Here is a 56,758-nt window from a genome sequence, read left to right as displayed (position 1 = left end):
GCCAGATCTACCTGAGTGAACTGGGGCAGGGGTACCCGGTGCTGATGCTGCACGGCGGCGGACCCGGCGCTTCCGGCCTGTCCAACTACCATCGCAATGTCGAGGCGCTGGCGCAGCACTTTCGCGTACTGGTGCCGGACATGCCGGGCTACGGGCAATCCAGCAAAGGCGTCAATCGCAGCGATCCCTTCGGCGATCTGGCGGAGTCGATGCTCGGCCTGCTGGATGCGCTGAAGATCGACGCGGCGCACGTGGTCGGCAATTCCTACGGTGGTGGGTGCGGCCTGCGCATGGCGCTGGATCAACCGCGGCGTGTGAGCGCGCTGGTGCTGATGGGGCCGGGCGGCATCAACACCACGCGGGGCGTGCCGACCGCGGGACTGAAGCAGCTGCTGAGCTACTACGAGGGCAGCGGTCCTTCGATCGAGAAACTGCGCACGTTCATTCGCGAGTATCTGGTGGCCGACGGGAGCCAGGTGCCGGAGTCGACGATTGAGGCGCGCTTCCAGGCCAGCATCGATCCGGAGGTCATCGCGGCACCGCCGCTGCGCCGGCCGAACAGTCTCAAGGCCGCCCTGCGCATGGACTTCACGCGCGATAAGCGTTTGAGCCGGTGCCAGACGCCGACGCTGGTGCTGTGGGGTACGCGGGACAAGGTCAACCGTCCCAGCGGCGGCGCGACGCTGCAGAAGCGGATGCCCCATTGCGACCTCTATCTGTTCGCGAACACCGGGCACTGGGTGCAGTGGGAACGTGCGGAGGAGTTCAACGCCACGACCACGGGCTTTCTCACGCGGCACACCCCGGACGCGCTGCGTCGCTGAGTCCGGAGTCCACCATGAGTAATTCAATGAACGCCGTGGACATCTTCGGCGCGGTGCGGATGGGCTACATCGTGGTCCAGTCGAGCAAGCTGGGGGACTGGCGACGCTTCCTCAAGCAAGGCCTCGGGCTGCACCTTGAAACCGAGAGCGACACCGCACTGGCGTTTCGCATGGACGCGCACCAGCGCCGGTTCATGGTCGAGGACGGCGCGGCAGAAGACGTCGTTGCGATGGGATGGCAGGTTCGCGATCCGGCCACGCTGGACATCATCCTCAAGCGTCTCGCGGACCGCGACATCGCGGTGGAGGACGGCACGCCGGAGGAAGCTGAACGCCGTGGCGTGAAGTCTTTCAGGCGCCTGCGCGGACCCAAGGACATGCAGCTCGAGCTGTTCGTCGAGGCGGTCACCACCGGCGCGCCGCTGAATATGCTCGCCAGCGGTGGTTTCGTCACCGGGGATAGCGGCATGGGGCATGCGGCGATCACCTCGCGCAAGCCGGAAAAGATGCTGCGCTTCTGGCAGGAGATTTTCGATGCGCGCCTGTCCGACCGGATCTCGCAGCCGCTCGGTGGTGTGATGCTGGATATCAGCTTCCTGCGCGTCAACGAACGCCATCACTCGCTGGCGATCGCCGCGGTGCGCGGTCTGCGCATCGACCCGATCGGAACCCGGGTGCAGCACGTGAACCTGCTGGTGAACCGCATGGAGGATCTGGTGGGGGCCTTCGAGCGCCTGCGCGATCTGGGCTTCGAGATGGCACACGAGATCGGGCAGCACCCGAATGACAAGGAGATGTCGTTCTACGTGCTGTCGCCTTCGGGCTTCGAAGTCGAATTCGGCTGGGATGCGCTGAAGGTCAACGAAGCGAACTGGAAAACCGCGCACTACAACGCGATCAGTCTCTGGGGTCACAAGCCGCCGAAGAATTCTGCGCTGAATTCGCTGCGCTTGAACCTCGGCAATTTCCGTCGCGGGCTGCGGTCGCTGGCTCGTCCCGAATATTCCCCGATCTGATCCGGAGCGCCTTCGATGAGCAAGAACGATATTGCCCAGAGCGACGCGGACGTCGTCATTTCCGGGATGGGCCCGACCGGCCTGGTGCTGGCACACATGCTTGGCATGCGCGGGCACACGGTGATCGTGCTGGAGCGCGAGCCGGTGTTCTATGGCAACGCCCGTGCGGTCTACACCGACGACGAATGCATGCGGGCGCTGCAGCACATCGGTGCCGCGGAGGAAGTGCAGAAGAAGATGCTGCAGGAAACACCGGTGCAGTTCGTGCGCCCGGACGGCAGCGTCATCGGGCAGTACTTCCCGCTGGATCGTCCCTATGGCTGGCCGGTGGTCAACTTCTTCTATCAGCCGTATCTGGAAACGACGCTGACGGAGATGCTTGGCCGTTACCCGAGTGTCGAGATCCGGCGCGGACGCGAGCTGATCGAGTTTCAGCAGGATGCCGAGGGCGTGACCGTCACGCACCAGGCCACCAGGACCTGCCGCTTCAGCGACCAGGATGACTCCCGTGTCGAGTGCAAGGGCGACGCCGACGTGCAGTCGCTGCGTGCGCGTTATCTGGTTGGCGCCGACGGCGGACGCAGCACGGTGCGTGAGCGCCTCGGCATCAGGATGAGCGGCAAGAGCTTTCCCGAGCACTGGCTGGTTGTCGACCTGAAGGAAAAGGACGGCCACGACGCGTTGCGCCACATCCCGTACTTCAACTTCGTGGTCGATCCGAAGTTGCCGGTGGTCAGCTGCGTGCAGCCGGACGGGTTCCACCGCTTCGAGTTCATGATGATGGACGGGCAGACCCGGGACTATCTGGAGCGCCCCGAAACCGTACGCATGCTGCTGTCGAAGTGGGTCGATCCGGATGCCTTCGAGATCAAGCGCAAACTGGTCTACACCTTCAATGCGCTGATTGCCGAGAAGTGGCGCGAAGGACGTGTGCTGCTGGCGGGGGATGCCGCGCACATGACGCCTCAGTTCATGGGGCAAGGCGCCAGCTCCGGCATCCGCGACGCCTACAACCTGGGCTGGAAACTGTCGGCCGTGCTCAAGGGCGACTGTGGTGATCAGATTCTGGAGAGCTACGGGCTCGAACGCCACGATCATGCCAAGGCGATGATCGACGTGTCGGTGATGATGAAGGACGTGGTGTCGATGACGCATCCCATCGGCACCCGACTGCGCGACATCGCATTGAACACCATCGCCGCGATGCCGGTGACCCGGCGCTGGCTGCAGGACGGCGGCTTCAAGCCGACGCCGGTGTACAAGAAGGGACGTTACATCGGCATGCCGCGGCGACGCCGTGGCGCGGAGGGCACGCTGGCGCCGCAACCGGAGGTGCGCTGCATCGACGGGCATCGCGTGCTGCTCGACGATCTACTGGGCGAAGGCTTCGCGGTGATCGGTCTGAACGTGGATCCGCGCGCCCACCTGTCGGCGCCACAGCGGGCGCGATTGGAGGCGCTGGGCGTGCGCTACATCACGCTGTTTCCCTACGGCCGTCGCCCGCAGGGTCTCAGTGGTGTGTCGCGCAGTTCCCCGGAACATCTGATGGAAGTCGAGGATGTCAGTGGGCACATGACGCGCTGGTTCGCCCGCGCCGGGTTTGCCAGACACGGCATCACGCTGCTGCGGCCGGACCGCTTCGTCTTCGGGCTGGTCAAACCCGACGGCATCGACAGCGTCGTCGACGCGCTGCTGTCGCAGCTTCATTGTCCGGCTGCCTGAGGGAGCGCACATGTCTTCACCGGAACACCAGCGCGCAGCGGCTGATGCCCTGCGCACGGCGCGGCAGCAACGCAAGCCGATTCCGCGCATCTCGGAAACCCACGGCATCGCCGGGCTCGACCATGCCTATGCGGTGGCGGCCATCAACACGGCGGCACGCCTTGCCGATGGCGCGCGTATCGTCGGCAAGAAAGTCGGTCTGACCTCCACGGCGGTGCAGCAGCAGCTCGGCGTGGACCAACCGGACTTCGGCGTGTTGTTCGACGACATGGAATATCTCGACGGTGGCGCCGTGCCGATGTCGCGACTGATCCAGCCGAAGGCGGAAGCCGAGATCGCGTTCGTGGTCGCGCGGGATCTGTCTGGCGAGCGCCCGAGCTACAGCGAGTTTCTGTCATCGCTGGCCTATGCATTGCCGGCGATCGAGATCGTTGACAGCGCGATCGAGCACTGGAGGCTGACGCTGGTGGACACCGTCGCGGACAACGCCTCCTGCGGCCTGTACGTGCTCGGCAATCAGCCGGTGGCGATCGGCGACTTCTCGCTGGCGGACATCGGTCTGCAGATGGACATCAACGGCAGCACGGTGTCGGTCGGCAGCGGAGCTGCCTGCCTGGGTCATCCGCTGCGTGCGGCCTACTGGCTGGCACAGATCATGGGGCAGCGTGGTGAAGGCCTGCGCGCGGGTGAGGTGATTCTCTCCGGCGCGCTGGGGCCGATGGCCGCGGTACAGGCCGGCGACCGCGTTCAGGCACGCATCGGCGCACTCGGCAGCGTGTCCTGCCGGATGGTTCAGGAATAGGCAGGACCCAGCATGACGGACAACAAGATCAAGGCCGCGATCATTGGCAGCGGCAATATCGGCACCGATCTGATGATCAAGCTCCTGCGCCAGGGCCAGCATATCGAGATGGCGGCGATGGTCGGCATCGATGCGGAATCCGATGGTCTGGCGCGCGCTCGGCGCATGAAGGTGACGACCACGCATGAAGGCGTTGAAGGACTGACGCGGCTGCCGGACTTCGACCAGATCGATATCGTGTTCGATGCAACGTCGGCCGGGGCCCATGTCCGGAATGACGCATTCCTGCGCACGCTCAAGCCCGGCATCCGCATCGTCGATCTGACGCCGGCGGCGATCGGTCCGTATTGCGTGCCGGTGGTCAATCTCGAGGCGCATCTGGATGCGCCGAACGTCAACATGGTGACTTGCGGCGGCCAGGCGACGATTCCGATGGTGGCCGCGGTGTCGAAGGTCGCGCAGGTGCACTATGCCGAAATCGTCGCGTCGATTTCGAGTCGCTCCGCCGGTCCCGGCACCCGCGCCAACATCGACGAGTTCACCGAGACCACCGCGCGTGCGATCGAAGTCGTCGGCGGTGCGGCCAGAGGTCGGGCGATCATCGTGATGAATCCGGCCGAGCCGCCGCCGCTGATGCGCGACACGATCTATGTGCTGTCGGAAGCCGCGGATGAAGCGGCAGTCGAAGCATCAATCCAGGCCATGGCCGCAGCGGTCAGGGCCTACGTGCCCGGTTACCGGATCAAGCAGAAGCTGCAGTTCGAACGTATTGCTGCCGATGCGCCGATCAGGATTCCCGGCCTCGGCCGCTTTGCGGGTCTCAAGACCACCGTGCTGCTGGAGATCGAGGGCGCTGCGCACTACCTGCCGGCCTACGCCGGCAATCTCGACATCATGACGTCGGCGGCGCTCGCCGCCGGCGAACAGATCGCACGCCGTCTGCTGACGGCCTGAGGGAGACCGACATGAGCGTTGAACCCGGCAGGAAGCCCCAGAGAAAACTGTACATCTCCGACGTGACGCTGCGCGACGGCAGTCATGCGGTGCGTCATCAGTATTCGATCCGGAACGTGCAGGACATCGCGCGTGCGCTGGACGCGGCGCGCGTGGACAGCATCGAAGTCGCGCACGGCGACGGACTGCAGGGCTCCAGCTTCAACTACGGCTTCGGCGCGCATACTGACCTGGAGTGGATTGCGGCGGTGGCCGAAGTCGTCACGCACGCCAGGATCGCGACATTGCTGCTGCCCGGCATCGGCACGATTCATGATCTGAAAGCAGCCTACGATGCCGGCGCGCGGGTCGTGCGCGTGGCGACGCACTGTACCGAGGCGGACATCTCCCGGCAGCACATCGAGTACGCCCGCACGCTCGGCATGGATACCGTCGGCTTTCTGATGATGAGTCACCTGACGACACCCGAGGCGCTGGCGCAGCAGGGCAAGCTGATGGAGAGCTACGGCGCGCAGTGCATCTACGTGGTGGACTCCGGCGGTGCGATGGGCATGGACGACATCCGTGCGCGCTTCCGCGCGATGAAGGCAGTGCTCAGGCTGGAAACACAGACCGGCATTCACGCGCACCACAACCTGAGCCTGGGCGTCGCCAATTCCATCGTCGCGGTCGAGGAAGGCTGCGATCGTATCGATGCCAGTCTCGCCGGCATGGGCGCGGGTGCCGGCAATGCGCCGTTGGAGGTCTTCATCGCCGCAGCGGCACGCCTGGGCTGGAATCACGGCACTGATCTGTACACCCTGATGGATGCCGCCGACGACATCGTGCGTCCGTTGCAGGACCGGCCGGTGCGGGTGGATCGCGAGACCCTGGCGCTGGGGTATGCCGGGGTGTATTCCAGCTTCCTGCGCCATGCCGAAGCCGCTTCACGCAAATACGGCATCAGCACGGTCGACATCCTGGTCGAGCTGGGCCGGCGCCGGATGGTCGGTGGTCAGGAGGACATGATCATCGACGTGGCACTGGATCTGCTCAAGGCACGCGAGCACGACCGTATCCATGCCGAACCTGTGATGAGTGAAGCAGGATAACCATTCGAGACCGTGCGAATCCGGCGTTTCCCGGTTTGCGCCGGCGGTTCGGATTCATTGTGCTGAGCGGTCCGCGGCAGATCACGAGGAGGCGCGGTTCCGCGCCACGTTGGCGTACTACGCGAGCTCGTGACCCAGGCGTTGTGACAGGAACGCCAGCATCACGTCGGCCGAAGCCTTGGTGTACTCCGGCGTGATCTTTCCGTGAAAGAAGTAGCTCATGCGAAAGCTGGCCGTGCCGAATTCAACGGCAAGCGCGGCGACGTCGGGCGGACCTTCGGGAATCACGATGCCGCGCTGGGCGAAAAGGTCACGCGTCAGACGTCCGAGGCGCGCAATCGAGTACTCGAGCGCGCGAAAGCTGGTATCTGAAACCGGGCCCGCGAGCAGCACGGCCTGGGCGGCGGGATTGCTGATATAGAAGTCGCTGGCGGCGTTAACCATCCGCGTGACCATGACTCGCCAGTCCTCGGCTTCAATCAGACTTTCCGCATAACGCCCGAGATGGGCTTCAAGCGCGGCCAGCTGGCGCTCGGCGAGTTCGTTGAGCACGGCATACGGCGTTGGAAAGAACTTGTAGACCGTTGCGCGCGGATAACCCAGGCGCTCCGCCAGTGCGGGGATCGAGAATCCGGCAAATCCGGATTCGACCAGCATGCCCTCGGCTGTGGCCAGAACTTGATCGACGCGATCCTTGGCGCGCTGCTGCTGGGGCTTGCGAGCAAGTGTCCCTTGATTCTGAAGCAGTTTTGCAGATCGGCTCATCGGTTGTGCTTGACCTCAATTGGCAACTAATGTTACCTATTCGGAAAGTAACAAATGCCCCTTTTAAAGAGGGCGGGCGCAGTGAGGAGAGCGTGACATGGGTTCTTGGCTAGAAAAGGCCGCCACGGTTGGGTGCGCGGCAATGCTGTTGGCTGGCTGCGGGGACTACAGCGGCGGGAGCCAACCCATCTCGGGGAGTGGCGGTGGTTCCAGCGCCACGGCTCGGAGCATGGAAGAGCACTTCGCGAGCAAAGTGCAGCCGCAACTCGACTTCTGCCGGAACTGCCATGTGCCTGGCGGTGTGGCGGACGTCGCCGACGGTCGGGATTTCATGCTGTCGGCGCAACAGTCAGAGGATCTGGCGAACCTGAGATCCAGTTGGGAGCTGCTTGGAGGCAACAATCCGACGTCGCGAATCCTGCTGATGGCCTCGGGCGAGGAGACGCCGCATAGCGGCGGGGCGCCGTGGACAAAAGGGAGCGCTCCCTATCGTAACGTCGAGATTCTTCTTGAATGCTTTGAGAATCCTGATCGCTGCCGGGATCTGCTGGCAGGTGGCATTGCGGACGGTAGCGGCGAGTGGCCGCTGCTGGCGGAGGGCCATCGTGGCGGCCACGCCTGGTCGCGCTACTGCGAGGACAAAGACGACTCCGCCGCGCTGCCGGCGAATCCCGTCACCTTGATCCAGCCCGGGGTCAACGCCGGCAAGGCGGTGTACTTCAATGCCTACTACAAGAACTGCCATGTTGATGCGGCGCCCGAGGATGCGGCGCCCACGACCTGCGGTGAGTGGCGCGCGCGCATTGAGCGCGGTGGCGTGATCATGAAGGGCAATGGCGTTCAGGGTGCCGCCGGCAACTTCATCGGCAACTTCCCGGGGGAAACGGTGATGCCGGGCTTTTTCGTCACGGCGGAGGCCTACAACGGCATGTGGCGCTCCTGGGGGCTGAGCAAGCGGCCGGAGAACTACGACCAGCTGGTGTCTTCCCGCTGGGGCGTGGTGCTGGACTCAGAGCGCAATCCGTATCCGTTGCCAGGTGAAGATCCCAACCTGACCAACGGCGGCTCGGGCCAGTTGCCCACGGCGATGACCCAGCTACGGGAGACGGATGGGCGCTGGAGCGGCAAGCTGGCGACCACCTGCCACGCGTGCCATAGCGGGCAGATTGGCCTGCCCGGTGAGCCGGGTCTGCCCGGTGCCGTCTACGGCACCAACAGCCTCAGCGACATTGGCGTGATGGGACGCGACATCCTGTTCGCGGGCTATGCCGTCGGTCCAGTGCTGACGGCGTTCACGCAGGTGCGCGGTCTTGGCAACATCACCAATTTCCAGGTCTTCAACGCCATCTCGGCCTTGGTCACTCCCGGGAACCTGTTGCCCTATCTGCTGATGCAGACCTCCGGCAGCACCGGCAGTGAGGACCCGCCGGTCTGGTGGAACTTCGGGCACCGTCCGCTGAAGTTCTTCGACGGCGGCATGTCCTCCGACGCGCAGCGCATCCTGATCTCCGCCTTCACGCCGGCGGGGTCTGCCAATCCGGTCCCTTTCAACATCAGTGGCGCATTCGAGTGGATCGAGCAGCATGACCAGGACGCGGCGGCCTGGGTGCTGGACCGACGGTCGCCGGCGTACCCGGAGCCGGTGGACACGGCACTTGCGGAGCAGGGGGCGGTGCTGTTCCATGCCAAGGACCTGTTCGCGCTGACGGCGAATGCCGGGCGCGAGCGCCCCAAGGGCGGCAACGGCTCCTGCGCCGGCTGTCACGGCGCTTACTCGCCGCGCTATGTGCATGACACTGCCTACCTGGAGACGGCGGAACTGGAAGGGGTCGCGGGATACATCGTCCCGCGCGACCTGATCGGCACTGATCCGCGCCGCGTCGATGGCAACGACCAGGCAGTGGCGCAGACCTTCGAGAACGACTGGTTCGGCTATCCCGAGCAGCGCGGCACGGAGAACGATTGTGGCGACCAGAACCTGGACCGCATCCGCGGCGATCGCGAGAACGGCTATCTGGCGCCGCCGCTGTATGGCGTCTGGGCGACTGCGCCGTATTTTCACAACGGTTCGGTGCCCAGCGTGTGGGAAGTGCTGAAGTCCTCAGACCGCAAATTGTTCTGGCGAAGGCAGTCGGCGCCGAATGACACCGGCCTGGACGTCGTCATGGGCTTCGACCCCAGCTTTGAGCGCGCATACGACAAGCAGCATCTTGGCTGGAAGTACGAGGAGATACCCTGCGGTGCGGGCGGTGCCATGCCGTACCTGGAATGCGATCCCTCGGACCCGACGAAGAATCCCCTGCTGGAGCAGATCCTGTCAGTGATCTACGCCAACGGGGGGCTGGCCTGGAACATCCCTAACCTGCTGCAGACCCCACTGACCAAAGCACAGGTCGAGGATCGCAAGATCTACAACACTCGGCTCTACAGCCAGGACAACGGAGGTCACACGTTTACGGACGCCCTCACGGATCAGGAGCGCAGAGCGATCATCGAATATCTGAAGACGCTCTGATCGTTACGGGGGAGCTCAGTGTCAAAAAGAGGTCTGCATGCATGCCGATGCGCGTCTGCAGACCTCAGCCTTTGCGATGGATTGTGGTGTCGGGATTGGTGTCAGTCGGTAATCCCGCCGAACCAGACCAACGCGACCGGCACCAGCAGCCACAGCAGGCCCTTGATCAGAAAGAACCAGAAGCTCAGCTGAGCGAGCCGCGACAGGCGCGGATCTCGCAGCAAGCGGGTCCAGCCTTCACTCATGGAGTGTCCGCAGACTCGCTGCGTGCGCGCTGAACCAGTGCAACCATGGCCTGACGCACTTCGATGGCGGACGTCACCGGCTGTTCGAATGGAATGCGCAAAAGACGCTTGCCGAGCATCAGGTCGAAGCCTTCGGCATCGATACCGGTCATGCGCGGGTGCTGCTTCTGCGGGTCGACGCCGAACAGCCGGCAGTAGTCGTGCATTGCATCGACGTGATCGACATTCATGTGGGCAATCATACCGGCCTCGACGTCCTCGTCGAACGGATTGGCCAGGCACAGTTCATTCGCGCTGACCCAGTGAATGCGGCCGAAGCCGCCGATGTAGCGCACGCGCACCGGATCGATGCGGAAGAACGAGAAATCGTGCGCCTTGTGATAGTCGGACGCATGCGGAAAACGCCGGTAGTAGCGCGCGGCGACATCGTCGATTTCGCCGTCCGCTACCGGATGTGCGTTGCCGACGATGGTGACGCGGCCGGTGGACTGCACATCGTCGCCGCCCTCGGTCAGCGTCAACGACACGCGCGCATCGGCCTTGATGTTGTGCGTGTGCTGCGCGATGTCGCTGATCAGGATGATCGGGCGTCCGCCACGATCCGGTGCGAACGTGATGACCGAGCCGAACGGGTAGCCGGGGACTTCCAGCGAAAGGGTCGACAGGATGCCCTGATGGCTGCTGGCGTAGAGTTCACGCGCGCTGCGCGCGACGGTTTGATCTGCAAAGGTCATGGGGCGTCCGTGATGGGGTGTCGTCGGGCTTTGAATATGCGGTGCTGCCGGAGTCCGTCAGCATACGCAGCTTGCAAACGTCGCAGCCGCGTCAGTGCTGCAGTTAGACCCCACCGCACCGGAAAGTGCCGTTGGTCGCCGCATTTTTCCCAAACAGAGAGAGCAAGCCGCCGCATCTGCGTCGAGCAGGCGGCGAAGGTTCGAATGAAAAGATGCCTGTTTCCCGGAACCTGTGGATCAGCCGGGCAAAGCGGCTTGAGCGGCTAGGCCTCGACGACGTGACTGCGATCCAGGAACTTGTCGAAGAAGATGCCTTCTTCTCCAATGCCCGCATCGTTCAGGACCTTGATGCAGGCGTCGATCATCGGCGGTGGACCGCACAGGTAGGCATGATGTTGACCGATGCGGGTGCCGAGCACGGCTTCAAAGTGTTCCGGAATGAAGCCGCGGCGCCCGGTCCAGCCGCTGTCATCCGTCTCGGCCGACAACACCGGCTCGAATGCGAACTTCCCGTGCCAGTTCGCCTTGAGCGCTTCGATGCGATCCAGTGCATAGAGATCACGCTGTGCTCTGGCGCCGAAGAACAGGGTGACGTCCCGCGTGACGCCTTCGATTTGGGCCTGCTCCAGCAGCGCGAGGATCGGTGCCAGCCCACTGCCGCCGGCGATGCACAGCAGCGGCGCATCGCCTGGCCGCAGCCAGAAATCGCCGTACGGGCCATGTCCCTCCAGCACGGTGCCGACCTTGGCCTCGTTGAACAGCCATTCGGTGAAACCGCCGCCGGGAACTCGCCGGATGAAGAACGACACGGTTCCGACCGTGCCCGCCGTTCCCGGCGCACTCGCAAACGAATAGCTTCGCGCTTCTCGTGCCCCGTCCTTGATTACGCCGGGGACATAGATCTCGGCGTACTGGCCGGCGGTGTAGATGGCGGGATCTTCCAGCCTGGCCTGAACCCGCATGATGTCGTGAGTCAGGGGGTCAAGTGCCGTGATTTCCCCGCGCGTATGGATCACCGGGTGCGCAGGTCGACCGCGGGCGTCGATATCGACCTCGACGGTCACGTCCGTCTGGGCCGTGCTCTGGCATGCCAGGATGTAGTTCTGCTTGAGCTCTTCCGCACTGAGGATGTAGCTCTTGTCGGTCAACTCGCGGACTTTCCCACTGACCAGACGGCATTTGCATTTTCCGCAGCCGCCCGCACGGCAGTCGTGGGGAAAGGGAATGGACTGATCGAGCGCCGCTTGCAGCAGCGTCGATTTGGCATTGACCTTCACTTCGCGGCCCGCCGGCACGATCCGCATCGTGCAGTCGACCGCCGAGCGGCGAAACAGGCGTGACAGCATGACGGCTCCTCTCGTACTTATTGGCCCGACCTGCTTCGGCCCGTGCCGCTGGCCGTGACGGTCAGGTTGATCTGAAATCACTGTATCGATCGTGGATCGAGGCGTCTCCTATCGATCGATAGGAGACACGCGAAGATTTCTATCGCAGCGTATCGATGCAGGGTATAGACGCCTCTGGGATAGGGGTCCTGCGCGCTGCCGCCACGGCGGCGGTCAGATCAGTCCTGCACGCTGGGCGGCGTGGACCGCTGCCATGCGGCTGCCGACATCCAGCTTGCCGTAGATGTTGTGCAGATACCATTTGACGGTGCCCTCGCCGAGAAAGCAGCGGTTGGCGATCTCGGCGTTACTCAATCCCTCAGACAGCAACTTGATGATCTGCAGCTCGCGCTCGCTCAACGCGTCCAGCGTGTTTTCGGCATGGCTCGGGGATGCCTTTTCGCGGATTTTCTGCGCGAGCGGACTGCAGCGTCCGCGATATTCGGACTGGTATGTTTCCAGCAGCGGAGCAAGCAGGGTGTATTCGTCGTAGTACACCCGGAAGTAACCCTCCAGTTCTCCCAGCTTGAGCGCCTCGTGAATCTGCTCCAGCGCCCGCGGTGTGTTGCCGAGATCGTAGTTGGCGACGGCCTTCAGCAGCAGGCACTCGCACAGCTTGAACTGCTGTGCCGAGTTGCGGGCATGCGCGACCATGGGTGCTATCAGGCTTGCCGCCTGACGTGCCTCCCCCCGGAGCAGTGCCAGACGCGTGAACAGGCGAACGCCACGGTCCTTTGCGAACGGAGCGTTGCTGTCGGGACGCAGGTCCGCCAGGTGAGCCGTGGACTCGGCCTGGTCGATGGCACCGGCACGCAGCAGACTGAGCACGCGTTCCGAGGCGATGGCCTTGGACAGTCGCGGGAAACCGCGCTGCGCGCCGATATGTTCGCCTTCGGCCAGCAAATCCAGTGCAGTGCCGAGATCGCCCTCGGCGCAGCGCAGGCGCGCCGCGGTGATGTAGCCGCAGATCACCGCATCAGCGAGACCTTGATCGGGCAGCAGCGGCAGACAGTCCTCCAGGGCTGCGCGCGCCTCGGCCAGTTCGTCGCGCTCGTAATGCAGCAGCGCTTGAATGCCGAGGAGCATCGCGCGCTGGCTGGAAGCCCAGTCCTCGCCGGAGATCGATTTGAGGCTGGTAAAGATTTCCGCGCGGGCCTGGCGGTGGCGTCCCGCCTTCAGCAAGGTCAGCAGCGATACCACGTGCGCCCAGGCCAGGCCGTAATCGGAGCGGATGTTGGCGAACAGGCCGCGCGCCAGCGAGAGATTGCGGCTTGCCTCATCGAACTGACACTCACACTTCTGCTCGAAGGCTACGACCACACGGGCCACGCCTTGCTGATAGTCGTCCCCGTGGTGGTTGCGAAGCCACTCGCCAGCGAATGCCGCGGCAGAGCGGTGATCGTCACGCATGCCGGCGATCACCCCCCTTTGCAGAAGAACAACACCGGAGGCCGCTTCCGTCACCGAACGGGTGCGCTTGAGCCTCTGCTCGGCCTCCACGTGGCGGCGCTGAAAGATCAGCGCCCAGACTGCAAGCTCTTCCAGGTGGTCTTTCAAATGGGGCGGCAGCGGCTGGCACAACTCCAGCAGATCGAGATAGGTCTGGTGCCATCCGGCCTGGAACACCATGCGTTCCGAAATTTCCTGCAGCCACTCGGCTGCTTGCAGGCCATCGCCGGCATCGACCATCAATTGCACGGCGCGGCGCACATCGTTGTGCTCGTGCCACCAATGCGCGCCGCTGCGGCGCAGTTGATTGAGTTGCGTCAGGGTTTCGACTGACGCGGATCGCAGGACCGAATCACGTAACACCGGGTGAATGCTGAGCGCCTCTTGACCGGTGTTCATGCGCAGCCGTTGCAGGATGCCCAGCCGTTCCAGACTGTCCAGCGCATCCTTCGGAACGACGATGTCCAGAGTGTTCAGCATCTCGACCGGGATGGCGTCGTCAAATGACATCACCGCGAGCAGTTGATGCTGCGGTCTGGTCAGACCGGAGAGAAAACGGTCCTCGATGTAGCGTCTGACCGGCGCGGCATCGGTCATCGCCAACCGACTTTGATCGAGTGCGGACGGCGCCCCCGATAACGCCAGCTGCAGCAGGACAGGCCAGCCCTGGATGGTCTTCACCAACGTCTGGACCTGCTCAGGTTGCCACCGTACGGCGCGCATCTTGGCCAGATCCAGCGCTTCTCCCTCGGTCATCGCCAGTGCTTCGGGACCGATCCAGCGCACCATGCCTTTGGCAGACAGGTCGGTGATCGCCAGTTGCGGATCGCGGAACTCCCGCGACGTCATGACAAATTGCAGATTGGGACCTGCGCCACCCAGCAGGCGACTGAGATAAGCCATGGCCGGACTGCCGGCCAGATGATGGACGTCGTCGAAAATCAGGCGCAGGCGCTGAGAAGAATTCTCAATCTTCTTCGTGAGGCGCAGGAACAGGTCTGCGGGGTCGCTTGATGCCGCCGTGGGTTTGCCCTTGCCGCGGGACAGGAGATCAATGAGTTCTGCCAGCAGCACGCCGGGATTCCGGTGCTCCGCCTTCAGTGACAGTGCGATCGCTTTGGTTCCGCGCGGCGAGGATTTGAAAATCTGCTGAGCAAGCGTGCTCTTGCCATAGCCAGCAGGCGCTTCGATCAGCAGGATCGGTTCGCGCCACGCCGAATCCGTCAGGCGCGTGCGCACGATCGACACCACCCCCTCGCTCGTCGAGAGGCCGGCTGAGGCATCGCCCTCGGTTCGTTCCATTCTGACCATGCCCTAAGCATCGCAGAAAACAAATCGCAGTTTCCTATCCAACGGTAGGAGACGGCGAAGTCGCCGTGAATAAATCTAGCGACGTCGGCGGAAACGACTGTTTTCCGTCAAGTCGTCAGATAAGTCCAGGCAGGAGAAGGGTCATGATGAAATACATTCGATCGCTAGCGATGCCAGCGATGGTGGTGGGGATAACGTACACCCTCATGTTGGGTGGGTGGTGGATGTGGTTCGGGATTCTTGCGGTGGTCATCGGCTTCGTCGTTTTGGATGCCATTCTTCCGGAAGATCTGTCAGAGCCCGATTTCGGCGCGACTTGGTTGCTCAACCTGACGCTGTATACGGTGTTGCCGTTGCTCGTGGTCATGGATGGCGTATTCATCTGGATGGCCGGGTCCGGTGACCCGATGGGTCTGGGCGCATGGGTACAGCAGAACATGGGCATAGACATGTTTGCGGGCCGCGCCGCGACCGATAGCTGGATCATGTGGATCGGTGGTGTTCTCAGCGTGGGTCTGTTCAATGCGGTCGCAGGAACCAATGTCGGCCATGAGTTGACGCATCGCACGTCCAAGCCGCTCGATATGTTCCTCGGACGCTGGATGCTGGTGTTCAGCAGCGACGTGTCGTTCGCGATCGAGCATGTCTATGGTCACCACGTCAACGTGGGAACGATGACCGATCCGGCAACGGCCAAGCGTGGCGAAAGTCTGTACCCGTTTATCGTTCGCTCGACCATCGGCAGCTATGCCCACGCCTGGAAGATGGAGAAGGCGCGCCTGGCCAAGACCGGAAAGTCTGTTTGGAATCCGATTCACAGCCGCCTGATGCGTGGCAACCTGATGTGCGTGGTTCCCTTTGTCGGGGCCTACTACATTGCGGGCTGGGCAGGTGTCGGTCTGTTTGCGGTGGTGTCGGCGTGGGCCAAGGCGGTTCTGGAAATTGCCAACTACTTCGAGCATTACGGACTGGTGCGGGATCCGAGCACGCCGGTTCAGCCGCGTCACTCCTGGAACTCCAACAAGATGCTCAGCAGCATGACGCTGTTCAGCCTGACCCGTCATTCGCATCATCATGCCGAAGCTGAGGCCGAGTTCTGGAAGCTGCAGGCGATGCCCGATGCCCCGATGCTGCCGCATGGCTACCTGACGATGATTCTGGTCGCGCTGGTGCCGCCGCTGTTCAAGCGTGCGATGGTGCCCCTGCTCAACGACTGGGATAGCCGCCATGCAACTCCGAAGGAACGCGAGCTTGCACGTGAGCAGTCGATTCGCAGCGGCATGCGGGGACTGAGGGTGGCGATGCAAAGCTGATCGGTTCCAGATCAGGTTCTCCCGACCGGACAGTGTGCAAGCACTGTCCGGTTTTTTTGTCGTGCGGACGGCCAATGCATCGTGCGCTTATCGTCGACCAGACTTCTCTGAGAGCACTGCGTCGGACTAACCACCGCCTCACAGCTGCCACCCCAGAGCGACGCCGAGCAGGGACAATGTGCCGAGCGTCCAGACAGGACGATGCATCAGCCCGTAACGTCGTGGCTGGCGCCGTGCCATTAGAATGACGCCGCTTGCCGCGATATGTGACAGCCACAGCAACAAGGATGTGGCGGTCCCGCGCGACGGTAGCCATATCATCAGAGCCGCGGCAGCGAACAGGGGCGCAACCAGCATCCATTCCAATGCCGCGCCGTCACCGCGCTCGTGCGTTTGCGCGAGGTGGCAGCAGATCAGTGCGAGCAGCATCAGCGCGCTGGCGAGTCCATCCATGACGTGTGCTTTCCTGGTCGATTCCGCTTGAGCAGATCGGTGGAGTGGACGTGTCGGGCTGGGCGGGGAATTGACACCTGGCAACACTGGGACTTAAACGATAATTATTCTCATGAGTAAAGGCAATTGTCCCTGGTGGGAAATTTGCTAAGGAATGCTCCCAGACAGGTGCAGGGTGTGGATAATGCGGGCGAGATCAGTGCATTGAAGCGACGGCATGAACGTTCAAGCGGTAGGTTCCAGGGGGCTCGACGCAGTCAACCGGGATGCTGCGCCCGCAAGCCGCTGAGCGTGGGGGCCGACATCAATGACCGCCGCTGAATTACGCCGGTTGCTGTCGAAGGCGGATCTGATCGGGGTGCTGGCTTTGATCGACACCGCGCTGTCGGTTGGTACCGAGGAGCAGTTTCGCGAGCTGATCAAAAGCACGGCTCAGCTGGTGCCGATTGAGTACGCGCATGTCAGTGTCGCCGAGCTCGACAGTGAGGATGCGATCGTCGGCACGACCCGACGCATCAACGTCGACTTCCCGATGGATTGGCTGACGACCTACCGCGATCGACGGCTGATGGACATCGACCCGGCGGCGCGCCTGCTGTTCAAGACCGAGAAACCGTTGATCTGGGCCGACCTGCGCGAACGCTATCAGCGGCGCGGAGATCAAGCGTTCTATCGGCTGGCGCATGAATTCGGTCTCGACAACGGCTTCTCGTTCGGCGCGCGCTTTCTGCGCTCGTCCTCCGGCAGCTTCTTTTCATGTGCCGGTCGCGACCTGACCAGCGAACAACGGCACATCCTGATCATTCGCTACCTGTTGCCGCACCTGAATGCCGCGCTGTCCAAAGTGCATCTCGGACTACTGAAACAGACTCCCGATCTGACCAAGCGCGAGGTCGAAGTCTTGAACTGGGCCAAGTTCGGCAAGACCAACTGGGAAATTTCGCTGCAAATGAGCTGCAGCGAGCGCGCAGTGAAATTCCATCTGCACAACGCGATGCGCAAGCTCAACGCGAGTAACCGCTCGCAAGCCATCGCTGTCGCTCTGTCCCAGGGGCTGATTGAGTGGGGATGAGCACTCTCTGCGTGCATGAGTCCAGTGGGCTCGTGCGCGAGTGCGAACGACGTGGCAGTGGCCGGAGCGCCGTGCCCAAGGTCGAGGCCATGCGCCTTGCGCGAGACCGGTGACCTCGTAAGCGACTGCGAACGCTGCGTGTGTGTGGTTGCCAATACACAGCGCGCGTACAACTGCTGAGTCTCAAAATTCCCAAATTTCCCGCGGCTGGCAAATCCACCAGTAGATGCCGAATCGCCTGGGAGGAGAACCTGTCCGTTCGGACAGGTACACACCGCGGCTGATCGCTCGAATCATGGTTGTCATTCCGGTGCACCGCATCGGTCGGTATGGCAACACGGGGAACGACGATGGGACGATTCGAGCAGGTGGTGGAGGCATGCCGTGAGGACTATGTCCGGCACATCGCCACCAATCCATTGATCCAGATGCTGGGCGAGGGTCGCGTCAGCCGCGAGCACTATGCCGCGTATCTGGTGCAGACCTTTCACCTGGTGCGCCACACCTCGCGCACCCTCGCACTTGGTGCCGCTCGCTGCGATGACCGCAAGCGGGCGCTGCGCGCCTGGTTCATCGAGCAGGCGGGTGAGGAACACGGGCACGAACTGTTCTGCCTGAAGGATCTGCGCAATCTGGGCGTTGATGCTGAGGCCGCAGTCGCGGCGCCGGCCGGGCCGGGCGCCAGTGGTTTGTTCACGCAAAACTACTTCCTCGCCAGTTACGGCAACCCGGTCGCGATCCTTGGCGTCGCCAGCGCGACCGAGGGCATGGGTGCGGAGATCGCTGGCGGATTTGCCCAGATGCTGGTGCAGCGCTATGGCATTCCCGAGGCCGCGGTGACCTTCCTGCGCAGCCATGCCGGCTTCGATCAGAAACATCTGGTGGAGGCGCGTCGCGCGATCGAGGAGTTCGTCACCAGTGACGCCGACTTCGACGATGTCGTCCACGCACGGCGCATGACCTATCACCACTACGGTCAGATGTTCCGCGACGTTGCCGAGGGCCGGGTGCCATTGCCGACGTTGGCGCGGGCGGCGTAAACGATGCAGACCGAACGCTTGCCAACAAGCTCTCTGATGCCCGGCATCGATGCGTGGCGTCCGCAGGCCTACAGCGTGCATCGTCTGGATGGCCGTGCCGAACAGCAACGCTATCTGGCCTTGCTCGAACAGGTCTACGCGCCGCTGGGCTTTCTGTCGCGCGAGATTCTTCCCGGCGAGCAGTCGCGCTGCTTCGGCGTCGAGTATCACGGCACCATCGTCGGCATCTTCCGGCTCAGTGAAGTGACCGAGCGCAGCAGTCCGTATTTCAGTCTGGAGCCGGCGGTCGAACGACCTCAGGCGCGGCTGCTGGAGGTCAACAATGTCGTCATCGCCACGCCGATGCGTGCCACGATCCTGCTCGGGATGATGCTGTATGCCGCAGCGCGTGAAGCGCACGCGCTGGGTTACGACTACATCGTCGGCATGACCCGAGCGCAGACCCTGCGTTTCTTCGTCGACTTCGGTGTGGTGCCGGTGGACCACGCGCCGTTGCACCTGCTCGGACGGCCGGAGCTGCAGGATTTCGTGATCTATTACGACACTGGCGACGCGACATCGATTGCCTACATGCACGAGCGCGCGCGTCGCTGGTTCCATCAGCAGTACGTGATGCGCTGTATCCAGGACAAGTATCTGCGGCCGCAGCGCAAGACCGGACTCACGGCGAGGGCAGCGTGATGCCGGCGCTGATCTATCCCGCCACCGCGGCGCTGGCCTTGTATATGGGCGGCGTATGGCTGTGGTTGCCAGTTGCGCTGAATCTGTTGCTGGTGCCGCTGGCCGATTGGACGGTTTCGCGGGTGGCGCCGGGCTGGCGGGCGAATCCGAAGGTCCTGCGGCATCTGTTTGCGCCGTGGACATTCTGGGTCTATGCCCTGGCTCAGGCTGCGGTGCTGCTGGCGGTCATGCGTGTGGCCGCTGGCGTCACCCCACTGGAGTTCTTTGCGCTGGTGTCGTCGACCGGCATCATGACCGGCACCGCCGGGATCACGGCGGCGCACGAACTGGTGCACCGGCGCGATCCGGCACAGCGCGCGCTGGGGCTGGCGCTGCTGGCAATGACGGGCTACATGCACTTTCGCATCGAGCACGTCTACGGTCATCACCGTAACGTTGCGACCGACGCCGATCCGAGCAGCGCCGCGCTGGGCGAGAGCTTCCCGACGTTTTTCGGTCGCATGCTGTGGCGCGGTCCGCACGATGCCTGGCGCATCGAATGCGCGCGACTGCAGCGCCGGCATCTGCCGCGCTGGAGTCGGCATAACCGCATGTTGCAGTACGCCGTGATCCAGATCGGGCTGTTGGCAGCGATCGCGGCGGTGTTCGGGCCGTTGGCGACGCTGTTCTTCGTATCGCAGTGCCTGATGGCGGTGCATCTGCTCGAAGCGGTCAACTACGTGCAGCACTACGGCCTGCGTAGAGCGATGCGTGATGGCAGGCCCGAGAAAGTGGCCGAGCATCATGCCTGGGACGCCAGCGATCCAATTTCGGCGCTGCTGGTGTTCAACCTCAGCCGCCACGCCGGGCATCACCGCAATCCGGCATTGCCGGCCGCTGTGCTGGTGCCGGCGCCGGGCGCTCCACGGCTGCCGTTGGGTTTCTATTCGATGGTGTTTCTGGCGCTGGTCCCGCCGCTGTGGCACACGCTGATGGACCCGCGAGTGCGTGCGCTGCACGCCGCAAACCGTGACGCCGCACGGTTGGTCGAGCACGACCGACCGCACCTGCAACAGCAAGGAGCGATTTGATGAGCGCAGTGTCCAGTCAGTCCGCTGTCCACACCTCGGCGCCCAGCGCGCTGCATCCGGCGCCGTTACCGCTGCGCTTGATCTTCGGCCTCTGCGGGCGCCTGGCACCGGCCGCGGTCGGTGACTATGTTGCGCGTCGCATGTTGACGCCGGCGCATCGAGCCGCAAAGCCGGTTGATCTTGGCAATGCCGAGATCCTGAGCATCGCCGACTGCGACCGGCAGTTGCATGCGCTGAGCTGGGGCGCAGCTTTACGGCCATGGGTCCTGCTGATGCATGGATGGGAAGGACGCAGCGCAGACATGTCGGCATTCGTCGCACCGCTCACCGCGGCGGGGATGCGCGCGGTCGCACTGGATGCGCCCGCGCACGGCGCATCGCCTGGCACGCAGACCGATGTTCACGACATGGCGCGCGCCATCGCGGCTTGCACGGCGCGTCTAGGTGCGCCGGTCGCGATCATTGCGCACTCTCTGGGGGCGGCCGCCAGCGCGGTGTATCTGTCGGAACACCTGGGCGCGGATCCGCGCGGCCTGACCGAATCGCTGGTGCTGCTCGCACCTGGAGGCGACCTGGGCGACGAGGTTTCCCGCGTGGCTGCCATGCTGGGGCTGCCGCCGCCGGCGACTGCGGCGCTGCGGCGCCGGCTGGAGCGGCACTATCAGCGGCCGCTGGCGGATTGCTCCACGCGCGCCGCGCTGCGCCGATTGCGTCTGCGCGGTCTGGTCGTGCATGACCGCGATGACCGGATTGTTGCCCACGCAGACGGCGTCACCGCATGTGCTGCACTGGCCGGGGCGCGTCTGCTGACGACGCAGGGTCTGGGGCATCGCCGCATCCTGCGCGATCCGCAGGTAGTCACCGAGGTGGTTGCGTTCTGCACCGGAGCCGAAGCGGAGACTCGGCGCAGCGCAGCCTGATCCGGGTCTGGCGGCACGGGATTTGCTGTTTCCTCTGGCGTTGGGTGCTTCGGGCCAGTCCGGAGCGTGGTCATCGCTTGGGGAGCGAGCATGGATCGAGCGACAGTGTTCGCAAAGACGGAGCGTGGGCGTGAGGAAATGCGCACGCGCAGTCGGGGGCTGCCATCGCAGCTGCGGATCGTGCTGATCGCGACCGACGGCGTGCGACGGATGGATGAACTGGGCGCACTCTATGCGCGCGTTGGCGATATTGGTGCGGCGTGCTCGACACTGATGGAGCACGGGCTGATCGAGCCGGTCGGCAACTCCGCTGCTGTAGCGCCTGCGGCGGTTGCTTCGGTCCGTCCGGACCACACGCAGACGCTGGAATTCAGGGCTGCAGATTTCGCGCCGGATCTGGAAGCGATTCCGGACATTGGTGGCGCTGCACTTGAACAGGTCACGCTGTTTCTCGAACAGACTGCGCGCGAGATGATGGGGCGTGATGCGCAGCGCTTCATCATGCGGCTGTCGTTGTGCGTTTCGCTGCGGCATGTGTATTCGCTGCTGCCAGAACTGCGCGCACTGCTGACTAGGCGGCGCGACGCCGCCACAGCCACGCTGATTGAACAACGCCTGCTGACGATGATGTCTCAGACGGGCTCCGCAGTGCCTCTGTCGGCGCCGTAAAAGGCTTCGCCTTCGGCGATTAGTCCGTCGCTGCCGAATCGCCAGGTCTCGACTGCGCGATGTCGCTGTGCATTTAGTTGCGCGACGTACCGCACCGACAGCAGATTCGTTGCGGGATCCCAGCATCGGTCCTCGAACGTGAACTGAAGGTTCTCGATGCGCTGCAACGCCTGCGACCAGTAGCCGCGCAACGCGTCGTTGCCGCTCAGACTCGGTGTGCCCACGAGTGCTTGGGCCTTGGGGCTGGTGAAGCGGACATCGTCGGCAAACATCGCCAGCACCGCGTCCAGATTTCGCGCGTTCCATGCGGAAATCCAAGCGTGTGCGAATTCCGTCGCCGCCGCCGGATTGGCAAAACGCGCGCGTTGCATGCGTAGCGGTGTGGGATCGAAGTACACCTCGTTGTGGGTGATCTGTCTGCCGTCGGTCTCGACGATGTCCAGCCCCGCGAACGACGAGCCACCGGGCAGGCGGGCGCGCCATTTCAACGTGAAGCCTGTGGGCGTCGGTTGAAGGCGTTCGCGGGTCCAGATCCAATCCGGATGACGTGCCAGCAACTTTTCGAAGTAGCTCCGCAGCTGGGTGTGTCCACGCAGTCCGTCTGCGAACGCCGGATCGCAATAGAAAGCGTCTTCGCTATAGAACGCCAGCAGTGTGTCAGGCCGATTGCCGGTCCAGCTTGCCAGCCAGAGATCGCAGAACGCTTCCAGGGATGCAGTGTTCATGCTTCAGCGTCCGTAGCGGACTTCGAACTGGGTCTGCGCAATGGCATTGGCCTTGATCATGAAACCCGCCATCGCCGCGCTGACATCAGCGGTCAGGTCGAGGTGCTCTGTCTTCAGGGCATACAGGGTGACAATGTAGCGGTGCGCCGTGTCGCCCGGCGGTGGGCAAGGGCCGCCATAGCCGGGCACGCCAAAGTCCGTGCGGATCTGCAGTGCGCCATCCGGCAGTCCCGTGCCGGCGGCGTCACCGGCGCCTTGTGGCAGGGCTTGGGTGGTCGCGGGTAGATTAACGACGACCCAGTGCCACCAGCCGCTGCCGGTCGGCGCATCGGGGTCGTATACCGTCAGCGCAAAGCTCCGGGTTTGCGACGGAGCGCCGCTCCAGCGCAGTGCCGGTGAGCGATTGTCGCCGCTACAGCCGAATCCCTGATACACGAAGGTCTGCGCCAACGCGGTTGCGGGATCGATGTCGCTGCTGCCCAACATAAACTCAGCCGCACGGGCTTGTGCCAACGGGGCTAGCACTGCGAGCAGGCCAATGGCGAGAATGCGCATGGATCGTCTCCAGGGTTGAGTCCTGCGCTATTGTCGCGCGCACGCCGCGAGGATGCGCGCCCGATTCGCGCAATCCTGCGCCCGAACCGATCAATCGCGCAGTTCGCTGGGACTCAGTCCGTAGTGATGCCGGAAGCGCGCGCTGAACTTGGAAGCCGATGCATAGCCGCAGCGCGCGGCGATCTGGGTGATGGGTTCGCGGCTACCTTGCAGCAGCGCGAGTGCGACCCCTAGGCGGACCTGATCCAGTTGACTGCGGAAACTGCTGCCGACAGCGCGCAGCCTGCGGCGCAAGGTGGCTTCACTCATGTGCAAGGCTTCGGCGGCCTGCGCAGAGGTCCACGAGTGGTCCGGTGATGCGGACAGTATTCCGCGCAACTGCTCGTCGACCGCAGCATGACGTCCAACCCGCAGCTGAAATCCCTGCGTTGCAATCGCCAGCAGCACCTCGCCCAGCCGGTGGCGCAGCAGCGCTTCGGAAAACTGCTCCGGCTGCAGCAGTCCCTGAATCGCATGTTCGACCGCCGCGTCCAGGCCGCGCCCAGGGAGTAGCCCCGCAAATGCGCGCGGGGGCGTCGGGGCATGCGCCGAATTCGGCAATGCGCGGATCAGTGCCGCATCAAAACTCAGGCAGCTGGCCCGATAGACACCCGAGTCGGGTGCCGGCGTGTTGTCCAGGTCCAGCGTTTCTCCGGCGTTGACGATGATGTAGCTGTCGTCTCCGAAACTCTGCGATCCATAGTGACTGCTGAGGGTCTTGCGCCCGGCATCCACGCGGATCAGGCACGCATCGCTGAAGTGCACCGCGCCGATGCGCTGCTGCCGTCGCACGCTGATTCGCAGATAGCCGCCGATACCCGCGGCACCGGCCAGCGCCGGTCCGGCAGCGGTGTCGAAAGCGATTGGGGGCAGTGAATCATCCATACGGGGGGTCGTCGTCAATCGGGATGATAGACGTTAGCCCGCTGCAAATCTGTGGGTGATTCCCCTCTCCGCGACCATACGTCAGCAGCGGAGTTGAATTTGACTGCCGTTGGGAATAGCCCGGTATGCCAGCAGTCACCGCCTCGGTAGTGCCGCATTCCTCGGATTTCTCACCGACGACTGCGCGACTGATCCGCGCGACGCACACTGAAGTCCGCAAAGATTCCACGACTGGCGCGTTCGCGCGGTGACGGTTCGTACACTGCGACGCCGGTCACAGCGCTCGGGCTGGCCGCAAACAATTCGCGCGCTTCTCCCACAGTTTCCCCACAGTTGCTGCCTACGCTGCCCCGACGCTCAAGCTCGGAGGGGACGGCCATGCGGACAACACTCGAATCTTCACGCGCGACACATTCTGTTGTGCTCCCGGTACTGATGTGCGGACTGCTGCTCAGCGCCTGCGGCGGCGGTGCCAGCGATACCGGTGATCCCGGTGATCCCGGTGTGACGCCAACGACCGTGCCGCCTACCGCTACGGCGACACCGCTGGATCAACAACTGCGCGCGCGGATCGATGCCGTCAATCTCAGCGCCAATCCCGCCAGCGGAGTGGTTGTGCCGGACATCGACACGGCGCTGCCCCAGCTGGGCATGCGCCTGTTTTTCTCGCAGAGTCTGGGCGGTGATCTCGACAGCGCCTGCGTCAGTTGCCATCACCCCGCGCTTGGCGGTGCGGACGAACTGTCGTTGTCGGTCGGCGTGGCGGCGATTGATCCGTCGCTGCTCGGTCAGGGCCGCGCGCCTGTTGACGGCGTCGTCCGCGTGCCGCGCAACGCGCCGTCAAGCTTCAACGTCGCCTTGATGGACCGCGCGCTGTTTGTTGACGGCCGGGTGGAGAGCCTGACTCCGACTGCAGGCGCTAACGGCGCAGGCGGCGCAATCCGCACGCCGGATTCGGCCTTCGGCACACCCGACCCCAACGCCGGTGACACCCTGACAGCGGCACAGGCACGCTTCCCGGTGACATCCACCGACGAAATGCGCGGCGCCTTGCTGCCCGGCGCAGACAACGATGCAGTTCGCGTGCATCTGGCGCAGCGCATCGGCAACTACGGCGCAGGCCAGGGGAAACTGCCGGTCAATCAATGGCTGCCGCTGTTCCAGTCCGCATTCAACACTGCCGCGCCGGCGGACCAGCTCGTCACTGATTCAAACATCGCGACGGCCATCGCGGCGTATGAGCGTTCGCAACTGTTCGTCGACACGCCGTGGAGCCGCTACATCGGTGGTGACCTGACGGCGATCTCCGACCCGGCCAAGCGTGGCGCGCTGTTGTTCTTCACGCGTGCTGACGAAGGGGGTGCTGGTTGCGGCGCATGCCATCGCGGCGATCTGCTGAGCGACCAGAACTTCCATACCGTCGCGTTTCCGCAGATAGGGCCGGGTAAGGGTGACGGTCCCAATGGCACGGACGATTTCGGTCGCGAGCGAGAGAGCGGAAACCCGGCAGACTTTTACGCCTACCGCACGCCGTCGTTACTCAACGTGGCGTTGACGGCGCCCTACGGACACGACGGCGCCTACGCGACGCTGTCCGACGTCGTTCGGCACTACCGCAATCCCAATAGCGAGGTTCGCAACTATCTGGATCGGGAACGCTGGTGCCAGCTGCCGCAGTTCGCCGATCTGCCGCACGACGAATGCGCGGCGTTGTATCCGGACGCACGCGTCAACAGTCAGGCCGCACTGGCCAAGCTGCAGGCTGACCGCGACGCCGGTGTGCTGACGATTCCAAACATTCAGATCAACGACACCCAAGTGGCTGAGCTTGTCGCGTTCCTTGAATCGCTCACCGATGACTGCGCGGGCGATCGCCGCTGCGTGGCACGCTGGATCCCGCCGCGCGATGGTGGGCCGGACCACGAGCAGCTCGACGCGGTTGACGAGCAGGGGCGTCCGCTGTGAGGTGCTGAAACAAAACAAGGCCGTTGGCTGTCGCAGCGGCCTTCTGCTGATCCAGTCCTTCAGCGAAGCGGAACCGGTGTTCGCTCAACAAGAGCTTGTTGCCATTGGCATCGAAATGCGGCTTCCCCTGTTTGCCGGCGCGACGGGGCGGGTCGTGACTGGGCTGATGTCATCCGTCGGAGCGGCGATGTTTGGGTTCGATCAGATGCCTGTCCTTGATTCGTGGAAATTCGGCCGGCGCACGCGCTCGTTTTCAAATGTTCGGATCGAACAGTCACGAGAAATGCGCCGCAGATTTTTTTTATCCTGTTCGGCTAGGATGCGCGGGTTTTTGGTGTCCTCATTCAAGATTCAGGATTTCACGGAGCCTTTATGTCCCTCCATTCGATGCGTGTGATGTTGTTGATGGCTTGCGGTACGTTGGCCGCTGCGCCGGCCTGGGCTGCGCCGACGATCCGACCGGGACTGTGGGAGTTCACGCAGACCGAGAGCGGAGACACGGAGACGGATCAGGACTGTGTAACGGCTGCCGAGGCGGCTGACCTGCAGAGCTTTGCCAAGGAGATGCCGGAGAATTGTGCGCTCAGTTCGGTCCGCAGCACGACGACGGTGTATGCGTTCGACATTGCCTGCAGCAGCCCGACGCAGCAGGGCAAGGGCCACTTCGAGCTGGAGGCACCAAACCCGGATCAGTACACGTTCCGTTACGTCTTCAACGGCGCAGTGACGGTGGCCGGCAATACGGTGCCGATCGACTTTGATCTGCGGGCGACGGGCAAGTGGCTGGATGCGGACTGTGGCGATCTTGCAGACGTCAACGAGTCCGAGGACGATTAAGTTCCGAATGAATCGTTCGCAACGCAGGGTCAATCATTCGCTCTGACAGGGCAAACGATTATCTCCATCGCAGGTGGATGGAATAGGAAAACGTTGGGCAGCTGGCGACGACCTCCGGAGGAAAGCGGATGTCCCGAGTCACCTCTAAGAGGCGCTTTTCGGTGTCGCCGGTAGAAATATTGCGGGCCCAGACGATGGCATCGGCTACGGTGCCGTCGGGATGCAGGGTGAGCACCAGCAAGTAGCCTTGATGCTCGTAGCGAATGGCGCGGATAGCGCGTTTGAAGCGCAAGATGTTGGACTCGAAAGCGGATTGAATCCGTTGCGCCGTCGCCGCATCGGGCGGCAGGCCTTCCAGCGTGTCGTGGCTGGTCAGCGCACTGGCGGTTGGCGTGTTGACGCAGATGGTTTTGAAGACGCTCTCGGCGTCGTCCGTATCTGAGTGCGTGTGCGGTCCGGCGCAGCCCACCAGAGAGGGCAGGCACGCCAACAGAGCAATGCTTGTGATCACGGATTTGCGCGCGTGCATGTTAACGAGCCATCGAGCTGCTTGGATCCTGCTGGACACCCGGTGACCTGGGGACGATTCAACAAGCGGAAGGGTGCCGCAATGCCGAGTGCAGGACTACCTGTCCGTTCGGACAGGTTCATGGCGGTGTGCCGTTTTCAAACGACACCGAGAGCACGGCCGAAGCTGGGCTGATGCCGCGTGGGTGGGATTGAATTCAGCGCGAAGGCAAGGGCGGGACCGAGGCGGCACTGGGGCCAATCCGGCAGGTTTCTTCGAGGTTGTCGGCCGCCCTGATTTCAGAGGCACGCATCATCGCGAGCTCACGCAGGTTGTACCCGACGTGGATGACCGAGCGATAGGACATGGCCAGCTGGTAGCGCACGATGGCGCTGTCGATCTGCCTGGCGCGCCACGGATGCGCAACCGCTGCAATCTGTTTGCAGCGATTGATCAGCACATAGGGATTGGTGACGGGAACACGGGGGCTGGGCGAGGCAGGGGACGCGAGGGTCGTCAGTGAGGCAGTGGCCAACACGGCGGCAAGCAGCTGAGCGAAACCGCCGATCCGCAGTTGGCGCCGGACGCGGCCGGCCATCACGACCTGACCTCGCCATCCACACCCATGACCGACCGAGGTTGTGGTTTTGAATTCACAGACTTCCCCGTGCTGCTCTTGCGTTTTCCATTGGCTACGCCGATGGCAGTCCCGGCGCATGGCTCATGTACGCAGTCCGAACCTAGTGATCGCTGGTCAGCACCAAACGAGGTACTGCTCGCGGTCAAATGCTGCACTGCAAAATACTCTATTGAGACCCATTCGTCTCCCCTGACCTGACCCGGCCCAATGAGCCGCGTCGCGACGCGCTTGAGGTGAGTTAGGGTTCCGCCGCGAGCGCGGCCTGCTCAGGTCGATGCCGGATACAGACTGTGCAGTGCGCTGCCCTTGGCTTTCGCCCGGTTCAAGTCGGGAAAATCCTTGAGCGCTTGCGCCAGTGCGGCGCCTTGCCAGCTGTCGCCAGCGTAGCAGGCGCGATCAAGCTGCTCGAGCAGCTGCTGGGTCCGCACATCGCCCATACGCTGGGCCAGCGCGAGTACGCCCGACGGTGCGTGTTCCGGATCGTGCGCGCGGGCCCATTCCATCAGGTGACGACGTGCAGCGGGCGCGTCGTTGTCACGGCAGGCTTGCTGGAACGCGTTGCGAGCCTGACGCGCGTTGAGCGCGTTGGCTTTAGTGGCGGGGTCGTTGAGCTTCGCTGACGGAATCGGCGCGTGCCGACGGCGCGACAGCGCCCAGGCGGCGAGAGTGATCAGCCACGCGAGCGCGAGGGCAATGCTGGTCCAGAACCACAGCGTGCGCTGGGTCGGTTGTGCGACGAGCGGCGACGCTGGCGTGAGTGTGTCGGCATTGCTGGATGACGGTTGGGTTGAGGGCTCGGCGGGTATCGATGCGGGAGCGAGTGCTGGCGGCGCGGCAACGGGTGCGCTGCCGCCGACGGCCGGCAGAACCTCGATGCTCTGCTGCGGCAGCTCGGCAACGCGGAGCTGCTCGCTGGCGGTGTCCCACCAGGTCACGCGCAGCGACGGCAGCGTGTAGCGGCCGGCGTGGCTGGCGATCACGGCGATGTCCTGCGTACGTGTCGCGAGCAGTTCGCCGTTGGGCACCTCGGTGTTCAGCTGCGCTTGGTCTGGATAGGCCTTGAGTCCGTCCGGCAGTTGCAGCCGCTGGCCGAGGTCGGGCAGCTGTTCTGCAGTGACGCCGGTGGCTTCCAGCTTCAGGCTCAGGGTCAGCGGTTCGCCGGCATGTACCTGCTTGCTGTCAGGCTGCCAGCTGCCGCTCAGCGTCAGCGTACGCACGGGCAGCCAGTCGGCACCGGCCGACGCCGGGCGCGGCTGCACGTCCAGTTCGACGGCGTCGCCGCGCAGGCGCAAGGGGCGCAGCGCGCTCAGGCCGCCGAACGGAGATTGACCGAAGACGTTGTTGAAGAACGGATCGTTGAATCCATCGCGGCTGCGTGTGTCCTGTACCTGAGCATCCAGCACCGGACCGTCAAGGCGGATCGCGCCGCTGTGCTGCGGGAACAGCGCGTAACGTCGTTCGACCACCTGGTAGCGGTGGCCGTTACGCATTTCGGTGGTTTGCACATCCTTGCCGAGCTGTTCGACGACGACGGCATCGCTGGTGGGCAGGTCGAGCGACGCTTGCTGCAACGCGAGGTCGGTATAGAGCTTGACCGTCAGCACGGTCGGCGCCTGCACGTACGGACGCGGTGTGTCGAGCGTGCTGGTCAGAAACACATGCTGCGAGGTATTGCTGTTGGCATCGTCGCCACTGCTGGCGCCACTGTCGGACACAGTGAGTTGCAGCGGTTGCGAGGATTCACCGGCCCAGCTCAGTGCCGGAATCTGCAGCGTGCCCTGGTGCTTGGGTGACAGCGTGACCTGCACCTGTTTGTGTGCGGAGATCGAGCCGTTAATGATCTGGAAGCTGGAGCCGCTGCTGGTTCCGAGAATGTCGAAGTCCTTTTTCAGCGGACTCAGGTCGGGGTCGTCGCTGGTGCGGCCTTCATGCGTCAGGTTCAGCTGCACGGTGTCGCCGGGGCCGATGTAATCGCGGTCCAGCTCGGCGCTGACGTCGGCGAAGGCGCTGGTGCTGAGGCACAGCATCAGCGCGGCGACGATGCCGGTCGACGCGAGCGGCTTCCTGATGGGTACGCGAGACGGGTGCAGTGCGTTCATGGCTGCGCTTCCTGCTGTTGTTTCATCAAGTGCTCGATCATGAACTTGCGTCGCAGCAATCCGCCCGGATCATCCGGGATCCGGCGCAGCCACTGATCCTGCGCGAGCTGTTTTTCGCTGGGCGCCTCGCCGTTGCCAGCGATGGAGGCAGCGTCGTTTTGCGGGGGCTGGGTGTCGTCAGTTTCATCCGTCTGGGCGGCGGCCTGTTGTGAATCCGCAGGCGGATGTTGGTCGCTGTCCTGTTGTTGCGCGGCGAGGCCGGCGCTGGCGTCACGCTTGGCTTGTTCGGCGTCGTTGCTCTTGTCTTCGGTGTCCTGCGTGCCCGTCTGATCCTGGGCCGACTGCGCTTGCGCCTGGTTCTTGTCGCCGGCCTGCTGCGCGTCATCCTGCTTCGAGCTGTCGCCCGATTGTTGTTGCTGCGAGTCGGCGCTCTGTGCGTCGTTCTGTGACGATCCGTCCTTGGATTGATCCTGCTGGTCGCTGCCGGACTGCGATGCGTTCTGATCGCCTTGCTGCGAGTTGTCGGAACCGTCCTTTGATTGTTGGTCGTCTTGCGGCTTGCCGTCGCCGTTTTGCGACTGCTGTTGCTGTTGTTGTTGCTTCTGTTGCTGCAATGCCTGTTCAACCAGCTTGCGATTGCGTTGTGCGTCTTCGAGCGACGGGTCTTTGCTCAGCGCGGCATCGTAGGCGTCGAGCGCGGCCTGCAGATCGCCGCTGCGGGCGAGGGCATTGGCGCGGTTGTACTGCGCCTCGGCGTCGTCAAAGGCGCTCCAGGCTTTGGCCGCTCCGGCGTTGTCACCGGCCTGTGCCTGCGCGTAAGCCTTGTGGCGCGGATCGTTGAAGGCCGCGGCGGCGGATGCGGCATCACCCTGCTGCAACAGCGTCTGTGCGCGCTGGTCCGGCGTGTGCCACAGCTTCGACCACAGGCCCGCTGTTGGCGGCGAGGCGATCGCTGGCACGGGTGTCTTTGCTGCGGTGTCGGCACGGACCGGTGCTGCTATGGCCAGCGCCAACAACAGAATCGCGGGGCTGCTGATGCGCATCACAGCCACCCCCGGCGTGCGAGCAACGCGGCAAACATCAATAGTGCGGGCAACAGCCACGCGCCGGCGTCACGCCAGTGCGTGAGCTGGACGTCCTGCTTGCGTGCGGCCTGCGTGGGATCGCCGCCGTCGTCCTGCAGCTGCGCGACGAGACCGCTGAGTTGAGACAGTTCTACGGCGCGACCGCCGCCGGTTTGAGCGAGGCTGCGCAGCTCGTCCAGATCCAGCTGAGCCAGTTGCGGACGGCCGCTGGCATCTTTGGCAAAGCTGCCATTGCTGCTGGGCATCGGTGCGCCGCTGCGGGTGCCGACGGCGACAATGTCGACGCTGATGCCATCGCTACGCAGGGCTGACGCCGCTTTCTGTGAGGATGCGGGATCATCGCTGCCATCGCTGAACACGATGATGCGGCGTGTGCCCGGAACGTCGTGCAGCAGCGTGCCGGCCTGCTGCAGTGCAGGGGCAAGATTGTTGCCGGAGGTCGGCAGGATGTCCGGCGCCAGTGGCGGCAGCAGACTGCGCACGGTTTCGACATCGTCGGTCAGCGGCGTCACCGTGAAGGCTTCGGCGCCGGCGACGACCAGTCCGACGCGGGCGTCGTGCGCGGCACTGAGCAGATCGTCGATGGCATAGCGCGCACGCGTGACGCGATCCGGGCTGAGGTCGCTGGCAGCCATCGACGGCGACAGATCCAGCACGACGACCCAGGCGGCACTGCCACGTACCGCAGGCGCGCTGTCCTGCTGCCAACTGGGCCCGGCGAGTGCCAGCACCGCGAGCGTCCAGCACAGCGCCAGTGCCAGCCACGGCGAGCTGCCGCCGCTCTGTGCGCTGTCGAGCCGCAGCGCCGGCAACAGGCTGGCGTCAATTACGGGCGCCCAGCCGCTGTCGCCGGAACGGCGCTGACGCAGCCAGAACGCCAATGCCCACAACGGCAGCAGTGCCAGCAGCCACAGCGGGCGCAGGAAGTGGAAGTTGTGCGCGATGTCCTGCAGGGTCTGGGCGAGCGTCATGCGCGCGCCCTCAGCACGACCGCGGGCACGCTCAGCAGCAGCGCCAGGCCCAGCGGCCAGCGGAACCATTCCGTGGTCGGGCGATACCACTGATCGCGACCGGCCGCGGGTTCGAGCTTGTCGATGCTTTCGTAGACTTGTTGCAGCGCCTGCGCGTCGGTGGCGCGGAAGTAGGCGCCGCCGGTGGTCTGCGCAATTGCCTTGAGCGTGTCTTCATCCAGATCGCTGCCGCCGCTGACCAGACCGAAGAAGCCGCGCTGCGGCGCGCCGCCCACCCCGATGGTGTAAATGCGCAGGCCGGCATCGGCGGCAAGCTTGGCCGCCTGCAGCGGCGGCATCGCGCCGGCGGTGTTGCTGCCGTCGGTGAGCAGGATCAATACCGTCTCGCCCGGCTTCGCGTCGCTGTCGCGCAGACGTTTGAGCGCAAGGCCGATGGCGTCGCCGATCGCGGTCTGAGTGCCGGCCATGCCGACCATCGCTTCGCGCAGGAACGTGCTGGCGGTGTTCAGGTCATTGGTCAGCGGCGCCTGCAGATACGGTTGCGTGGCGAACAGAATCAGCCCTACCTGATCGCCCTGGCGGCCCTTGATGAATTCACCGGCAACGGCTTGCACCACCTGCAGCCGTGAGTAGCCGCCGGCCATGTCTTCGGCGGCCATCGAACGTGAGACGTCGACCGCGAGCAACAGACGGCGGCCACTGGTCGGCACCGGCTGCGGATCGCCGAGCCACTGCGGACGGCTGGCGGCGCCGACCAGCAGGACCCAGATCAGCACGAGCGCGAGCGTGCGCAGCCGCGGCGCAGTTGGCGTGCCGACGGCAGCGGATGCGGACAGCCGCGTGGCGAACGGCAGAAAGAGCGCCGTGCCCTGTGGCTTGGCCGGCGGCAGCACGCGTGCGAGCAGCCATGGCAGCGGCAGGCACAACCAGATCCACGGCCACGCCAGCTGGATCATGGCGCGCCCCCTGCACGGCGGCGCGGGTCGCGGCGGCGATGGCGCACGAAGCCGCGTACACCGGCCAGCCACTGCTGGCGATGGCTGTCGCCGCGATGACCGTAGCTGTGCTGCAGCAACGCCAGCCCCGGCGCGCCGGCCCAGGCGTCGCCGCCGCGTGCGCAGACGAAGTCGATCCAGGCCCGACCACTGAGTCGCGCGACCTGCGCGCGGCCGTAGCGCGCAACCGCATAGCGCCGCGCCAGCTGTTCGAGCGCCTGCGCCAGTGCAGTGTCGTCGTCGGTGGATTGCATGGCCTGCAGTTCCTGCAATGCCGCGCGGCGCAGGCGCCGCAGCGGGCTGCGCAGCCACAACACGATCAGCACGACAGCGACGATCAGCAGCGCAGCGAGAATCCACCAGCCCGGCGCTGGCGGCCACCAGCCGATCGGCGGCGGCGCGTGATCCGGCGCCAGCTGCAGCAGCAGATTCGCGGCGCCATTCATGGCGGGTGATGCACGGGTGCTCATGACTACGCAGCCCAGCGCGGTTCGCGCAGCAGCGGGGGCAGCGAGTCGCTGACCGCGTCCGCGGTATCGAGGCGCGTCAACGGCAGGTTCAGACGCTGGGCGACGGCTTGAATGGCCGCGCTGCGCGCCGTCCATGCGGCGTCCCAGTCGCGACGCTGCTGACTGCCGTCCAGCCACCACAGACGTCCGGGTACGCCGACGCGGTAGCGTCCTGACGGCAGGCCCTGCGATTCGAGCGGATCGGTCAGCCACAGCATGCGGCAGTCGCTGCGTGCGGCGATGATCGACAGCGCGGTTTCCGCTGCGCCGGTATCAGCGTTCTGCGTATCGAGGCCGGCAAAATCACTGAGCAGCAGCACCAGACTGCCTGGCTGAACCAGCGGACGCAGCGCCAGCAGGGCATCGGTCAGTGCCCCCGGCTGCGGCAGCGCCGGCGCGCGCGGCTGTGCTTCGACCAGTGCTTCAAGCAGGGGCAGCACGCCGGCCTGGCGCGCACGTGGCGGCAGGATGCGGGGTCGGTCGCCGCCGCTGATGACACCGCCGAGGCGGTCGCCGCCGCTGCTTGCAACCCAGCCCAGTAGTGCAGCAGCGCGCAGCAGCAGTGCGGACTTGAGCTGGCGGCGGCTGCCGAAGTACAGGCCCGGATGCAGATCGGCAACGATCCACACCGGGCGCTCGCGTTCCTCTCGGAACAATTTCGTGTGCGGCTTGCCGCGACGCGCGGTGACACGCCAGTCGATCGTGCGGGCATCGTCTCCGGGCGCGTACAGACGCACTTCTTCGAATTCCAGACCGCGACCGCGCTGTGCACTGCGATGTCCGCCATGCAGTCGCGCCAGCGCCGGCCGATGCGCGTGCAGGCTGAGGCCGTGCGCGGCACCGCGCAGCGCCAGCAGCTCGCTCAGATCGGGATGCAGCGCGGTGGAGGTCACGGTGCCGGAACGTGGTTCAGCAGTTCCTCGACGCAGGCCTGTGCGGTGACGCCGCGTGCCTGGGCGCCGTAGTCGAGCAGCAGACGGTGACGCAGGGCGTCGGGGGCGATGGCTTGCACGTCTTCGGGGCTGACGTAGTCGCGGCCCTGCAGCCAGGCGCGCGCGCGGGCGCAACGTTCGATCGCGATCGCCGCGCGCGGGCTCGCGCCCCAGCGCAGCCATTCGGCCAGGGTTGCGCTGTACAGCGCGGGCTTGTGCGTGGCTTCGATCAGCGCGGCGATGTACTCGGCCACCGCATCGCTCAGGGTCAGATTCAGCACTTCGCGGCGTGCGGCGAAGACCGAGTCCTGCGACACCGGGTGCGGTGGTGGCGGCAGCTCGACGGCGGATGCGGCCTCGCGGCGCGACAACGCCATGATCTGCAAGGTGGTGGCGCGATCGGGATAGTCGACCAGCGTGTGCAGCATGAAGCGGTCGAGCTGGGCTTCCGGCAGCGGATAGGTGCCTTCCTGTTCGATCGGATTCTGCGTTGCCATCACCAGGAACAACTGCGGCAGGCGATAGCTGGCATTGCCGACGCTGATCTGATGCTCGGCCATCGCTTCGAGCAGCGCGGATTGCACCTTGGCCGGTGCGCGATTGATCTCGTCGGCGAGGATCAGGTTGTGGAACAGCGGTCCGCGCTGAAAACGGAACGCGCCGTCTTCAGGGTGATAGATGTCGGAGCCGGTGAGGTCGGACGGCAGCATGTCCGGCGTGAACTGCACGCGCTGGAAATCGCCTTCGAGTCCGTGCGCCAGCGCCTTGATCGCGCGGGTCTTGGCCAGGCCGGGCGGGCCTTCGACCAGAAGATGACCGTCGGCAAGCAGCGCGATCAGCAGGCGCTCCACCAGCAGCGGCTGCCCGAGGATCTGCGTATTGAGGTAGCGGCTGAGCGCATCGAAGGCCGGGCGCAGCGTGGCTGCGGCGACATCAAGACTGCGGCTGTCTTCCATCAACTCTGAATTCCGAACGTGTTGTGGGCGTAGGCGATAGAGGCCTGGATGCCGAAATAGTTCCCGAAATGCGGTGTGCCCCAAGCGGGGCAGATCCGGCAGGAACGGAGCGGGTGGCTTGGGGCAGGACAACAGCTGCCACACCCGCGAAGGCGCAAGTATAGGCGGATGCGCGCCGTACGAGCCTTCCCCCGCGCGCGGCAGGGGAAGACTCGCGCAATTCAGGACAGCGGCCTTACCAGCCGTGCTTGGCCAGCTGCATCTTGATCAGCAGCACCACATAGTTCCAGATCGCCTTGATCTGGTCCCAGGCCGATGGTTCGTAGCGCGCACGTTCGCGGATGTAGTGGCGCAGGCTGTCCAGATCCTCGTCGCTGAGTTCCGGGAATACCGGCATGCCGCGTGAGAGCAGACCGCCGTCATGCACGATCGCCTTGAACGCGTCGGCCGACAGCGGGATGGCGGATGCGCGCAGGTCCGGCGCGTAACCGCCGGCCACGGCGGCGGTGCCGTGGCAGATCACGCAGCGGCTGTAGAGATGCTTGCCCTGTTCGGCCCGCTTCGGATCGACCACGAACGCCGGATCGTCGATCGGCTCGACCTTCGCGATCGGTGCGGGCGAGGGCGGCAAGCGCTCATGACCATCGAGTGCGAACGTCAGCAGGCGCCGCGGATACTGGCGGCCGACCCAGCCGTGCTGAGCCGACAGCGAGCCGAGCAGCGACGGTGCGCCGCCCCAGCCGGCGAGGATCGACACGTACTGCTTGCCGTCGACTTCGAAGGTCATCGGCGGCGCCTGGGTGCCGACGCCCATGTCGTGACTCCACAGTTCGTCGCCGGTCTTGGCATCGTTGACGACGAAGCGGCCGTCGGCGCGGCCCTGGAACACCAGGCCGCCGTGAGTGACGATGACGCCACCGTTGGTCGCGCCCGGCGTGGGCTGTTCCCAGACCTTCTTCTGGTGTACCGGATCCCAGGCCAGCAGCGCACTGGAGCCGGCTTCCTTGGGGATGTCGTCGAAAAAGCCCTTCAGTCCCAGAACATCGCCCGGCACCATCTTCCAGGTCTTGGGGTCGCGGCCTTCGTCGTTGTAGTAACCGGCCAGATTGCGCGTCGGAATGTAGACCAGCCCGGTGTCGGGGCTGAATGCCATCGGGTGCCAGTTGTGCATGCCGCCGGAGCCCGGCCAGATCAGCGCTTCGCCGTCCTCGTAGCGCGCACCGGGGACTTCGACCGGACGGCCGGTGGCCATGTCGATGTGATCGGCCCAGGTGACCTTGCCGAGTTTCTCGGCCGAGATCAGTCTGCCGGTTTCACGGTCGATGACGTAGAAGAAACCGTTCTTCGGCGCATGCATCAGCACCTTGCGCGGCTTGCCGTCGATCTCGAGCGTTGCCAGCACCATGTCCATGGTCGAGTTGAAGTCCCAGCTCTCGCCCGGCGTGGTCTGGTAATGCCAGAGGTATGCGCCGGTGTCAGCGTCGAGCGCGACCACCGAGCACAGGAACAGGTTGTCGCCGCCGTCCGGCGAACGCAGCTTGTGATTCCACGGCGAGCCGTTGCCGGTGCCCAGATAGATGCGATTGAACTCTGGGTCGTAGGTCATCGCGTTCCAGACGGTGCCGCCGCCGCCGAACTTCCACCACTCGCCGGTCCAGGTCTTGGCCGCCATCTCCAGTTCCGGACTTTCGAAACCGTCGGCGGGATTGCCCGGCACGGCGTACCAGCGCCAGTCCTGCTTGCCGGTTTCTGCGTCGTACACGGTGACGTAGCCGCGCACCTGACCGAAGTCGGCGCCACCGTGACCGACGATGATCTTGCCGTTGAACACCCGCGGTGCGCCGGTGATGTAACGGTTGTCGCCCGGTTCGGTGGTCAAGGTTTCCCACAGCAGCGCGCCGGTCTTGGCGTCCAGCGCGTAGAGACGGCCATCCTGCACGCCGGCGTAGACCTTGCCGTTCCAGTAAGCCATGCCACGGCTGCCCCAGGCCATGCGCATCTTCAGCGGATCGACCTTGGGGTCGTATTTCCACAGCAGCTTGCCGGTGAGTGCGTCGACGGCATGAATCACGCTGTAACCGGCGGCGAAGTAGATGGTGCCGTCAACTTCCAGCGGCTGGGTCGAGACGTTCCAGACGTCCGGGACTTCCATCGACCACGCCAGGCCGAGCCGGCCGATGGTCTGGGTGTTGATCTGGTCCAGCGGGCTGAAGCGCTGTTCGCTGAAGGTGCGACCCCATGCGGCCCAGTTGCGGCCGTCCTGCTCGTTGCCCAGCGCGGTATTGTCGATGGTCGTGGCCGACGCCAGACTCGCGCACAGAGTCAGGCCGCAGCCGAGTACCACGGTGGTGAGCGATCGGCCATGGTGGCGCCGCCGAGCCTGGTGTGAGTTGCGCATGCTGTCTCCCCGCTTGTGCACGGATTGGATTGTTATCCGCTTGATTATGAGGGCTTTGCGGCGCACCACCTTCGGCCATATGCAGTATTCCGGCACCGGGCGCTGTCTGGCTTCCGTCGGGGACAGGGCCAGATTACGATGCGCCATGGTCCAGAAATACCCCCCCGCAGCCGGCATTGACGAGGCGACGGCGACCTTTGTCACGTCCGGCGTATCGATCAATGTCGCCTCGCGCGATGCCCAGCTGCGGCCGTCGGTCGCACGCTGCTGTGGCGCCCGCGTCAGCGCTGACCGTGCCGAGATTCGTGTCCTGCTGGTGCGGGCCCAGACCGCCGCATTGCTCGCAGACGTCGAGGCCTGCGGCGAGGTGGCCGCGGTGTTCTCCAACGTCGACAGCCACCGCACGCTGCAGATCAAGGCCAGCGGCGCGCGCGTGGTTGATGCCGATGTCGACGACATCGAGGCCGCGCGCACCTACCTGCGCAAATTCATCGCGTCGCTCGATGCCATCGGGCATGCGCCGGAGTTCACCGAAATATTTCTGGGGATCGACGAGAACGATCTCGTCGCCGTGGTGATGCGGCCGTCAGCGCAGTTCGTGCAGACCCCCGGGCCCGGCGCCGGGCAGCGGCTCGGGAGCGCGGCGTGACACTGAACGTCGACGACATCCGCGGTTGCCTGGAGGGCGGCATCCCGGGCGTGATTGCGACCTGCGCGGTCGATGGCGTGCCGAACATCACGCTGGTGTCCCAGGTGCATCGCGTCGATCGCGATCACATCGCGTTGTCGTTCCAGTTCTTCAACAAGACACGCGAGAACATCCTGGCAAATCCGCAGGCGACGGTGCAGGTGATCGATCCGGAGACCGGCGCCAAGTACCGCCTCAGTGTGTGCTACGAGCGCACCGAATCCGAGGGCGCACTGTTCGAAAGCATGAAGGCGAAGCTGGCCGGCATCGCGTCGCTGACCGGAATGACCGGCGTCTTCATGTTGCGCGGATCGGACATCTACCGTGTGCTGGAAATCCATACGGTGCCGGGACCGACGCTGCCGCGTCCGGGCGGCTGCGTGAATCTGCTGTCGGCGATGCGCCGCGTCAGCGGCAACATCGCGCGGCATCGCGCGCTGGAGCCGCTGCTTGACGATTTCCTGGCCGACCTCGATCGGGAATTCGGCATCACGCATTCGATGCTGCTGCTGTGCGATCAGGCCGGCAACAAACTGTATGCCGTCGCCACACGCGGCTACAGCGATTCCGGTATCGGCGCGGAAATCCCGTTTGGCGCCGGCGTCATCGGTGTCAGCGCACAGCAGCGCACACCGATCGGCATTTCATATATGACCCATGAGTACGCCTACAGCCTCGCGGTGCGCGACGCGGCGCTGGCGCAGGGTGTGATCGATTCGATCGAGACCGAGATTCCGTTTCCGGGACTTCCCTCACCGCACAGCCAGCTCGCCGTGCCGATCGTGGCGGACGACACCGTACTCGGCGTGATCTATGTCGAGTCAGCACAGGATCAGCGCTTCGGCTACGACGAGGAAGATGCGCTGGCGATGCTGGCGAGTCAGCTCGGGACGACGATGGCGGGAATTGCCGCCTGCGCCGACGCCGATGCCGAGCCGCTCGCGGGTGCCGCACCGGATCAGCCGCAGGACGCGCCGACGGTGACGGTACGACGCTATGTTGCGGACAACAGCATCTTCATCGGCGACGACTACCTGATCAAGGGCGTCGCCGGCGCGATCCTGTGGAAGCTGTTGAGCGTGCATCAGGCCGAGCATCGTGACGAGTTCAGCAACCGCGAGCTGCGCCTTGATGCGTCACTGCGGCTGCCGGACATCGTCGACAATCTCGAAGCAAGGCTGATCCTGCTGACCAAGCGACTGGCCGAGCGCTGCGATTTCATCAGGATCGAAAAAACCGGCCGCGGGCGTTTTCGTCTGCGCGTCGGCCGGCCATTGCGACTGGAAGAACAGCGCTAGGGCGCCATCAGGCGAGGGCAGCTTCGAGGCGCACGCGATCGGCCTGCGGCACCAGCGGCAGGATCATCTCGAACAGGCCGCGGAACGCTTCACCCGGCATCGCTGCGCGCATCTGCCCCAGCTTTTCGATACGTTCCGGCTGGCTGATTGCCGGCAGCATGTGGCGCATGACCTCGGCCGCCTGCGGCGGCGGGATCGATGCCACCAGGTTGCGCTCGATCTGCTCGATCTCGGCGTCGGTGTACAGATCCCACAGCACCGCATTGTTGTACGACTCTTCGATCAGCATGTGTTCGAAGTTTTCCGCGACGAAGCCGCTGAGGTGCTGGTACAGCGCAAGCAGTCGCGCGCGCCGTTCGGCACCGCTGCTGGAACGTACACGCCCGATGTCGCGCGTCAGCATGTCGATCGCCGACAGGTGCTGGTCGTGATCCGAAGCGGTCTTGTGCGATGAACCGGGACGGCGCGCATCCATCGCTGCGTGAACGAAAACGTTCTCGTGCTCCAGATGACCGAGGCAGAATTTCAGCAGGTTGTCGACATCCTGCATCGCGGTTTCGACCGACACGTCGCTGGCGGCGTCGACACGGCCGAGGTCGACCAGCGTTTGCGACATCGCAGCGCGCAGCGCGCGGTGGATCTGGCCATAGATGTCATAGCGTTCATGGGGGGTGTGCATGCCTGGTGCTCCTGATTCAAGCGCCCCGGTAAGGGGCAAGAGTGGACGCCAGGAATGCTAGGGGAAGCCGGAACGCGCGCTTGCTAAATGTTCGCTAAGACAACACTAAATCTTGCCTAAGCATCAGGCCGCGGTAGCGCCCAACACCGTGCACAGGACCAGCACGCCCAGTGGAGGCAGCCTGCCGTGGGCCAGAAGTGCGGCACCCAGGGCCGCGATGCCGATATCCGCCACGCTGCGGATCGCGGTGACCCAGACCGGGTCGACCAGGGCGGCGGCGAGGATGCCGACGACTGCGGCGTTGATGCCAAGGAGCGCGGAGCGCATGCCGGAATGACGCGACAGTTGGGACCACATTGAGGCGCCGGCCACCGCGATCAGCAGTCCGGGCAGAAAGATCGCCAGCAGCGCGATGGCTGCCGCCGTCATCGGCATCTGCGGCAGGCTGGCGGCCCCCAGATACGCCGACAGGCTGAACATCGGCCCCGGCACTGCCTGCGCCAGACCGTAGCCGGCGACGAACCGGTCCGCCGAAATCCAGTGCGGCGGCACCAGTGCGTCGCTGAGCAGTGGCAACACCACGTGACCGCCGCCAAAGACCAGCGCGCCGGCGCGATAGAACACGTCCGCCAACGCCCATAGTCCGTGCGGGCTCTGCAGGGCCAGAAGCGGCAGGCTGACGAGCAGCAGTGCAAACACGCCCAGAGCGATCACGGCAGTTCGTACATTGATGCCCATGAGCGGGACGTCAACCGGCGAAAGTGCACTGCGGCCCCAGATCACGCCGCCTATGGCGCCAAGCAGCAAGACCAGCATCTGTGTCAGGGTGCCGCCGGCCACCAGCTGCAGTGTTCCGCCAAGCAGGGCGATCGCGATCATTGCGCGGGTGGTGCACAGCCGTCGCGCCATGCTCCAGACCGCCTGCGCCACCACCGCGACGGCCACCAGCTTGAGTCCATGCAGTACGGCCAGCGCTGTCGCACTGTCGGCTGATACGGCCCCCATCGCGGCTGCGTACATCAGGACCGCGGACGGTGCGGTAAAGCCGAGCCATGCGGCCAGCGCACCGCGCCAGCCGGCACGGCGCCATCCGATCAGAAAGCCAAGCTGGCTGCTCGCGGGTCCAGGCAGCAGCTGGCACAGTGCGACCAGCTGCGTATAGGCATCGACACTGATCCATTGGCGTTCGCGCACATAGATGCGTTCGAAATAACCCAGGTGCGCGACGGGTCCGCCAAAGGACGTCAGTCCCAGGCGCAGCGATGTCCCGAAGACTTCGGCTGCGGTGCCGTGGCGCATCGATGGCGGTGCGTCGGGTTGGGCGTTCGAGATCACTGCTGTTGCAAGCCATTCGGATTCTTGGGGTGCTCCAACGCAGCGGCCGGAGTGTCGGCTGGATTGTATCGGCACACCGCCGCAGAGCATCTGTGCATCACTGTTTCGCGTAATCGAGGAGCGACTGGAAGCGACGGATTGGGCCGCTCGCAGTGCGGCGCTGCGGTAAGCTGTTTCGGACCATCGCCCGCGATCTTCGCCGGACGGTGACGCGATCTCAGTGATTTGGGAGTCAGCTGTGAATCTATTCAGTTCATCACGCGGTCAGGATCATCCGCTGACGCCGGCCGAGTTTCCCGATCCGGCGCAGGATCTCGGGGCCGATCCTTCCGAGCAGAGTGTGGTTCTGGGCGGCGGCTGTTTCTGGTGCGTCGAGGCGGTGTTCCGCGCGCTCGATGGGGTGCGCGATGTGGTGTCCGGCTACGCCGGCGACAGCGCCGACAAGGCGCGCTACGAAACCGTATGCAGCGGGGCCACCAATCACGCGGAAGTGGTCAAGGTGGTCTACGATGCGCGCCGCATCAGTCTTGGTCGCATCCTGAAAGTGTTCTTTTCGGTGGCGCATGATCCGACACAGCTCGACCGCCAGGGGAATGACCGTGGCCGTCAGTACCGCTCGGCGATCTTCTATGCCGATGAGGCGCAGAAGGCCGTCGCCCAGGCCTACATTCGCCAGCTCGATGCCGCGGGCGCCTACAACGCGCCGATCGTGACCGCACTCGAACCCCTGGATGCGTTCTTCGAGGCCGAGGCGTATCACCAGGACTACGCCAAGCGCAATCCGGGCCAGCCATATATCCAGGCGGTGGCTGCGCCCAAAGTCGAGAAGCTGAAGCACTACTACGCGGATCAGCTCAAGCCCGATGCCTGAGACGGCCGATCGGCAGCGACGGCGTGTGCTTGGCGGGCTGGTGCTGGGGGCTGTCACCGCCGCCCTGCCGGCATACGCGGATACGGTGCTGGCACTGGACACGCAGGGCACGCGCTACCGTCCGCCGGCGTTTACGCAGACCACGGCAGCGGGCTGGATCAACGCTGCCCCGCTGCGTTGGGAAGATCTGCGCGGTCGCGTGGTGCTGCTGGATTTCTGGACCTTCGATTGCTGGAACTGCTACCGCTCGTTTCCGTGGCTCAAGTCGATCGAGCAGCGCTATGCCGATCGCGGTCTGCAGATTGTCGGCATCCATACGCCAGAATTCGATCACGAGAAGGATCGTGAGCGCGTCGTCACCAAGGTGACCGAGTTCGGCCTGCAGCATCCGATCATGCTGGACAATGGATTTGTCTATTGGCACGCGATCGGCAACCGCTACTGGCCGGCGTACTACCTTATCGACCGACGCGGCCGCGTGCGCGCGCTATACGTCGGCGAAACCCACGTCGACGACCCGCAGGCGCGGGCCGTCGAACGTGATCTCGAAGTGTTGCTGGCGGAAACGCCGGGCTGAGCGGCCTCAGCGATCAGGGTGTGGTCGGCAGCAGTTCGACGATCACCTTGTCCTTGCCGACGGTATGCAGCACCTTGGCCATGCGGAATTCGCTGGCGTTGTGCGGATCCTGAATCCGCACGGTCTGTCCGGCTTCGAGGCTGACGCCGCCACTGCCCAGATAGAGCCGTTCACCGGGCTCGGCATGGATGATCCCGTCCTTTTCCAGAACCGGCTCATCCGCGGCCTGCGCCGGAAGCAGCCAGACGGCGACCAGCAACAGGCTTGCGATCTGTAATTGTCGGGACATTTTTGGACTCCGTGTGCCGGGGCGGCGTCAGTCTCTGCGCAAGCTACACGCTAAATCAGCCGCCGAACAGCTTGTTCAAAGCCTTGTCCAGCGCCTTGTCGACGGCCTTGTCGGTCGCGTTGTCGATTTCCTGGTCGGTGCGCTGTTCGACGCGATCCTGCTGGCGCTGCGCCTTGCCACCGAGAAAAGCGTCCAGATCGACGGTGCCGCCACCATTGGCGGCCGCGCCTCCGGCATTCGCGTTGCCGGATGCCGAGGCGCCCGCGCCGGCGCCGCCCAGCAGCGCGCCCAGGTTCGGCATCTGCGTCGGGGCCGAGGGCAGGTCAAAGCGGGAACTGGCCGGATCGCTGCCGCTGAGACTGACGACCTGCATCTGCGTGCCATAGCGCAGCACGCCGGCGCGCTTGTTGTTGAAGGTCTCCCACAGTTCGGCTTCGCCGGCACGTTCCTGCACGCCCGCGGAACGCGCCATGCTGCGGCCCATTTTCATCATCGCCTGGCTGAACTCCCAGGCGCGCTTGTCGGTGGACAGCACGACCTCGTCGGCATGTTTCTGCCCGTTTTCGTCGGCATATTCGACGACATAGACATCGCCGCGGATGCCGGCGACCGTCTCGCTGCGGCCGGTTGCGTGCATGCCCATGTAGCGGTCGACGTTGGACGCCATGCTGCCAGGGTTGGCCTGCATCTGGTTGCCCATCATCTTGGCCATGCCGGACAGGTCCATGACCATGCCCTGAGTGACCGCGTAGGCCTTGCCGTCACGCATGACCATATAGGTGTCGCCCTGGCCCTGGACGTTGAAACGGGTGCGATCACCGAGATACTCGACCTGCATTTCCGTGGTGCGGCCCTCGGCACTGCTGCGCAGCACCGCGGTACCGCCGGCCCAGGCCGACAGCGGCAGACTCGACAACATCAGGATTCCAATCACAGCGCGCATGACAACTCTCCTTAGGATTTGTTGAATACCGGGATCGCGCACACTTTAAGGCAGAAGCTTGCGTGCAGATGCGACTTGGCTCACTCCTCTTATAACGGGATTGCGTTGATAATCGCGACATGAGCGATGCAACGATCGAATCCGACGCCGCAGCTGCCGCCGATCTGGTGCCGCTGTATTACGCCGACCTGCATCGCCTGGCACGGCGGGTGCGTTTTGGCGCTCCGGCGGACGATACGCTGCAGACCACCGCCCTGATTCACGAGGCCTACCTGAAGCTGTGCCGGACGCCGCGCTGGAACGATCGCGCCCATTTCCTGCGGGCGTCGGCGCTGGCGATGCGTCAGGTGCTGGTCGATGACGCGCGCTCACGGCTGACCCAGCGCCGCGGTGAAGGTCAGGCGATGCTGTCGCTGGACGATGTCGACGGTGGCGAGCTGGGTGTGGTGCAAAGCGACGATTCGGTGCTGGCTCTGGACGAGGCCCTGCAGCAACTGGCGCAGATCGATCCACGCCTGGCGCAGGTGGTGGAGTGTCGCTACTTCGGTGGTTACACCGACGACGAGACTGCCGGTGCGCTGGGTGTGACCGCACGCACGGTGCAGCGCGACTGGCTGCGTGCCCGCGCCTGGCTTTACCAGCAACTGGGTGGATCGATCTAGTTCGGCGGCGGCTCAGATGCCGGCGGCGTCCGGCAGATTCAGACTGCTACGCAGCTGCTGGACCTGCTGAACATACGGCCGGCCGGCCGGACCCAGTGCGGTAAATCCCTGTTCGACCTGATCCAGTCGCGTCGCGGCGGCGGCGGTGTCGCCGCGCGCCGCGTCGAGACGCACTTGTGCGACGCCGACCATCAGCGCCAGGGGATGTGCCGGGCCGGTTGCCGAGAGCGCGAGTTCCTGCGCCCGGTTCAGCGTGGCATTGGCCTGATCGAGCCGGCCGATACGCGTATAGGCATCGCCAAGGCCACTCAGTGCGGCGATCAGATGCGGGCTCTTGTCGCCGGCATAGCGCTGCGCCAGCTCCACGGCCTCTTCGAGCAGTGGCAGCGCGGCACCTGGATCGCCCTTCTGCAGCATCAGTTTGCCGTAGTTGCTCAGCAGCGCCGCTAACGCGGCCGACGGCGCCAGCAGCATGCGGCGGGTTTCCAGCGCCTGGCGGTAGAGCCTCTCGGCATGGTCCAGCTCGCCGCGCCGGCTGGCCACCGCCGCCCAGTTGTTCAGGGTGTTGAGCGCGTCGCCGCCGCGCGTATTGCGGCGCGCTTCCCACACCGACCAGGCGTATGCGAACTCACGATCGGCATCGTCGAGACGTCCGGCATGGAAGTACAGCAGGCCCAGGTTGTTGTGCAGTACGCCGGATTCGAGGTGATCGCGGCCCAGCGTCGCATCGACCTGCGGAGCGGCCGACTCCAGCGTGGCGATCGCACCCTCCAGATCGCCGCGCGCGCGCTGCAGCTGTGCCTGCAGTTGAAAACTGGAGGCGAGCTCGCCGCGGTAGCGCTGCGGGTTCTGGTTCCAGAAAGTCTGCGCTTGCTGCAACAAGGGTTCGGCCGCGTCGGCGTCGCCGCTGCGGTAATACATCTGGCCCAGATCGAGACGCACACGCGCCAGCACGTTCGGATCGGTCTGGTCGTCGGCGAGTTCGAGCATGCGCTGCAACAGCGGAATGCCGCCCTCGTAGTCGTTCATCAGGAAGTACAACTCGCCGAGTGCCTGCATCATGTCGGCCGCGCGCGCGGGCGCGTCAGCGTATTCGGCTTGCAAGCGCTTGGTCGCATCGTCGAGCACGGCCTTGGCCGTGACCGGCTGTTCGGATTCGGACTCACCCGCGGTGCGGAACATGTACACGAGATATTGGCGCACGGCGTCGGCGCGGTCGGCCTCGGCGCGGGCGATATCGCGTTCGAGCCGCGCCTCGCGGGCTTGCCAGGTCACGCCGGCCAGACCGAGTGCGAGGCTGGCGAAGACGGCGCCACCCGCGGTGGCCCACCAGCGATAGCGGCGCAGGGTTCGCAGCATGACGTAGCTGCGCGCATTGCCGCGCGCGCGCACCGGTCGGCCGCAGAGATAGTTCTGCAGATCATCGCTCAAGGCTTCGACGGTTGGGTAACGCGCTGCCGGGTCGGGCCGCATCGCCTTGAGCACGATGGCGTCCAGATCCCCGCGTAGTGCACGGCTCTGCGCTGCCGGGGCGACACGGCTGGGCGCGGGTGCATCGGGTTGGCGCAAGCGTTCGATCGCACGCGTCACCGCAGTGCCGGTCGCCGGCCACGGACGCGTGCCGGTCAACAGTTCGAACAGCATGACGCCGAGCGCGTAGACGTCGGTCGCGGTGGTGATAGGCCCGTTTTCGAGTTGTTCCGGCGCGCAATAGTCCGGCGACAGTGCCAGCACCTGGGTCAGATCGGTGCGGACGTCGACGGCACCGGTGAGCTTGGCGATGCCGAAGTCCAGCAGCTTGATCTGACCTTGCGAGTTGACCAGCACATTGCCGGGCTTCAGATCGCGATGAACGATGAAGCTGCGATGCGCGGCGGCGACGGCGTCGCAGACTTGCAGCAACAGGCCGATGCGCGCCTGCAGATCCAGATGCGCGGCGAATTGCGTGATGCTGACGCCTTCGACGAATTCAAGCACCGCGTACGGGCGCTGCTGATGCACGCCACCGTCGAGCAGGCGCGCGATGCCGGGATGTTCCAGTCGCGCCAGAATCCCGCGCTCGCGTTCAAAGCGGCGTGTGTCCTCGCGGCTGTCGATGCGGGTCAGCAGTTTCAGCGCCGCGCGCTGGGCATAGGCGCCATCGTCGCGCTGAACTGCGTAGACCTCGCCCATGCCGCCGCTGCCGATCAGGCGTTCAACGCGCCAGGCGTCGATGCGCGTCCCAGGCGGTAGCAGCGGATCAGTTGCGGAGGTGTCGGCGCTGCGCTCCTGGTCCGCGCGTTCGGCGGCTTCGTGCCCGCGCAGCAGTTCATGCAGCGAATTCAGCAGCTCCGGGTCGATGGCATGTTGTGCGATCCATGCGTCGCGAATCTCCGCGGGCTGTTCCAACGCGGCATCGAACCAGGGCCAGACACGGTCCCAGGCGGTTGCGGCGGGCGGCGGCGGGGTAGAGCTCGACATGCGGCGCAATCATCGGGTATGGCACCCCAGTGTACTGCAGCGGCCGTGTTCTTCCGTACGCTGCAGTGCCGGACATCGGAGTCCGCGTCAGTCGCGTGCCGCGAGCCAGCGATCGAACTCGGCGGCCGGCATCGCGCGACTGAACAGAAAGCCTTGTGCGGCATCGCAGCCCATCTGCCGCAGTTGCGCCAGGGCTTCGCGGGTTTCGACGCCCTCCGCGGTGACGCGCAGCCCGAGATCGTGTGCGAGCCGGATGGTGTTGCGTACGATCACGGTGTTGGTCGTCGAGGCCAGGTCGATCACGAACGACTTGTCGAGCTTGAGTTCACTGACCGGCAGCCGCATCAGATGGGCCAGGGAGGACTGGCCGATGCCGAAATCATCCAGCGCGACGCCGACGCCGTTGTCCCGCAGCCTCCGCAATGTCTGGTGAACCAGCTCCGGATCCTGCATCACAGCCGATTCGGTCAGCTCTACGGTGATGCTGCCTGCGGGCAGCCCGGCGGCGATGATGCGCTGCGCCAGTTCGTGTGCCATGCCCGGCGTGCGCAGGTTGTGCAGCGAGAGATTGATGCAGACTTCCAGGCGCTGTCCGGCGTTGTGCCATTGCCGGACCTGCGCAATCGCCTGCTCGGCGACCCAGACCGTGATGTCGTCAATCAATGACGTGTTCTCGGCAGCGGCGATGAATTCGTCAGGGCCGATCGGGCCGTTGCGCGGATGCGTCCAGCGTAGCAATGCCTCGGCGCCGAAGACCCGATCCGCGCGCAGATCGATCTTGGGCTGATACCAGACCTGCAGCTCACCGTTGTGCAGTGCGCGTTCGAGATCGTGTACCAGTGACAGGCGTTCCGGTGTGTGTGGATCGATTGCGGCGCTGTATTTCACATAAGCCTGACGTGTCCGGCGCGCATGGCCGAGTGCAACGTCGGCACAGCGCAGCAGCGGCATGGGTGACAGGCCATCCTGAGGGAACAACGCGCATCCCAGCGACGCCTGGGCGGAAATCGGCAGCTCAGCGATCTCGAATCGCTGGCGCAGCGCGTCCTGAAGCTTGCTCGTTACTTTCTCGATTTCATCCGGATGATTCAGGCGCCGGATCAGGATGACGAACTGACTGCCCCCCAGGCGTGCGACCAGATCGTCTTTGAACAGCGCATCACGGATGCGTTGCCCGATCGCACGCAGCATCAGGTTGCCGTTGTCGTGTCCGACGGTGTCATTCAGCGCACGAAAATTTCCGATCCGGACGATCAGTACCGCGACGGTGTGTGAGTGCCGGCGGGCAGCGTCGATCGCGTCGGCCAGGTGCCGTTCGAACGCGCTGAAGTTGGGGAGCCCGGTGGTCAGATCAGTGAAGGCGATCCGCCGGATCATGGCTTCGTCGCGACGCTGGCGGGTGACGTCATGCATGATGTTGACGAAAACCTTTGAAGTCACGCGCCGTCCCGAAATGCGACACAGACGTGTACTGCCGTCCTTGCGCACGACCGGGAAATCCTCCTCGAAATGGCCATCTCGAAGATAGGCGCGGATCTTGGCCGGCAGACGGGTGACGTGGGTCGTCGGGAGGTGCGCCAGCACGTGGGTTCCGCGCAGCTCGTCGATCGACCTCCCCAGGATTTCCGCTGCCGCGGGATTGGCGTCGAGGATCACGAAATCCTCGTCGGTCACGTAGATGCCATCGTTTGCGCCTTCGAAGATGAGGCGTGCCCGATGCTCGGAATCCTGCAATCGCCGCAACAGGTGCTGGTTATGCAGCGCCGTGGTGAGGATGGCGGTCAGGCAGTCCGGGGACAGGGTCGATGAGTCGATGACCGCGTTGATACGGAATCGCTGTATCAGATTCAGCGTATTCGCCTGGGTGTTACGGCCGACGCCGGTGCAGAACAGTGCGATGAACACGTGTTCGTGCTCGGGCGTGCGGCGGAGCTGTTCGAGCAGGCCGGTTCGGTCGAAGCTTTCCGCGTCCGAATTGCTCAGGAGGATCAGCACCGGCTGAGGATGCGTGATCAGCTGCGCTGCGGCCGCGCGTCGGTGCGTAGCGAACACCAGTTGAACGTCAACCGGCAGGGGGGCTGAGCGATCCATCGCATTGCGAATGCATGTGTGCATGCCGGGATCTTCGTGGACCACCAGGACAACCACCGAATCGCCACCTTCGGTGGGGGCATCCACCGAGTCGACTGCGAACACCTTGTCGTCCATGCGCCAGGACCCTCCGGCTGCCTGATGGCCCGATTTTTACACGCCCTGAGGCCGTGTTGGCGAGTCTTTCGAGAACAGAGGGAAAACTGAACGAAAGATGAATCAGTGCCTGCGCGACAGGAGGTTTCCGCTGTTCCGGGCGCACGCGTGCCGGCGTGTCAGCTCTGGTGCCTGCCGTAGGCACCCCCGCCGGGCGTTTCGATCCGCAGGCGGTCGCCGGAATGCGCATCGAAGCGAGCGCACGCAGCAAGACGAGTTTCCTGTCCGTTGCGGATCAGTACATTGCATCCGGGCAGTCCGTCGCCGCCGCCGGCGAGGCCCGGAGCCCCGTGTTCGCGCCGGTTCGACAGGATGCCGACCTGCATCGGTGCCAGAAATGTCAGCTCGCGCACCGCACCGTCACCGCCGGGCCATGCGCCTTGTCCGCCACTGTCATGGCGAAGGGCGAAGCGTTCGAGCCGCACCAGGAAGCGCGATTCCAGGATTTCGACATCGGTGATGCGCGAGTTGGTCATGTGCGTGTGCACCGCGTGGGCGCCGGCATAGCCCGGTCCGGCGCCTGCGCCGCCGCAGATCGTTTCGTAGTACTGATGCGTGGCGTTGCCGAAACTCAGATTGTTCATCGTGCCCTGGCTGGCCGCCTGCGCGCCGAAGGCGCCGAGCAGCGCGTCGACGATGCATTGCGAGGTTTCGACATTGCCGGCCACCACGGCGGCGGGTTCCTGCGGATTCAGCAGGCTGCCGGCAGGGATGTTGAGCGTGACCGGGACCAGGCAGCCGTCGTTCAGCGGAATCTCGCTGGCGAGCAGCAGGCGCAGCACGTACAGCACGGCGGCGCGGGAGACGGCGAGCGGGGTGTTGAAGTTGCCGTCGTCCTGCGCGCTGGTGCCGCTGAAATCGATCGTCAGCTGATTCTCCGCGGGCTCCACGCGGACGGCGATCGTGCGGCCGCCGTCCATCTCGATGCAGCAGTTTCCGTTCTGCAGCGTCGGCAACAGCGCGCGCACTGCCGCCTCGGCGTGATCGAAGATGTGCTGCAGGTAGGCATCAACGACGTCGCTGCCGAATTCGGCATCGAGTCGTGTCAGTTCGTTGATGCCGCTGCGTACGGCGGCGAGCTGCGCCTGCAGGTCGGCGAGGTTGTGGTCGATCTGTCGCGCCGGCCACGGGCCGGTGCCGAACGCGGCGCGGATCGCCGGTTCCAGCAGCTGTCCGCCGGCGACGATGCGCAGCCCGGCAAAGCGGATGCCTTCCTCGTCAATGCGATGGCTGTCCGCCGGCATCGACCCGGGGGAGATGCCGCCGACGTCGGCATGGTGCGCGCGCGCCGCGACCAGCTGGCGCAGACGTCCCTGATCATCGAAGCGCGGTGCGATCACGGTGAGGTCGGGCAGGTGGGTGCCGCCCCGATACGGATCGTTGATCAGCCAGGCATCGCCAAGCGCGAGTTCGTGTCCGTGTTCGCGCAGCAGCGACTGCACCGAAACGCCCATCGAGCCCAGGTGCACCGGAATATGCGGCGCATTGGCGACCAAACGGCCGTGGGCATCGAACACTGCGCAGGAAAAATCCAGGCGCTCACGCACGTTGACCGAACGCGCGGTGCGTCGAAGCGCTTCGCCCATCTGCCCGGCGATCGCCATGAAGCGGTTATGAAAGATTTCCAGATAGACCGGATCGCGTGCGGTGGACACGGCGTGGTGTTGCGGCAAGGCCGTGCGGCGTTCCAGCAGCAGCGCGCCGGCGCTGCGCACGGCCTGCCAGCCGGGCTCGACCACCACACAGCTATGCGGTTCCAGCAGAAGTGCCGGTCCGTCGATGCATTGCGCCGGCGCCAGTGCTTCACGACGGTACAGCGGGGTCGTCACGGGCTGTGGCGTGCCATCGGCACCGGCGAACCACACGCGGACCTGTTCGATCGGTTCGGCCGGGTACTGTGCAGCGGCTTCGGCTTGCGGCATGTCCGCACCGCCGCCGCGGGCATCGACGCTCAGTGACTGCAGGATCACCGGCCGTTGCGGGTCGGTGAAGCCGAACTGCGCGCGGTGCAGGGTCTCGAATGTCTCGCGCATCGTGCCAGCGTCCGCGAGCGGCACGGCGATCGTGGATTCCGCGCTGTCGTAACGCAGCTGGGCACGCACACTCAGTGCAATTGTGTCCGCCGCAACGCCCTGGGCGCGCAGTGCGCTGACGACTTCGACGCGCAGCGCATCGCCCGCGGCGTCGAGCTCCGGAACATCGAGGGCGTCGAGGCGGGTGTCGAAGGCGCGCTCGGCGCGCGCACCGAGATCGGCGATGCCGATGCCCAGTGCCGACAGCAGGCTGGCCTGATCGTGCAGCAGCACGCGGCGCATGCGCAGCGCGTCGGCGACGGCGCAGGCATGCTGGCCGCCGGCACCGCCGAAGGCGCACAGCGTGTACCCGGCCAGATCGATGCCGTGCTGGACGCTGATGCCGCGGATCGCGTTGGCCATGTTCTCGACGCCGATGCGCAGATAGCCCCAGGCGATCTGTTCGGGTGTCGACGCGAGCTCGTCGCTGGTCGCCGCCATCGCGGCAGCACGCGCGGTGAAGGCCTCGCGGACGGCGCCGGCATCGAGCGGCTGGTCGGCGTCGGGGCCGAACACGCGGGGAAAATAGTCGGCCTGCAGCCGGCCGAGCATCAGGTTGGCATCCGTCACCGCCAGCGGTCCGCCATGGCGGTAACACACTGGGCCTGGATCGGCGCCGGCCGATTCGGGGCCGACGCGCAGCCGACCGCCGTCGTAGCCCAGCACCGATCCGCCGCCGGCGGCGACGGTGGCGATCTTCAGCATCGGCGCGCGCAGGCGCTGGCCGGCGAGCCGGCCCTCGTTCAGATGCTCGGTTTCGCCGGCCCAGTGGAAGACGTCGGTCGACGTGCCGCCCATGTCGAAGCCAATGACGCGCTTGATGCCGTGCGCGGCCGCCGCACGCGTGGCGCCGATCACGCCGCCGGCCGGGCCGGACAGCACGGCATTGCGCCCGAACAGGGCATCGACGCCGGTGAGTTCGCCGCTGGACTGCATCAGGCGCAATCTTGTGCCCGGCAGCGCCGCCGCGAGGCGTTCGGTGTAGCGATGCAGCGCTGGTGTGAGATAGGCGTCGACGATCGCGGTTTCGGCCCGCGCCAGCAGTCCCGGCAACGGTGACACTTCATGCGAGCTGGAGACGAACTCGAAGTCCAGGTCACGCGCGATCTGCGCGGCGATGCACTCGTGCGCCGGAAACGCCGCCGCGTGGACGAAGGCGATCGCCACCGCGCGGCAGCCCGCCGCCCGCGCCGCCTGTAGCGCCTGTTCGATCTGCGCGGGATCGGGCGCGCGCAACACGGCGCCATCGGCACCCACCCGCTCGTCGATCTCGAACACCTCAGACGCCAGCGACGCCGTGCGCTGAATGGCCAGGGCGAACAGCTCCGGTCGCGTCTGGTCGCCGATGTCCAGCAGATCGCCGAAGCCGCGCGTGACCAGCAACGCGACCGGCGAGCCCTTGCGCTCCAACAGGGCGTTGGTGGCGACGGTGGTGCCGAGGCGCAACTCCGCCACCGCGCTGCGCGGAATCGGCGAGCCCGATTCCAGCTTCAGCACGCGGCGCACGGCTTCGACGACGGCGTCGGTGTAATGCTCGGGATCTTCGGACAGCAGCTTCAGCGTCTGCACACTGCCGTCCGGCGCGGTGGCGAGCACGTCCGTGAAGGTGCCGCCGCGGTCGACCCAGAAGCGCCAACCCGGTGCTGCAGACGACTGCGAATTCATGAGGATTTCGGGCTGGGGAAATCAGCGTGTTGTTGACGGGCTTTGGCGGCCTGTTTACTTGGACAAAAACCACGTGCCAGCGCAAAAGTGCGGACCGCCAGTCAGATTATAGGGTCCGGATATCGTGTGGCTTCGGGTTTCATCAGTTTATTGACGTGGCATTTACATTCGCGTTCTTAGCCTCTTTTCAATCAGTACCCAAAAAGGGTGCAAGTCGGAGGACAGTGCGCCGCATCCGCCACAAAGAGCGGATGTGCCTCCAGCGGAATGACAAGAGTGTCAGCGGGTTTCCGGCCGCTGGCCAGAATGACGTGCTGACTGGATTCGCAGGAGGAGGCAGAGTGGAGATCGGCGTGCTGGGCTGGCTGGTGTACGGCGTGCCCGCTGCCGCGCTGCTGTTTCTGTACGGCCTGATTTCCCGGCGTCGTGACCGGCGCAACTTGCTGGCACTGGACGCTGCCACCACGGCCGGTCTGACCGAGCCGGCGTCATTGCACCCGGTCATCGACCCGGGCAAGTGTGGTGGCTGTGGTGCCTGCGTGTCCGCCTGCCCCGAGGGCAACGTGCTGGGCATCATCGCGGGACGCGCCCATCTGATCGCGCCGACCAAATGCATCGGACATGGTGCCTGTCGCGCCGCTTGCCCCTACGACGCGATCACCCTGGTGTTCGGCACCGAAAAGCGCGGCGTCGAGATCCCGCTGCTCAGCCCTGACTTCGAAACCAATGTGCCTGGGATCTTTATCGCCGGCGAGCTCGGTGGCATGGGACTGATCCGCAATGCCGTGACGCAGGGTGTGCAGGCGATGCAGGCGATCAAGAAATCCCTGGGAAAGCACGCGCATGCGCTGGATGTTCTGATCGTCGGCGCCGGACCGGCCGGTCTGGCCGCAGCCTTGTATGCCAAGTCCACCGGACTGCGTTATCGCCTGATCGAACAGGACACGCTCGGCGGGACGGTGGCGCATTTTCCGCGCGGAAAGATCGTCATGACCGCTCCGGTCAATCTGCCGATCGTCGGACAGGTGCGGCTGCGGGAAACCACCAAGGAACACCTGATGCGATTCTGGCTGGATGCCTGCGCGACCGCAGGCATCACGATCCAGGAGCAGGAACGCGCAGAGGCGGTGCACAAGCTTGATGATGGATTCCTGGTGAAAACCACGCGCGGTGAACACAAGACGGCTCGGGTATTGCTGGCAATCGGTCGCCGCGGCACGCCGCGTACGCTGGGCGTTCCCGGTGAGAACGCGAGCAAAGTGGTTTACCGCCTGATCGACCCGGCGCAGTACGCCGGCCGTCATGTGCTGGTCGTCGGCGGTGGCGACGCCGCGCTGGAAGCCGCGGTCAGCATCGCGGACCAGCCTGATAGTCAGGTCACGCTGTCGTACCGGGGCGAAGCCTTCGCCCGCGCCAAGCCGAAGAATCGTGAACGCGTCGAAGCCGCGCAGCGCGCGGGACGGTTGCTGGTCATGCTGGGTTCGGAAGTACGCGAGATCATGGAGGACAGCGTACGGTTGGAGACCGGCGGCGTTGAACGTACGCTGCGCAACGACACGGTCATTGTCTGCGCCGGTGGCGTGCTACCGACGCCTTTCCTGAAGCAGATGGGCATCGACGTCGAGACCAAATATGGCACGGCGTGATTTTCATCGGCTGAGATTTGGCGCGGCGGCGCTGCTGCTATGGTCGGGCGGCACTGCGCCGGTGTTCGCGCAGCCGGCCGACGTGGATGCTCGTCTTGAGCAGGCGCGTGATGCTGTCGTCAAGCGCGAGCCGCAACGCGCCATCCAGATCTGGGAATCACTGGCTGCCGCCGGCAATGCCGAGGCGCAGTACCAGCTCGGTGTGCAATACGGCAGTGGTCGCTGGGTCACCCGTGATCCTGCTCTGTCGGTGCGCTGGCTCAGCGCCGCGGCGGCGCAGGGGCACGCTCGCGCGCAATTCAATCTCGCACGTTGCTACGCGGACGGCGATGGTGTCGCGGTCGATCCGGAACAGGCGCGGCGCTGGTATACCGCAGCGGCGGATCAGGGTCTGGAGCCGGCGCGGCAGCAGCTCGCGCGCATGCAGCAGTCTCCGGTCAATGCAATCGATTCGGTGTTCAGCGCGGCGGCGCGCGGCGATGCGGAAAGTCTTGCCGCACTGCTGAAAAAGCTGCCGTCACCGGACCCATATGATGCGCGGCGGCGCACACCCTTGATGGTGGCGGCTGAGCTGGGCCGGGAAACGGTGGTGAGTCAGCTTCTGCAGGCCGGAGCCAATGAAACACTGTCCGATGCGCAGGGCAATACGCCTTTGCTGCTGGCGGTGCGCTCCGGGCATGGCGGCGTGGTGCGTCAGCTGGCCGCCAAAGGGCGGGCCCTCAACCACGTTGATCAGCAAGGCAATACCGCACTATTGATGGCGGTACGTCGTGGCGATGCGGCGATCGTGGATCAGCTTCTCGCACGCGGTGCTGACGCCAACATCGGCAATGTCGATGGCCTGACGCCGCTGCGCATCGCGCAGGATGCAGGGGCCGACGGACTGGCGGAGCGCCTGCGGCGTGCCGGTGCCACGGCGGAAACGCGGGGTGTGGTCCGCAGTGCGGCCGAACGCGTCGATCCGAATATGCATCGCTCCCGAGCCACGGACGCGGAGGCGCAATGGCCGCCACTGACAACGGCTGCCTGGCGCGATCAGGCCGACATGGTCAGGACCCTGCTCGAACGCGGTGCCGATATTGAAGCGGTGGATGCGGAGGGCCAGACCGCATTGATGCGCGCCGGTGCGCGGGGTCACCGCGATATCGTCAAGACCCTGCTGGCGCATGGCGCGCGCGTGAATACGCGCAGCAAGG

Annotated in this window: 50 protein-coding genes (2 of these 50 cut by a window edge); 24 read left to right on the top strand and 26 right to left on the bottom strand. The window is 64.9% G+C overall.

The genetic code is table 11. The features are described from left to right. The 6 genes in view from E4T66_RS13985 to dmpG are tightly spaced (at most 15 nt apart) and all read left to right on the top strand, a layout consistent with a single transcriptional unit that may run on beyond the window. Positions 1-824, top strand: the 3' portion of a protein-coding gene (locus E4T66_RS13985) for an alpha/beta fold hydrolase (protein WP_211242924.1). 55 nt of this gene lie to the left of the window's left edge; the window shows 824 of its 879 coding nt (coding positions 56-879); the start codon falls outside the window, past its left edge; its stop codon occupies positions 822-824. Positions 825-838: 14 nt separating this feature from the next. Beyond that, complete coding sequence (locus tag E4T66_RS13980) at positions 839-1,840, top strand: VOC family protein (RefSeq protein ID WP_136849663.1); 1,002 nt, start codon at positions 839-841, stop codon at positions 1,838-1,840. A gap of 15 nt (positions 1,841-1,855) precedes the next feature. After that, positions 1,856-3,562, top strand: a complete 1,707-nt coding sequence (gene mhpA / locus E4T66_RS13975) for a bifunctional 3-(3-hydroxy-phenyl)propionate/3-hydroxycinnamic acid hydroxylase MhpA (protein WP_136849662.1) — start codon at positions 1,856-1,858, stop codon at positions 3,560-3,562. 10 nt (positions 3,563-3,572) lie between these two features. After that, positions 3,573-4,364, top strand: coding sequence for a 2-keto-4-pentenoate hydratase (locus E4T66_RS13970; protein WP_136849661.1), 792 nt, complete (start codon positions 3,573-3,575; stop codon positions 4,362-4,364). Positions 4,365-4,376: 12 nt separating this feature from the next. After that, complete coding sequence (locus E4T66_RS13965; RefSeq protein ID WP_136849660.1) at positions 4,377-5,318, top strand: acetaldehyde dehydrogenase (acetylating); 942 nt, start codon at positions 4,377-4,379, stop codon at positions 5,316-5,318. An 11-nt stretch (positions 5,319-5,329) separates the two neighbouring features. Continuing rightward, entirely contained in the window at positions 5,330-6,409 is a 1,080-nt protein-coding gene (dmpG, locus tag E4T66_RS13960; protein ID WP_136849659.1) for a 4-hydroxy-2-oxovalerate aldolase, read from the top strand. A 117-nt stretch (positions 6,410-6,526) separates the two neighbouring features. Here dmpG and E4T66_RS13955 read toward each other — a convergent pair whose 3' ends face one another. Beyond that, positions 6,527-7,174, bottom strand: coding sequence for a TetR/AcrR family transcriptional regulator (locus E4T66_RS13955; protein WP_136849658.1), 648 nt, complete (start codon positions 7,172-7,174; stop codon positions 6,527-6,529). A gap of 97 nt (positions 7,175-7,271) precedes the next feature. On the opposite strand from E4T66_RS13955, the gene E4T66_RS13950 reads away from it, so the two are divergent. Next, complete coding sequence (locus E4T66_RS13950; protein WP_136849657.1) at positions 7,272-9,689, top strand: c-type cytochrome; 2,418 nt, start codon at positions 7,272-7,274, stop codon at positions 9,687-9,689. A gap of 101 nt (positions 9,690-9,790) precedes the next feature. Here E4T66_RS13950 and E4T66_RS21385 read toward each other — a convergent pair whose 3' ends face one another. From E4T66_RS21385 to E4T66_RS13935, 4 genes are all read right to left on the bottom strand, one after another. Continuing rightward, positions 9,791-9,934: a hypothetical protein gene (locus E4T66_RS21385; protein ID WP_169577627.1), complete on the bottom strand. Its 144-nt coding sequence runs from the start codon at positions 9,932-9,934 to the stop codon at positions 9,791-9,793. After that, positions 9,931-10,668: a HugZ family pyridoxamine 5'-phosphate oxidase gene (locus E4T66_RS13945; protein ID WP_136849656.1), complete on the bottom strand. Its 738-nt coding sequence runs from the start codon at positions 10,666-10,668 to the stop codon at positions 9,931-9,933. The genes E4T66_RS21385 and E4T66_RS13945 overlap by 4 nt, the downstream gene beginning before the upstream one ends. A gap of 263 nt (positions 10,669-10,931) precedes the next feature. Next, complete coding sequence (locus tag E4T66_RS13940; protein ID WP_136849655.1) at positions 10,932-12,014, bottom strand: 2Fe-2S iron-sulfur cluster-binding protein; 1,083 nt, start codon at positions 12,012-12,014, stop codon at positions 10,932-10,934. Between the two features lie 213 nt (positions 12,015-12,227). Further along, complete coding sequence (locus tag E4T66_RS13935) at positions 12,228-14,804, bottom strand: LuxR C-terminal-related transcriptional regulator (RefSeq protein ID WP_169577626.1); 2,577 nt, start codon at positions 14,802-14,804, stop codon at positions 12,228-12,230. Between the two features lie 155 nt (positions 14,805-14,959). Here E4T66_RS13935 and E4T66_RS13930 point away from each other — a divergent pair, with 155 nt between their 5' ends. After that, positions 14,960-16,126 (top strand): alkane 1-monooxygenase, encoded by a 1,167-nt coding sequence (locus E4T66_RS13930; protein ID WP_169577625.1) that lies wholly within the window; start codon positions 14,960-14,962, stop codon positions 16,124-16,126. A gap of 138 nt (positions 16,127-16,264) precedes the next feature. Here the strand turns inward: E4T66_RS13930 and E4T66_RS13925 are convergent, their stop codons facing one another. Next, complete coding sequence (locus E4T66_RS13925; protein WP_136849652.1) at positions 16,265-16,579, bottom strand: hypothetical protein; 315 nt, start codon at positions 16,577-16,579, stop codon at positions 16,265-16,267. Positions 16,580-16,886: 307 nt separating this feature from the next. On the opposite strand from E4T66_RS13925, the gene E4T66_RS13920 reads away from it, so the two are divergent. The 6 genes from E4T66_RS13920 (at position 16,887) to E4T66_RS13895 (ending at position 22,031) form a co-directional block, all read left to right on the top strand. Beyond that, positions 16,887-17,651: a helix-turn-helix transcriptional regulator gene (locus tag E4T66_RS13920; RefSeq protein WP_136849651.1), complete on the top strand. Its 765-nt coding sequence runs from the start codon at positions 16,887-16,889 to the stop codon at positions 17,649-17,651. Between the two features lie 350 nt (positions 17,652-18,001). Continuing rightward, complete coding sequence (locus E4T66_RS13915) at positions 18,002-18,691, top strand: TenA family transcriptional regulator (protein ID WP_169577624.1); 690 nt, start codon at positions 18,002-18,004, stop codon at positions 18,689-18,691. Between the two features lie 3 nt (positions 18,692-18,694). Then, entirely contained in the window at positions 18,695-19,372 is a 678-nt protein-coding gene (locus E4T66_RS13910; RefSeq protein WP_136849649.1) for a hypothetical protein, read from the top strand. Further along, positions 19,372-20,442, top strand: coding sequence for an alkane 1-monooxygenase (locus tag E4T66_RS13905; RefSeq protein ID WP_136849648.1), 1,071 nt, complete (start codon positions 19,372-19,374; stop codon positions 20,440-20,442). Before E4T66_RS13910 ends, E4T66_RS13905 begins: the two co-directional genes overlap by 1 nt. Beyond that, a complete protein-coding gene (locus E4T66_RS13900) occupies positions 20,442-21,362 on the top strand; it encodes an alpha/beta hydrolase (protein ID WP_136849647.1) in 921 nt (306 codons plus the stop codon). The genes E4T66_RS13905 and E4T66_RS13900 overlap by 1 nt, the downstream gene beginning before the upstream one ends. A 90-nt stretch (positions 21,363-21,452) precedes the next feature. Continuing rightward, a complete protein-coding gene (locus tag E4T66_RS13895) occupies positions 21,453-22,031 on the top strand; it encodes a hypothetical protein (protein ID WP_136849646.1) in 579 nt (192 codons plus the stop codon). Here the strand turns inward: E4T66_RS13895 and E4T66_RS13890 are convergent. From E4T66_RS13890 to E4T66_RS13880, 3 genes are all read right to left on the bottom strand, one after another. Next, a complete protein-coding gene (locus E4T66_RS13890) occupies positions 21,995-22,756 on the bottom strand; it encodes a nuclear transport factor 2 family protein (RefSeq protein ID WP_136849645.1) in 762 nt (253 codons plus the stop codon). The genes E4T66_RS13895 and E4T66_RS13890 overlap by 37 nt on opposite strands. A gap of 3 nt (positions 22,757-22,759) precedes the next feature. Beyond that, positions 22,760-23,311, bottom strand: a complete 552-nt coding sequence (locus E4T66_RS13885; protein ID WP_136849644.1) for a YbhB/YbcL family Raf kinase inhibitor-like protein — start codon at positions 23,309-23,311, stop codon at positions 22,760-22,762. 90 nt (positions 23,312-23,401) lie between these two features. Then, a complete protein-coding gene (locus tag E4T66_RS13880) occupies positions 23,402-24,235 on the bottom strand; it encodes a helix-turn-helix transcriptional regulator (RefSeq protein WP_136849643.1) in 834 nt (277 codons plus the stop codon). A 378-nt stretch (positions 24,236-24,613) separates the two neighbouring features. Between E4T66_RS13880 and E4T66_RS13875 the strand changes: the two genes are divergently transcribed. From E4T66_RS13875 to E4T66_RS13865, 3 genes are read left to right on the top strand one after another with little or no spacing between them, the layout of a single operon-like run. Further along, the gene (locus E4T66_RS13875; RefSeq protein ID WP_211242923.1) at positions 24,614-26,200 is read left to right on the top strand and encodes a cytochrome-c peroxidase; all 1,587 of its coding nucleotides are present in this window, start codon (positions 24,614-24,616) and stop codon (positions 26,198-26,200) included. Position 26,201: 1 nt separating this feature from the next. Next, the gene (locus E4T66_RS13870; RefSeq protein WP_136849642.1) at positions 26,202-26,597 is read left to right on the top strand and encodes a hypothetical protein; all 396 of its coding nucleotides are present in this window, start codon (positions 26,202-26,204) and stop codon (positions 26,595-26,597) included. Next, entirely contained in the window at positions 26,573-27,037 is a 465-nt protein-coding gene (locus tag E4T66_RS13865; RefSeq protein ID WP_136849641.1) for a DUF3617 domain-containing protein, read from the top strand. Before E4T66_RS13870 ends, E4T66_RS13865 begins: the two co-directional genes overlap by 25 nt. 58 nt (positions 27,038-27,095) lie before the next feature. On the opposite strand, the gene E4T66_RS13860 is transcribed toward E4T66_RS13865, so the two are convergent. The 10 genes from E4T66_RS13860 to E4T66_RS13815 all read right to left on the bottom strand — a co-directional run bounded on the left by E4T66_RS13860 (position 27,096) and on the right by E4T66_RS13815 (position 38,130). Next, on the bottom strand, positions 27,096-27,566 hold the full coding sequence (locus E4T66_RS13860; protein ID WP_136849640.1) for a hypothetical protein: 471 nt from the start codon (positions 27,564-27,566) through the stop codon (positions 27,096-27,098). Between the two features lie 196 nt (positions 27,567-27,762). After that, positions 27,763-28,143, bottom strand: a complete 381-nt coding sequence (locus E4T66_RS13855; RefSeq protein ID WP_136849639.1) for a hypothetical protein — start codon at positions 28,141-28,143, stop codon at positions 27,763-27,765. A gap of 308 nt (positions 28,144-28,451) precedes the next feature. Continuing rightward, positions 28,452-30,284, bottom strand: coding sequence for a BatD family protein (locus tag E4T66_RS13850; protein ID WP_136849638.1), 1,833 nt, complete (start codon positions 30,282-30,284; stop codon positions 28,452-28,454). Continuing rightward, positions 30,281-31,327, bottom strand: a complete 1,047-nt coding sequence (locus E4T66_RS13845; protein ID WP_136849637.1) for a tetratricopeptide repeat protein — start codon at positions 31,325-31,327, stop codon at positions 30,281-30,283. The genes E4T66_RS13850 and E4T66_RS13845 overlap by 4 nt, the downstream gene beginning before the upstream one ends. Beyond that, on the bottom strand, positions 31,327-32,340 hold the full coding sequence (locus tag E4T66_RS13840; protein ID WP_169577622.1) for a vWA domain-containing protein: 1,014 nt from the start codon (positions 32,338-32,340) through the stop codon (positions 31,327-31,329). The genes E4T66_RS13845 and E4T66_RS13840 overlap by 1 nt, the downstream gene beginning before the upstream one ends. Next, positions 32,337-33,296: a VWA domain-containing protein gene (locus tag E4T66_RS13835; protein ID WP_136849635.1), complete on the bottom strand. Its 960-nt coding sequence runs from the start codon at positions 33,294-33,296 to the stop codon at positions 32,337-32,339. The genes E4T66_RS13840 and E4T66_RS13835 overlap by 4 nt, the downstream gene beginning before the upstream one ends. Next, positions 33,293-33,805: a DUF4381 domain-containing protein gene (locus E4T66_RS13830; RefSeq protein ID WP_211242922.1), complete on the bottom strand. Its 513-nt coding sequence runs from the start codon at positions 33,803-33,805 to the stop codon at positions 33,293-33,295. The genes E4T66_RS13835 and E4T66_RS13830 overlap by 4 nt, the downstream gene beginning before the upstream one ends. A gap of 2 nt (positions 33,806-33,807) precedes the next feature. Beyond that, complete coding sequence (locus E4T66_RS13825) at positions 33,808-34,737, bottom strand: DUF58 domain-containing protein (protein ID WP_211242921.1); 930 nt, start codon at positions 34,735-34,737, stop codon at positions 33,808-33,810. After that, entirely contained in the window at positions 34,734-35,732 is a 999-nt protein-coding gene (locus tag E4T66_RS13820; protein ID WP_169577621.1) for an AAA family ATPase, read from the bottom strand. The genes E4T66_RS13825 and E4T66_RS13820 overlap by 4 nt, the downstream gene beginning before the upstream one ends. Before the next feature lie 235 nt (positions 35,733-35,967). Next, positions 35,968-38,130: a PQQ-dependent dehydrogenase, methanol/ethanol family gene (locus E4T66_RS13815; protein ID WP_136849634.1), complete on the bottom strand. Its 2,163-nt coding sequence runs from the start codon at positions 38,128-38,130 to the stop codon at positions 35,968-35,970. Between the two features lie 145 nt (positions 38,131-38,275). Between E4T66_RS13815 and E4T66_RS13810 the strand changes: the two genes are divergently transcribed. After that, a complete protein-coding gene (locus E4T66_RS13810) occupies positions 38,276-38,779 on the top strand; it encodes a hypothetical protein (protein WP_136849633.1) in 504 nt (167 codons plus the stop codon). Beyond that, positions 38,776-40,116 (top strand): GAF domain-containing protein, encoded by a 1,341-nt coding sequence (locus E4T66_RS13805; protein ID WP_136849632.1) that lies wholly within the window; start codon positions 38,776-38,778, stop codon positions 40,114-40,116. The genes E4T66_RS13810 and E4T66_RS13805 overlap by 4 nt, the downstream gene beginning before the upstream one ends. A 7-nt stretch (positions 40,117-40,123) precedes the next feature. On the opposite strand, the gene E4T66_RS13800 is transcribed toward E4T66_RS13805, so the two are convergent. Together E4T66_RS13800 and chrA are read right to left on the bottom strand one after the other, a co-directional pair. Next, positions 40,124-40,795, bottom strand: a complete 672-nt coding sequence (locus E4T66_RS13800; RefSeq protein ID WP_136849631.1) for a hemerythrin domain-containing protein — start codon at positions 40,793-40,795, stop codon at positions 40,124-40,126. 123 nt (positions 40,796-40,918) lie between these two features. Beyond that, positions 40,919-42,130 (bottom strand): chromate efflux transporter, encoded by a 1,212-nt coding sequence (chrA, locus tag E4T66_RS13795; protein ID WP_211242920.1) that lies wholly within the window; start codon positions 42,128-42,130, stop codon positions 40,919-40,921. A 238-nt stretch (positions 42,131-42,368) separates the two neighbouring features. Here chrA and msrA point away from each other — a divergent pair, with 238 nt between their 5' ends. Beyond that, positions 42,369-43,001: a peptide-methionine (S)-S-oxide reductase MsrA gene (gene msrA / locus E4T66_RS13790; protein WP_248679703.1), complete on the top strand. Its 633-nt coding sequence runs from the start codon at positions 42,369-42,371 to the stop codon at positions 42,999-43,001. Next, positions 42,994-43,578, top strand: coding sequence for a redoxin family protein (locus E4T66_RS13785; protein WP_136849630.1), 585 nt, complete (start codon positions 42,994-42,996; stop codon positions 43,576-43,578). The genes msrA and E4T66_RS13785 overlap by 8 nt, the downstream gene beginning before the upstream one ends. 13 nt (positions 43,579-43,591) lie before the next feature. Here the strand turns inward: E4T66_RS13785 and E4T66_RS13780 are convergent, their stop codons facing one another. Continuing rightward, positions 43,592-43,867 carry a hypothetical protein gene (locus E4T66_RS13780; RefSeq protein ID WP_136849629.1) on the bottom strand — a complete coding sequence of 92 codons (276 nt, stop codon included), beginning with the start codon at positions 43,865-43,867 and terminating at the stop codon, positions 43,592-43,594. A 55-nt stretch (positions 43,868-43,922) separates the two neighbouring features. After that, positions 43,923-44,810 (bottom strand): type 1 periplasmic-binding domain-containing protein, encoded by an 888-nt coding sequence (locus E4T66_RS21380; protein ID WP_169577620.1) that lies wholly within the window; start codon positions 44,808-44,810, stop codon positions 43,923-43,925. Positions 44,811-44,929: 119 nt separating this feature from the next. Between E4T66_RS21380 and E4T66_RS13770 the strand changes: the two genes are divergently transcribed. Beyond that, positions 44,930-45,472 (top strand): ECF-type sigma factor, encoded by a 543-nt coding sequence (locus tag E4T66_RS13770; RefSeq protein ID WP_136849628.1) that lies wholly within the window; start codon positions 44,930-44,932, stop codon positions 45,470-45,472. Between the two features lie 12 nt (positions 45,473-45,484). Here E4T66_RS13770 and E4T66_RS13765 read toward each other — a convergent pair whose 3' ends face one another. The 3 genes from E4T66_RS13765 to E4T66_RS13755 form a co-directional block, all read right to left on the bottom strand. Then, positions 45,485-47,932 (bottom strand): serine/threonine-protein kinase, encoded by a 2,448-nt coding sequence (locus E4T66_RS13765; protein ID WP_136849627.1) that lies wholly within the window; start codon positions 47,930-47,932, stop codon positions 45,485-45,487. 87 nt (positions 47,933-48,019) lie between these two features. Continuing rightward, on the bottom strand, positions 48,020-50,140 hold the full coding sequence (locus E4T66_RS13760) for a putative bifunctional diguanylate cyclase/phosphodiesterase (RefSeq protein WP_136849626.1): 2,121 nt from the start codon (positions 50,138-50,140) through the stop codon (positions 48,020-48,022). 158 nt (positions 50,141-50,298) lie between these two features. Continuing rightward, positions 50,299-53,916: a hydantoinase B/oxoprolinase family protein gene (locus E4T66_RS13755; protein WP_136849625.1), complete on the bottom strand. Its 3,618-nt coding sequence runs from the start codon at positions 53,914-53,916 to the stop codon at positions 50,299-50,301. 341 nt (positions 53,917-54,257) lie between these two features. Between E4T66_RS13755 and E4T66_RS13750 the strand changes: the two genes are divergently transcribed. Together E4T66_RS13750 and E4T66_RS13745 are read left to right on the top strand one after the other, a co-directional pair. Next, positions 54,258-55,562: an NAD(P)-binding domain-containing protein gene (locus tag E4T66_RS13750; protein WP_211242919.1), complete on the top strand. Its 1,305-nt coding sequence runs from the start codon at positions 54,258-54,260 to the stop codon at positions 55,560-55,562. Then, positions 55,549-56,758, top strand: partial view of an ankyrin repeat domain-containing protein gene (locus E4T66_RS13745; RefSeq protein ID WP_136849623.1) — the 5' portion only. Its footprint extends 782 nt past the window's final position; 1,210 of the gene's 1,992 nt are visible here — the first part of the coding sequence; the start codon lies at positions 55,549-55,551; the stop codon falls past the right edge of the window. The genes E4T66_RS13750 and E4T66_RS13745 overlap by 14 nt, the downstream gene beginning before the upstream one ends.

Source organism: Sinimarinibacterium arenosum (assembly GCF_005047655.1).
Classification (GTDB): Bacteria; Pseudomonadota; Gammaproteobacteria; order Nevskiales; family Nevskiaceae; genus Solimonas.
Note: the sequence above shows the minus strand (reverse complement) of the source record. Positions and strands in the feature narration are given on the sequence as shown.

Bases quoted from the DNA above. Each gene is read 5' to 3' on its own strand.
- E4T66_RS13925 (WP_136849652.1), bottom strand. From the start codon at position 16,579: ATGGATGGACTCGCCAGCGCGCTGATGCTGCTCGCACTGATCTGCTGC.
- E4T66_RS13835 (WP_136849635.1), bottom strand. From the start codon at position 33,296: ATGATCCAGCTGGCGTGGCCGTGGATCTGGTTGTGCCTGCCGCTGCCA.
- E4T66_RS13955 (WP_136849658.1), bottom strand. From the start codon at position 7,174: ATGAGCCGATCTGCAAAACTGCTTCAGAATCAAGGGACACTTGCTCGC.
- E4T66_RS13770 (WP_136849628.1), top strand. From the start codon at position 44,930: ATGAGCGATGCAACGATCGAATCCGACGCCGCAGCTGCCGCCGATCTG.
- E4T66_RS13765 (WP_136849627.1), bottom strand. From the start codon at position 47,932: ATGTCGAGCTCTACCCCGCCGCCGCCCGCCGCAACCGCCTGGGACCGT.
- E4T66_RS13780 (WP_136849629.1), bottom strand. From the start codon at position 43,867: ATGTCCCGACAATTACAGATCGCAAGCCTGTTGCTGGTCGCCGTCTGG.
- E4T66_RS13900 (WP_136849647.1), top strand. From the start codon at position 20,442: ATGAGCGCAGTGTCCAGTCAGTCCGCTGTCCACACCTCGGCGCCCAGC.
- E4T66_RS13830 (WP_211242922.1), bottom strand. From the start codon at position 33,805: ATGAGCACCCGTGCATCACCCGCCATGAATGGCGCCGCGAATCTGCTG.
- E4T66_RS13890 (WP_136849645.1), bottom strand. From the start codon at position 22,756: ATGAACACTGCATCCCTGGAAGCGTTCTGCGATCTCTGGCTGGCAAGC.
- E4T66_RS13840 (WP_169577622.1), bottom strand. From the start codon at position 32,340: ATGACGCTCGCCCAGACCCTGCAGGACATCGCGCACAACTTCCACTTC.
- E4T66_RS13760 (WP_136849626.1), bottom strand. From the start codon at position 50,140: ATGGACGACAAGGTGTTCGCAGTCGACTCGGTGGATGCCCCCACCGAA.
- E4T66_RS13915 (WP_169577624.1), top strand. From the start codon at position 18,002: ATGGGACGATTCGAGCAGGTGGTGGAGGCATGCCGTGAGGACTATGTC.
- E4T66_RS21385 (WP_169577627.1), bottom strand. From the start codon at position 9,934: ATGAGTGAAGGCTGGACCCGCTTGCTGCGAGATCCGCGCCTGTCGCGG.
- E4T66_RS13905 (WP_136849648.1), top strand. From the start codon at position 19,372: ATGCCGGCGCTGATCTATCCCGCCACCGCGGCGCTGGCCTTGTATATG.
- E4T66_RS21380 (WP_169577620.1), bottom strand. From the start codon at position 44,810: ATGCGCGCTGTGATTGGAATCCTGATGTTGTCGAGTCTGCCGCTGTCG.
- dmpG (WP_136849659.1), top strand. From the start codon at position 5,330: ATGAGCGTTGAACCCGGCAGGAAGCCCCAGAGAAAACTGTACATCTCC.
- E4T66_RS13910 (WP_136849649.1), top strand. From the start codon at position 18,695: ATGCAGACCGAACGCTTGCCAACAAGCTCTCTGATGCCCGGCATCGAT.
- mhpA (WP_136849662.1), top strand. From the start codon at position 1,856: ATGAGCAAGAACGATATTGCCCAGAGCGACGCGGACGTCGTCATTTCC.
- E4T66_RS13970 (WP_136849661.1), top strand. From the start codon at position 3,573: ATGTCTTCACCGGAACACCAGCGCGCAGCGGCTGATGCCCTGCGCACG.
- E4T66_RS13950 (WP_136849657.1), top strand. From the start codon at position 7,272: ATGGGTTCTTGGCTAGAAAAGGCCGCCACGGTTGGGTGCGCGGCAATG.
- E4T66_RS13785 (WP_136849630.1), top strand. From the start codon at position 42,994: ATGCCTGAGACGGCCGATCGGCAGCGACGGCGTGTGCTTGGCGGGCTG.
- E4T66_RS13810 (WP_136849633.1), top strand. From the start codon at position 38,276: ATGGTCCAGAAATACCCCCCCGCAGCCGGCATTGACGAGGCGACGGCG.
- E4T66_RS13895 (WP_136849646.1), top strand. From the start codon at position 21,453: ATGGATCGAGCGACAGTGTTCGCAAAGACGGAGCGTGGGCGTGAGGAA.
- E4T66_RS13755 (WP_136849625.1), bottom strand. From the start codon at position 53,916: ATGAATTCGCAGTCGTCTGCAGCACCGGGTTGGCGCTTCTGGGTCGAC.
- E4T66_RS13885 (WP_136849644.1), bottom strand. From the start codon at position 23,311: ATGCGCATTCTCGCCATTGGCCTGCTCGCAGTGCTAGCCCCGTTGGCA.
- E4T66_RS13865 (WP_136849641.1), top strand. From the start codon at position 26,573: ATGTCCCTCCATTCGATGCGTGTGATGTTGTTGATGGCTTGCGGTACG.
- E4T66_RS13920 (WP_136849651.1), top strand. From the start codon at position 16,887: ATGACCGCCGCTGAATTACGCCGGTTGCTGTCGAAGGCGGATCTGATC.
- E4T66_RS13855 (WP_136849639.1), bottom strand. From the start codon at position 28,143: ATGGCCGGCCGCGTCCGGCGCCAACTGCGGATCGGCGGTTTCGCTCAG.
- E4T66_RS13935 (WP_169577626.1), bottom strand. From the start codon at position 14,804: ATGGAACGAACCGAGGGCGATGCCTCAGCCGGCCTCTCGACGAGCGAG.
- E4T66_RS13800 (WP_136849631.1), bottom strand. From the start codon at position 40,795: ATGCACACCCCCCATGAACGCTATGACATCTATGGCCAGATCCACCGC.
- E4T66_RS13945 (WP_136849656.1), bottom strand. From the start codon at position 10,668: ATGACCTTTGCAGATCAAACCGTCGCGCGCAGCGCGCGTGAACTCTAC.
- E4T66_RS13930 (WP_169577625.1), top strand. From the start codon at position 14,960: ATGAAATACATTCGATCGCTAGCGATGCCAGCGATGGTGGTGGGGATA.
- E4T66_RS13815 (WP_136849634.1), bottom strand. From the start codon at position 38,130: ATGCGCAACTCACACCAGGCTCGGCGGCGCCACCATGGCCGATCGCTC.
- E4T66_RS13880 (WP_136849643.1), bottom strand. From the start codon at position 24,235: ATGGATGATTCACTGCCCCCAATCGCTTTCGACACCGCTGCCGGACCG.
- E4T66_RS13980 (WP_136849663.1), top strand. From the start codon at position 839: ATGAGTAATTCAATGAACGCCGTGGACATCTTCGGCGCGGTGCGGATG.
- E4T66_RS13875 (WP_211242923.1), top strand. From the start codon at position 24,614: ATGCGGACAACACTCGAATCTTCACGCGCGACACATTCTGTTGTGCTC.
- E4T66_RS13940 (WP_136849655.1), bottom strand. From the start codon at position 12,014: ATGCTGTCACGCCTGTTTCGCCGCTCGGCGGTCGACTGCACGATGCGG.
- E4T66_RS13965 (WP_136849660.1), top strand. From the start codon at position 4,377: ATGACGGACAACAAGATCAAGGCCGCGATCATTGGCAGCGGCAATATC.
- E4T66_RS13850 (WP_136849638.1), bottom strand. From the start codon at position 30,284: ATGAACGCACTGCACCCGTCTCGCGTACCCATCAGGAAGCCGCTCGCG.
- E4T66_RS13845 (WP_136849637.1), bottom strand. From the start codon at position 31,327: ATGCGCATCAGCAGCCCCGCGATTCTGTTGTTGGCGCTGGCCATAGCA.
- E4T66_RS13820 (WP_169577621.1), bottom strand. From the start codon at position 35,732: ATGGAAGACAGCCGCAGTCTTGATGTCGCCGCAGCCACGCTGCGCCCG.
- E4T66_RS13860 (WP_136849640.1), bottom strand. From the start codon at position 27,566: ATGCACGCGCGCAAATCCGTGATCACAAGCATTGCTCTGTTGGCGTGC.